The organism is Rhodoferax sp. U2-2l, assembly GCF_020594515.1.
Lineage (GTDB): Bacteria > Pseudomonadota > Gammaproteobacteria > Burkholderiales > Burkholderiaceae_C > Rhodoferax.
Genome location: NZ_JAJCTH010000013.1, coordinates 1 through 57,671, shown reverse-complemented (window position 1 = coordinate 57,671; position 57,671 = coordinate 1). Strand labels below are relative to the sequence as shown.

General features: G+C 59.4%; 52 protein-coding genes and 2 tRNA genes (1 of these 54 running past the window's edge). 16 read left to right on the top strand and 38 right to left on the bottom strand.

All coding sequences use genetic code 11. The annotated features are described in order from the left end of the window. Window positions 1-1,148 carry the 5' portion of a GspE/PulE family protein gene (locus LHU53_RS12745; RefSeq protein WP_227333034.1) on the bottom strand. Its footprint begins 640 nt before the window's first position, so 1,148 of the gene's 1,788 nt are visible here — the first part of the coding sequence; it begins with the start codon at window positions 1,146-1,148; the stop codon falls past the left edge of the window. Then, entirely contained in the window at window positions 1,145-1,903 is a 759-nt protein-coding gene (locus LHU53_RS12740; RefSeq protein WP_227333110.1) for a spermidine synthase, read from the bottom strand. Before LHU53_RS12740 ends, LHU53_RS12745 begins: the two co-directional genes overlap by 4 nt. 100 nt (window positions 1,904-2,003) lie before the next feature. Here LHU53_RS12740 and LHU53_RS12735 point away from each other — a divergent pair, with 100 nt between their 5' ends. Further along, window positions 2,004-3,281, top strand: coding sequence for an O-acetylhomoserine aminocarboxypropyltransferase/cysteine synthase family protein (locus tag LHU53_RS12735; protein ID WP_227333033.1), 1,278 nt, complete (start codon window positions 2,004-2,006; stop codon window positions 3,279-3,281). A gap of 37 nt (window positions 3,282-3,318) precedes the next feature. Here the strand turns inward: LHU53_RS12735 and LHU53_RS12730 are convergent, their stop codons facing one another. Further along, window positions 3,319-3,606, bottom strand: a complete 288-nt coding sequence (locus tag LHU53_RS12730; RefSeq protein ID WP_227333032.1) for a late competence development ComFB family protein — start codon at window positions 3,604-3,606, stop codon at window positions 3,319-3,321. A 259-nt stretch (window positions 3,607-3,865) separates the two neighbouring features. Here LHU53_RS12730 and LHU53_RS12725 point away from each other — a divergent pair, with 259 nt between their 5' ends. The 7 genes from LHU53_RS12725 (at window position 3,866) to LHU53_RS12695 (ending at window position 10,629) form a co-directional block, all read left to right on the top strand. After that, a complete protein-coding gene (locus LHU53_RS12725; RefSeq protein WP_227333031.1) occupies window positions 3,866-4,174 on the top strand; it encodes a helix-turn-helix domain-containing protein in 309 nt (102 codons plus the stop codon). A gap of 47 nt (window positions 4,175-4,221) precedes the next feature. Next, window positions 4,222-4,572 carry an FKBP-type peptidyl-prolyl cis-trans isomerase gene (locus LHU53_RS12720; RefSeq protein ID WP_227333030.1) on the top strand — a complete coding sequence of 117 codons (351 nt, stop codon included), beginning with the start codon at window positions 4,222-4,224 and terminating at the stop codon, window positions 4,570-4,572. 176 nt (window positions 4,573-4,748) lie between these two features. Beyond that, entirely contained in the window at window positions 4,749-5,330 is a 582-nt protein-coding gene (gene grpE, locus LHU53_RS12715) for a nucleotide exchange factor GrpE (RefSeq protein ID WP_227333029.1), read from the top strand. Window positions 5,331-5,401: 71 nt separating this feature from the next. Beyond that, window positions 5,402-7,351 (top strand): molecular chaperone DnaK, encoded by a 1,950-nt coding sequence (gene dnaK / locus LHU53_RS12710; RefSeq protein WP_227333028.1) that lies wholly within the window; start codon window positions 5,402-5,404, stop codon window positions 7,349-7,351. Between the two features lie 104 nt (window positions 7,352-7,455). Further along, entirely contained in the window at window positions 7,456-8,595 is a 1,140-nt protein-coding gene (gene dnaJ / locus LHU53_RS12705) for a molecular chaperone DnaJ (protein ID WP_227333027.1), read from the top strand. Between the two features lie 180 nt (window positions 8,596-8,775). Continuing rightward, entirely contained in the window at window positions 8,776-10,140 is a 1,365-nt protein-coding gene (locus tag LHU53_RS12700; RefSeq protein ID WP_227333026.1) for an MBL fold metallo-hydrolase, read from the top strand. A 63-nt stretch (window positions 10,141-10,203) separates the two neighbouring features. Next, window positions 10,204-10,629: a hypothetical protein gene (locus LHU53_RS12695; RefSeq protein WP_227333025.1), complete on the top strand. Its 426-nt coding sequence runs from the start codon at window positions 10,204-10,206 to the stop codon at window positions 10,627-10,629. A 139-nt stretch (window positions 10,630-10,768) separates the two neighbouring features. Here the strand turns inward: LHU53_RS12695 and LHU53_RS12690 are convergent, their stop codons facing one another. From LHU53_RS12690 to LHU53_RS12655, 8 genes are all read right to left on the bottom strand, one after another. Then, on the bottom strand, window positions 10,769-11,059 hold the full coding sequence (locus LHU53_RS12690; protein WP_227333024.1) for a hypothetical protein: 291 nt from the start codon (window positions 11,057-11,059) through the stop codon (window positions 10,769-10,771). 179 nt (window positions 11,060-11,238) lie between these two features. Beyond that, entirely contained in the window at window positions 11,239-11,583 is a 345-nt protein-coding gene (locus LHU53_RS12685) for a hypothetical protein (protein WP_227333023.1), read from the bottom strand. 75 nt (window positions 11,584-11,658) lie between these two features. After that, complete coding sequence (ltrA, locus tag LHU53_RS12680; RefSeq protein WP_227333022.1) at window positions 11,659-13,413, bottom strand: group II intron reverse transcriptase/maturase; 1,755 nt, start codon at window positions 13,411-13,413, stop codon at window positions 11,659-11,661. Between the two features lie 967 nt (window positions 13,414-14,380). After that, a complete protein-coding gene (locus tag LHU53_RS12675; protein WP_227333021.1) occupies window positions 14,381-14,884 on the bottom strand; it encodes a GNAT family N-acetyltransferase in 504 nt (167 codons plus the stop codon). Window positions 14,885-14,896: 12 nt separating this feature from the next. Beyond that, the gene (gene glmM / locus LHU53_RS12670; protein ID WP_227333020.1) at window positions 14,897-16,228 is read right to left on the bottom strand and encodes a phosphoglucosamine mutase; all 1,332 of its coding nucleotides are present in this window, start codon (window positions 16,226-16,228) and stop codon (window positions 14,897-14,899) included. A gap of 14 nt (window positions 16,229-16,242) precedes the next feature. Continuing rightward, entirely contained in the window at window positions 16,243-17,130 is an 888-nt protein-coding gene (gene folP / locus LHU53_RS12665) for a dihydropteroate synthase (protein WP_227333019.1), read from the bottom strand. A gap of 52 nt (window positions 17,131-17,182) precedes the next feature. Continuing rightward, entirely contained in the window at window positions 17,183-19,102 is a 1,920-nt protein-coding gene (gene ftsH, locus LHU53_RS12660) for an ATP-dependent zinc metalloprotease FtsH (RefSeq protein ID WP_227333018.1), read from the bottom strand. Between the two features lie 100 nt (window positions 19,103-19,202). Further along, a complete protein-coding gene (locus tag LHU53_RS12655) occupies window positions 19,203-19,895 on the bottom strand; it encodes an RlmE family RNA methyltransferase (protein ID WP_227333017.1) in 693 nt (230 codons plus the stop codon). Window positions 19,896-20,057: 162 nt separating this feature from the next. Between LHU53_RS12655 and LHU53_RS12650 the strand changes: the two genes are divergently transcribed. Further along, window positions 20,058-20,531 (top strand): YhbY family RNA-binding protein, encoded by a 474-nt coding sequence (locus LHU53_RS12650; protein WP_227333016.1) that lies wholly within the window; start codon window positions 20,058-20,060, stop codon window positions 20,529-20,531. Between the two features lie 92 nt (window positions 20,532-20,623). Here LHU53_RS12650 and LHU53_RS12645 read toward each other — a convergent pair whose 3' ends face one another. From LHU53_RS12645 to rpsB, 21 genes are all read right to left on the bottom strand, one after another. Continuing rightward, a complete protein-coding gene (locus LHU53_RS12645; RefSeq protein WP_370632298.1) occupies window positions 20,624-21,013 on the bottom strand; it encodes a DUF4149 domain-containing protein in 390 nt (129 codons plus the stop codon). 49 nt (window positions 21,014-21,062) lie between these two features. Next, a complete protein-coding gene (greA, locus tag LHU53_RS12640) occupies window positions 21,063-21,539 on the bottom strand; it encodes a transcription elongation factor GreA (protein WP_227333015.1) in 477 nt (158 codons plus the stop codon). Window positions 21,540-21,654: 115 nt separating this feature from the next. Next, a complete protein-coding gene (gene carB, locus LHU53_RS12635; RefSeq protein ID WP_227333014.1) occupies window positions 21,655-24,954 on the bottom strand; it encodes a carbamoyl-phosphate synthase large subunit in 3,300 nt (1,099 codons plus the stop codon). A gap of 57 nt (window positions 24,955-25,011) precedes the next feature. Then, window positions 25,012-25,692: a leucine efflux protein LeuE gene (gene leuE, locus LHU53_RS12630; protein ID WP_227333013.1), complete on the bottom strand. Its 681-nt coding sequence runs from the start codon at window positions 25,690-25,692 to the stop codon at window positions 25,012-25,014. After that, window positions 25,689-26,876, bottom strand: a complete 1,188-nt coding sequence (carA, locus tag LHU53_RS12625; protein ID WP_227333012.1) for a glutamine-hydrolyzing carbamoyl-phosphate synthase small subunit — start codon at window positions 26,874-26,876, stop codon at window positions 25,689-25,691. Before carA ends, leuE begins: the two co-directional genes overlap by 4 nt. Window positions 26,877-27,062: 186 nt before the next feature. After that, window positions 27,063-27,860, bottom strand: a complete 798-nt coding sequence (locus LHU53_RS12620; RefSeq protein WP_227333011.1) for an RNA methyltransferase — start codon at window positions 27,858-27,860, stop codon at window positions 27,063-27,065. Continuing rightward, on the bottom strand, window positions 27,857-28,621 hold the full coding sequence (gene rnhB, locus LHU53_RS12615; RefSeq protein ID WP_370632291.1) for a ribonuclease HII: 765 nt from the start codon (window positions 28,619-28,621) through the stop codon (window positions 27,857-27,859). The genes LHU53_RS12620 and rnhB overlap by 4 nt, the downstream gene beginning before the upstream one ends. Beyond that, a complete protein-coding gene (lpxB, locus tag LHU53_RS12610; RefSeq protein ID WP_227333009.1) occupies window positions 28,593-29,759 on the bottom strand; it encodes a lipid-A-disaccharide synthase in 1,167 nt (388 codons plus the stop codon). Before lpxB ends, rnhB begins: the two co-directional genes overlap by 29 nt. Window positions 29,760-29,910: 151 nt before the next feature. After that, window positions 29,911-30,705 carry an acyl-ACP--UDP-N-acetylglucosamine O-acyltransferase gene (gene lpxA / locus LHU53_RS12605; protein WP_227333008.1) on the bottom strand — a complete coding sequence of 265 codons (795 nt, stop codon included), beginning with the start codon at window positions 30,703-30,705 and terminating at the stop codon, window positions 29,911-29,913. A gap of 10 nt (window positions 30,706-30,715) precedes the next feature. Then, on the bottom strand, window positions 30,716-31,153 hold the full coding sequence (gene fabZ / locus LHU53_RS12600; protein ID WP_227333007.1) for a 3-hydroxyacyl-ACP dehydratase FabZ: 438 nt from the start codon (window positions 31,151-31,153) through the stop codon (window positions 30,716-30,718). A gap of 16 nt (window positions 31,154-31,169) precedes the next feature. Continuing rightward, complete coding sequence (gene lpxD / locus LHU53_RS12595) at window positions 31,170-32,168, bottom strand: UDP-3-O-(3-hydroxymyristoyl)glucosamine N-acyltransferase (protein ID WP_227333006.1); 999 nt, start codon at window positions 32,166-32,168, stop codon at window positions 31,170-31,172. A 22-nt stretch (window positions 32,169-32,190) separates the two neighbouring features. Continuing rightward, complete coding sequence (locus LHU53_RS12590; protein WP_227333005.1) at window positions 32,191-32,703, bottom strand: OmpH family outer membrane protein; 513 nt, start codon at window positions 32,701-32,703, stop codon at window positions 32,191-32,193. Further along, window positions 32,703-35,003 carry an outer membrane protein assembly factor BamA gene (gene bamA, locus LHU53_RS12585; protein WP_227333004.1) on the bottom strand — a complete coding sequence of 767 codons (2,301 nt, stop codon included), beginning with the start codon at window positions 35,001-35,003 and terminating at the stop codon, window positions 32,703-32,705. The genes LHU53_RS12590 and bamA overlap by 1 nt, the downstream gene beginning before the upstream one ends. Before the next feature lie 46 nt (window positions 35,004-35,049). Next, entirely contained in the window at window positions 35,050-36,411 is a 1,362-nt protein-coding gene (gene rseP / locus LHU53_RS12580; RefSeq protein WP_227333003.1) for an RIP metalloprotease RseP, read from the bottom strand. 21 nt (window positions 36,412-36,432) lie between these two features. Then, window positions 36,433-37,644 carry a 1-deoxy-D-xylulose-5-phosphate reductoisomerase gene (gene ispC, locus LHU53_RS12575; protein ID WP_227333002.1) on the bottom strand — a complete coding sequence of 404 codons (1,212 nt, stop codon included), beginning with the start codon at window positions 37,642-37,644 and terminating at the stop codon, window positions 36,433-36,435. An 8-nt stretch (window positions 37,645-37,652) separates the two neighbouring features. After that, the gene (locus LHU53_RS12570; protein ID WP_227333001.1) at window positions 37,653-38,498 is read right to left on the bottom strand and encodes a phosphatidate cytidylyltransferase; all 846 of its coding nucleotides are present in this window, start codon (window positions 38,496-38,498) and stop codon (window positions 37,653-37,655) included. A 6-nt stretch (window positions 38,499-38,504) separates the two neighbouring features. Continuing rightward, window positions 38,505-39,233, bottom strand: coding sequence for a polyprenyl diphosphate synthase (gene uppS, locus LHU53_RS12565; protein ID WP_227333000.1), 729 nt, complete (start codon window positions 39,231-39,233; stop codon window positions 38,505-38,507). A 6-nt stretch (window positions 39,234-39,239) separates the two neighbouring features. Further along, window positions 39,240-39,800: a ribosome recycling factor gene (frr, locus tag LHU53_RS12560; protein ID WP_227332999.1), complete on the bottom strand. Its 561-nt coding sequence runs from the start codon at window positions 39,798-39,800 to the stop codon at window positions 39,240-39,242. A gap of 51 nt (window positions 39,801-39,851) precedes the next feature. Beyond that, window positions 39,852-40,574: a UMP kinase gene (gene pyrH, locus LHU53_RS12555; RefSeq protein ID WP_227332998.1), complete on the bottom strand. Its 723-nt coding sequence runs from the start codon at window positions 40,572-40,574 to the stop codon at window positions 39,852-39,854. Window positions 40,575-40,636: 62 nt separating this feature from the next. Next, window positions 40,637-41,560, bottom strand: coding sequence for a translation elongation factor Ts (tsf, locus tag LHU53_RS12550; RefSeq protein WP_227332997.1), 924 nt, complete (start codon window positions 41,558-41,560; stop codon window positions 40,637-40,639). An 86-nt stretch (window positions 41,561-41,646) separates the two neighbouring features. Next, window positions 41,647-42,399, bottom strand: coding sequence for a 30S ribosomal protein S2 (gene rpsB / locus LHU53_RS12545; protein ID WP_227332996.1), 753 nt, complete (start codon window positions 42,397-42,399; stop codon window positions 41,647-41,649). A 285-nt stretch (window positions 42,400-42,684) separates the two neighbouring features. Between rpsB and LHU53_RS12540 the strand changes: the two genes are divergently transcribed. From LHU53_RS12540 to LHU53_RS12530, 3 genes are read left to right on the top strand one after another with little or no spacing between them, the layout of a single operon-like run. Then, a complete protein-coding gene (locus LHU53_RS12540) occupies window positions 42,685-43,536 on the top strand; it encodes an HDOD domain-containing protein (protein WP_227332995.1) in 852 nt (283 codons plus the stop codon). A gap of 10 nt (window positions 43,537-43,546) precedes the next feature. Continuing rightward, window positions 43,547-44,434, top strand: a complete 888-nt coding sequence (locus tag LHU53_RS12535) for an MBL fold metallo-hydrolase (protein ID WP_227332994.1) — start codon at window positions 43,547-43,549, stop codon at window positions 44,432-44,434. Between the two features lie 3 nt (window positions 44,435-44,437). Further along, complete coding sequence (locus LHU53_RS12530; protein ID WP_227332993.1) at window positions 44,438-45,892, top strand: NAD(P)H-hydrate dehydratase; 1,455 nt, start codon at window positions 44,438-44,440, stop codon at window positions 45,890-45,892. Window positions 45,893-46,022: 130 nt separating this feature from the next. Here the strand turns inward: LHU53_RS12530 and LHU53_RS12525 are convergent, their stop codons facing one another. Both LHU53_RS12525 and rnr read right to left on the bottom strand, forming a co-directional pair. Continuing rightward, window positions 46,023-46,778, bottom strand: coding sequence for an SDR family oxidoreductase (locus LHU53_RS12525; protein ID WP_227332992.1), 756 nt, complete (start codon window positions 46,776-46,778; stop codon window positions 46,023-46,025). A 38-nt stretch (window positions 46,779-46,816) separates the two neighbouring features. Then, on the bottom strand, window positions 46,817-49,108 hold the full coding sequence (gene rnr, locus LHU53_RS12520) for a ribonuclease R (protein WP_370632290.1): 2,292 nt from the start codon (window positions 49,106-49,108) through the stop codon (window positions 46,817-46,819). A 31-nt stretch (window positions 49,109-49,139) separates the two neighbouring features. Here rnr and LHU53_RS12515 point away from each other — a divergent pair. Next, window positions 49,140-49,224: transfer RNA gene (locus LHU53_RS12515), tRNA-Leu, on the top strand. Window positions 49,225-49,339: 115 nt separating this feature from the next. Here LHU53_RS12515 and rimO read toward each other — a convergent pair. The 3 genes from rimO to LHU53_RS12500 all read right to left on the bottom strand — a co-directional run bounded on the left by rimO (window position 49,340) and on the right by LHU53_RS12500 (window position 51,598). Then, window positions 49,340-50,734, bottom strand: coding sequence for a 30S ribosomal protein S12 methylthiotransferase RimO (rimO, locus tag LHU53_RS12510; protein WP_227332991.1), 1,395 nt, complete (start codon window positions 50,732-50,734; stop codon window positions 49,340-49,342). A gap of 18 nt (window positions 50,735-50,752) precedes the next feature. Continuing rightward, the gene (phaR, locus tag LHU53_RS12505; protein WP_227332990.1) at window positions 50,753-51,292 is read right to left on the bottom strand and encodes a polyhydroxyalkanoate synthesis repressor PhaR; all 540 of its coding nucleotides are present in this window, start codon (window positions 51,290-51,292) and stop codon (window positions 50,753-50,755) included. Window positions 51,293-51,521: 229 nt separating this feature from the next. Next, a tRNA-Val gene (locus LHU53_RS12500) sits at window positions 51,522-51,598 on the bottom strand. A gap of 132 nt (window positions 51,599-51,730) precedes the next feature. Here LHU53_RS12500 and LHU53_RS12495 point away from each other — a divergent pair. The 3 genes from LHU53_RS12495 to rpoD all read left to right on the top strand — a co-directional run bounded on the left by LHU53_RS12495 (window position 51,731) and on the right by rpoD (window position 57,146). Then, window positions 51,731-52,489: a 3-hydroxyacyl-CoA dehydrogenase gene (locus tag LHU53_RS12495; RefSeq protein WP_227332989.1), complete on the top strand. Its 759-nt coding sequence runs from the start codon at window positions 51,731-51,733 to the stop codon at window positions 52,487-52,489. Window positions 52,490-52,708: 219 nt separating this feature from the next. Beyond that, the gene (dnaG, locus tag LHU53_RS12490) at window positions 52,709-54,574 is read left to right on the top strand and encodes a DNA primase (RefSeq protein ID WP_227332988.1); all 1,866 of its coding nucleotides are present in this window, start codon (window positions 52,709-52,711) and stop codon (window positions 54,572-54,574) included. 259 nt (window positions 54,575-54,833) lie between these two features. Next, the gene (gene rpoD, locus LHU53_RS12485) at window positions 54,834-57,146 is read left to right on the top strand and encodes an RNA polymerase sigma factor RpoD (protein ID WP_227332987.1); all 2,313 of its coding nucleotides are present in this window, start codon (window positions 54,834-54,836) and stop codon (window positions 57,144-57,146) included. 140 nt (window positions 57,147-57,286) lie between these two features. Here the strand turns inward: rpoD and LHU53_RS12480 are convergent. Continuing rightward, window positions 57,287-57,671 (bottom strand): aldo/keto reductase (locus LHU53_RS12480; RefSeq protein ID WP_227332986.1); only part of this gene is annotated, 385 nt, incomplete at its 5' end.

Sequence of the window (57,671 nt, the reverse complement as noted above, 5' to 3'; positions counted from 1 at the left end):
ATCTCGATCGGGTCTTCCACCGTGCTCACGTTCACCTCTTCGGTGGCCACCCGCTTCAGAGTGGAATACAGCGTGGTGGTTTTGCCCGAACCGGTGGGACCGGTCACCAAAATGATGCCGTTGGGGCGCTTGACCAGTGCCTCCCAGCGCTCGGCGTCGTGTTTGGAAAAACCCAGCGCGTCCAGCTCCTTGACCGTGGTTTCGGGGTCAAAAATCCGCATCACCATCTTTTCGCCAAAGGCGGTCGGCAGGGTCGAAATCCGCATCTCGACCTCGGCGCCGCCTGGGTTGCGCGTCTTGATACGGCCATCCTGCGGGCGGCGCTTTTCCACCACGTCCATGCGGCTGAGCAGCTTGATGCGCGCGGTCATGGCGGTGAGCACGCCCATCGGCATCTGGTAGACCGGGTGCAACACGCCGTCGATCCGGAAGCGGATCACACCCTGCTCGCGCCGCGGCTCCAGGTGGATGTCGCTGGCGCGCTGGTCAAACGCGTATTGCCACAACCAGTCCACCACCTGCACCACACTCTGGTCGTTGGCATCGAGCTGTTTGTTGGTTTTGCCAAGTTCCACCAGTTGCTCAAAACTGGAGCCTGCGTTGCTGCCCGCCTTGGCCGCTGCCCGCACCGACTTGGCCAGCGCAAAAAACTCCACCGTGTAGCGGTGGATGTCCTGCGGATTCGCCACCACGCGGCGCACGCTGCGGCGCGACTGGCGTTCCACCTCGCCGACCCAGTCCATCAAGTACGGCTCCGCCGTGGCGACCACAATCTCATGGGTCGTGACCTGCACCGGCAGAATCTTGTGCCGCTCGGCGTAGGCCGGGCTCATGGTGTCAGCCACCTTGCCCACATCCACCTTGAGCGGGTCAATGCGCAAATACGCCAGCTTCACATGCCCGGCCAGCCATTGGGTCAGCAACTCCAGGTCCATCGGTTTGTCATCCACCGCCCGGCGCACCGCCACACTGGCCAGGCGCAACAGCGGGTGCTGCGCGCTCTCAGCCTGCGCACAGCGGGTGTGGATGCGCTGCGCCTCTTGGGCGGTGATGGTGCCGTCCGCGCGCATCCACTGCACCAGACTGCGCCAGTCCAGCGGGCCGGTGTGGGGCTCGGTGCGGTGTTTGGTGGGTGTCGCGGGCGTCATGGCAGCATCGGTTTGAAGACCCGCACCCATTTGGTGGCGGGCAAGCCCCAGCGGGCCTCAATCTGGTCAGCCCGCGCCATCAACACCTCGCGCCGGGGGCGGCTGGGCGTGTGCTGGGCCAGCACCACCGTGTTGCCCTCACGGGTGGGTTTGAAGGCCCAGATGGCTTCCTTGCCAAAGGCTGCCGACATTTTTTCAACGCTGCGCTCAAAGCTCGACGCGCGGCCAAACAGGTTCACCGTCATGCAGCCACCAGGGGTCAACAGACGACGGCAATGGTTGTAAAACGGCAGGCTGTCGAGCACGGGTGCGGCGGCTTCGCGGTCATAAAGATCCACTTGCAATGCATCCACCGTGCCCCACCAGGTGGGGTTGAGGATTTCCTGCGCCGCATCGGCCAGCACCACGCGCATCGTCGTGTTGTCAGCAGGCAGCTTGAAATGGCTGCGGCACATCGCCAGCACCTGCGGGTTGAGTTCAATGGCCGTGGTCTGGATCCGCAACTCTTTGGCACAGAACTTGGTGAGTGAACCGGCACCCAGGCCGAGTTGCATCGCCTGGCAGTCTTTCACCGAATCGGGCTCGACAAACAGCAGCCAGGCCATCATGCGCTGCACATACTCATGCACCAGACCGATGCTGTCTTCCAGGTACATCGATCCCTGAATCCACTCGCTGCCCAGATGCAGATGCCGAATGGTGTCGTCGTCGGAAAAATTGACTTCCGGAAGGTGGGGGCTGCGTTTTTTCAAGATGGCCAATTATCCCCAATCGCCCAACCGGCTTGCCAACCTGGGCCGGCCCCCGCGTTGACAGCGTCTAAGATGCAGCCCTTTGACAAGAAAGGGCCCCTTGATGAAGCTTGAAACCCTGGCCGTGCACGCAGGCTACACCCCCGACCCGACCACCCGCGCCGCGGCCGTGCCGATTTACCAGACGGTGGCTTACGCCTTTGACGACACCCAGCACGGCGCCGACCTGTTTGACCTGAAGGTGGCCGGCAACATCTACAGCCGCATCATGAACCCTACCTGCGGCGTGCTTGAGGCCCGTGTGGCTGCCTTGGAGGGCGGCGTGGGGGCACTGGCGGTGGCCTCGGGCATGTCAGCCATCAGTTACGCGATCCAGACCATCGCCGAAGCCGGAGACAACATCGTGTCGGCCTCCACCTTGTACGGCGGCACCTACAACCTGTTTGCGCATACCTTTCCGCAAATCGGCCTTCAGGTGCGTTTTGCCGACTACCGCGACCCGGCCTCGTTTGCCGCGCTGATTGATGACCGGACCAAGGCCATTTATTGCGAGTCCATCGGCAACCCGCTGGGCAATGTCACCGATCTGGCGGCCTTGGCCGAGGTAGCGCATGCCCACGGCATCCCGCTGATTGTCGACAACACGGTGCCCAGTCCGGCCCTGTGCCGCCCGTTCGAACACGGTGCCGACATCGTGGTGCACTCGGTCACCAAGTACCTGGGTGGCCACGGCACCACCATTGGCGGCGTGATTGTGGACTCCGGCAAGTTCCCCTGGGCACAACACGCCAAACGCTTCAAGCGCCTGAACGAGCCGGATGTGAGCTACCACGGCGTGGTCTACACCGAAGCCTTTGGCCCGGCCGCCTACATTGGCCGGGCCCGGGTGGTGCCACTGCGCAACATGGGCGCAGCCCTCAGCGCCACAGCAGCCTTCCAACTCTTGCAAGGTATCGAAACCCTGGCCTTGCGCATGGACCGCATCTGCGACAACGCTTCGAGCGTCGCCAGCTACCTGCAAGCGCACGACAAGGTGAGCTGGGTCAACTACGCCGGCCTGGCCGACCACCCGGACCACGCGCTGGTTCAAAAATACATGGGCGGGCGCGCCTCGGGCATCATCAGCTTTGGCCTGAAAGCAGCCGACAGTCTGGAAGCTGGCGCACGTTTCCAGGACGCCTTGCAGCTGTTTACCCGGCTGGTGAATATTGGCGACGCCAAGTCGCTGGCCTGCCACCCCGCCTCCACCACACACCGCCAGCTCAACGCTGAGGAACAGGCCAAAGCCGGTGTCAAACCCGACATGGTGCGCTTGTCATTGGGCATCGAACACATCGACGACCTGACAGCCGACCTGGAGCAAGCCCTGGCCGCTGTCTGACGGCTGTCACAACAACGTCGAAAGAGCAGACGCGGCGTTACACAGCGCCCGTCTGCCGGGCGGCGCGCTCGCCGACAAAGCCAAAGGCAAAGTCCAGCGCGTCCTGCAACGAGTTCTCCATGGCGTGACGTTCTGACTCGGTCAGGTAAAACATCATGTCCACATCATGGCGCAGGTAGCGCGCGGGCAGACGATTGAGCGCCACACAGGCCACATCGGCCAGCATATCGGCACTGTACGCAGGGTACGAGCCGGACATTTTGGCCACCGCCTCAAACACAACCCGCTCAAAATAGTTGTGAACCTGTTCAAAGTTGATGATCATAAATAGGGTGTTGAAAGGTGGTTGACCCATCCAGGCTAGCCCGCTTGGGACCCGGACCATGCGGGTGACATTGCTTTTCAACTGTACATGAATTTTGCCGGGCCAACTGATGCTCGCAAGCTACAAAACATGTAGCAATTTGCCAATTTGCGATATAGTGACGGTCTTTGAGGCCGATGCGGCGGGTCGTCTTGTGGGATCGCGGACTCAACCACGCTGACACATTCGGCAGGAATTCAATGCCTTAAGGAGAAGCACCATGAGTACAAAAGAAAATGCCACTGGCCAGCTGCTGAGTTTGCTTGAGTCACGGTATGCGATCCGCGTGCTGTGGGCGCTCAAGGACGGTCACCCCCAAACCTTCCGTTTGTTGCAGGACAGTGTTGGTGGCATCACCCCCAACACCTTGAACACCCGCATCAAGGAAATGCGCGAAGCCGGTCTGATGGACCATGGCAGCAGTGGCTACCTGGTGACACCACTCGGTGCGGACCTGCTCAAGCGCATGGGTGACCTGTCAGCCTTCGCCACCAAATGGGTGGCCGCTCAGGCCAAGAAACAAGCCTGACCCCCTGCGTTCTATCCCTTTCATCCTCTTATATTGACCCAACTCCCATGATCACTACCCCCTCAGGACTCCAATACGAAGACAACACGGTCGGCATCGGCGATGTCGCCACCGAAGGCCAACGTGTCACGGTGCACTACACCGGCTGGCTGTTCATGGACGGCGTGCAAGGTGCCAAATTTGACTCCAGCAAGGACCGGGGGACACCTTTCGTCTTCAACCTGGGCGCAGGCGCTGTCATCCGCGGCTGGGACGAAGGTGTGGCCGGCATGCAGATCGGTGGCACCCGCACACTGATCATCCCCCCCGGCCTGGGTTATGGCGCCCGCGGTGCCGGTGGCGTGATTCCCCCTCAGGCCACGCTCAAATTTGTTGTGGAGCTGCTAAAGCTGTCCTGACCGACTGGATTCGCTATGGCTCGGGCACCTGTCGCAGGTGCCCGTTTCGTTTGTGTCAGTCCCGCCATCTTTCTGCCCGGCCCAGGCAACCCGAAAAATTTTTTGCGTGTTGCTCTTGAAAAGAGGCGCATCGCCGCCAACTCACAACATCGTTATTTCAAAACCCGCCTCACCGCATGTCTGACGCAACACCCCAACCTACCCCTGCGGACACGTCCGCCACCCCGGCTCCTGCCGTTGATTCACAAGCAAGCCAGGACACCGCCGCGGCCATGGCCAATTACGAGTCCGAGGCCCTGGCCAAATGCCAGGCTGAGCTGACCGAATTACAAGCCAAGAGCGCCGAACTGGCTGACCAGTACCTGCGCGCCAAGGCGGACGTGGAAAACGCCCGCCGCCGTGCTGAGGACGAAGTTTCCAAAGCGCGCAAGTTCGCCCTGGAAGGATTTGCCGACAGCCTGCTGCCCGTGGTGGACAGCCTGGAAGCCGGTCTGGCCATCAAGGACGCCAAGGTAGAACAAATCCGCGAAGGCTCACAAGCCACCCTGCGCCAACTGCTGGCTGCGCTGGAACGCAACAAGGTCATCGTGGTCGACCCGGCGATCGGCGCCAAGTTTGACCCGCACCAACACCAGGCCATCAGCGTGGTGCCTTCCGAGCAGGAAGCCAACACCGTGGTCACCGTGCTGCAAAAAGGTTACCTGATCTCGGAGCGCGTTTTGCGCCCGGCACTGGTGACCGTGGCAGCCGCCAAATAAACCAATTTTCCAGCTTGAAATCTTTCAGGCTGTCTTCAAGTTACCAACATCTGACTATTTAGGAGTTCACCATGGGAAGAATCATCGGGATCGATCTGGGCACCACCAACAGCTGCGTCGCCATCATGGAAGGCAACACACCCAAAGTGATTGAAAACGCCGAAGGCGCGCGCACCACACCGTCCATCATTGCTTACCAGGAAGACGGCGAAGTGCTGGTCGGCGCCTCGGCCAAGCGCCAGGCGGTGACCAACCCGAAGAACACGCTGTACGCCGTCAAACGCTTGATTGGCCGCAAGTTCTCTGAGAAAGAAGTGCAAAAAGACATCGACCTGATGCCCTACACCATTGCGGCCGCCGACAACGGTGACGCCTGGGTGGAAGTGCGTGGCAACCGCCTGGCACCGCAGCAGATCAGCGCCGACGTTCTGCGCAAGATGAAAAAAACCGCCGAAGACTACCTGGGTGAAGCGGTGACTGAAGCGGTGATCACCGTGCCGGCTTACTTCAACGACGCCCAGCGCCAAGCCACCAAAGACGCCGGGCGCATTGCCGGCCTGGAAGTCAAGCGCATCATCAACGAGCCGACAGCTGCCGCGCTGGCTTACGGCATGGACAAAAACGAAAAGGGCGACCGCAAAATTGCCGTGTATGACCTCGGCGGCGGTACGTTTGACGTGTCCATCATCGAAATCGCGGACGTTGACGGCGAAAAGCAGTTTGAAGTGCTCTCCACCAACGGCGACACCTTCCTGGGTGGCGAAGACTTCGACCAACGCATCATTGACTACATCATTGCCGAGTTCAAGAAAGAACAAGGCGTGGACCTGGGCAAGGACGTGCTGGCCCTGCAGCGCCTGAAAGAAGCCGCTGAAAAGGCCAAGATCGAACTCTCCAGCAGCGCCCAGACCGACATCAACCTGCCGTATGTGACGGCTGATGCCTCTGGCCCGAAGCACCTGAACGTCAAGCTGACCCGCGCCAAGCTGGAATCGCTGGTGGAAGAGTTGGTCGAACGCACCATTGCCCCCTGCCGCACCGCCATGAAAGACGCTGGCGTGAGTGCCAGCGACATCCATGACGTGATTTTGGTCGGCGGCATGACCCGCATGCCCAAGGTGCAGGAAAAGGTCAAGGAGCTGTTTGGCAAAGAGCCACGCAAAGACGTGAACCCCGACGAAGCCGTGGCCGTGGGTGCTGCCATTCAGGGCCAGGTGTTGTCGGGTGACCGTACCGACGTGCTGTTGCTGGACGTGACACCTTTGAGCCTGGGTATTGAAACCCTGGGCGGTGTCATGACCAAGATGATCACCAAAAACACCACCATTCCGACCAAGTTTGCGCAAACCTTCTCGACCGCTGACGACAACCAACCCGCGGTGACCATCAAGGTGTTCCAAGGCGAACGCGAAATTGCCGCTGGCAACAAGTTGCTGGGTGAGTTCAATCTGGAAGGCATTCCGCCCTCACCGCGTGGCTTGCCGCAGATTGAAGTGTCGTTTGACATCGACGCCAACGGCATCCTGCATGTGGGCGCCAAGGACAAGGGCACCGGCAAGGAAAACAAGATCACCATCAAGGCCAACTCCGGCCTGTCTGAAGCCGAGATTCAGCAGATGGTGAAAGACGCCGAGCTCAACGCCGCAGACGACAAGAAAAAGCTCGAACTGGTGCAAGCCCGCAACACGGCTGAAGCCAGCATGCACAGCGTGAAGAAGAGTCTGACCGAGTACGGCGACAAGATCGACGCGTCTGAAAAAGAGAAGATCGAAGCCGCCATGAAAGAGCTGGAAGACGCGCTCAAAGGCGACAACAAGGCATCCATTGAAGAAAAGAGCACGGCCCTGATGACGGTGAGCCAGAAGCTCGGCGAAAAGATGTACGCCGACATGCAGGCCAAGGAAGCGGCAGCGGCCCAGCCTGAAGCGGCGGCTGGCCAATCCGCCGGTCCGCAAGGCGGCAGTGCTGCGCAAGACGACAATGTGGTCGATGCAGAAGTGAAAGAAGTCAAGAAGCCCTAAGCGCTTGAGCCTTTCCACTCCTTTTTGCAAAGGCAACACGCGCCGCGTTGATCACCGCAAGGGTTCAACGCGGCGTTTGTATTGAAACCAGGCACGAGTAGACCATGTCAAAACGAGATTACTACGAGGTTCTGGGCGTTCCCAAAAACGCTTCGGATGAAGAGATCAAAAAAGCCTATCGCAAACACGCGATGAAGCACCACCCTGACCGTAACCAGGGTGACTCTGCCAAAGTGGCCGAGGAAAAATTCAAGGAATCCAAAGAAGCCTACGAAATGCTGTCGGACCCGCAAAAACGTGCGGCTTACGACCAGCACGGTTTTGCCGGGGTGGACCCGAACATGCGCGGCGGCCCAGGCGGCGCCGAAGCCTACGGCGGTTTCGCCGAGGCGTTTGGTGACATTTTTGGTGACATGTTTGGCCAGCAACGCGGTGGGCGCGCCGGTGGTGGCCGCCAGGTCTACCGTGGCAGCGACCTGAGCTACGCCATGGAGGTCACGCTGGAAGAGGCCGCCAAAGGCAAAGACGCGCAGATTCGCATTCCCAGCTGGGACAACTGTGACAGCTGCCACGGCAGCGGGGCCAAGCCCGGCACCCAGGTCAAATCGTGTGGCACTTGCAGCGGCACCGGGTCGGTACAGATGCGCCAGGGCTTCTTCAGCGTGCAGCAAACCTGCCCGACCTGTCGCGGCACCGGCAAGGTCATCCCCGAGCCGTGCCCGGCCTGCCACGGCCAAGGCAAGATCAAGAAGCAAAAAACCCTGGAGGTCAAAATCCCGGCCGGTATCGACGGCGGCATGCGCATTCGCAGTGCCGGCAATGGCGAACCTGGCACCAACGGCGGCCCACCCGGTGACCTGTACATCGAGATTCGCCTCAAGAAACACGATATTTTCGAGCGCGACGGCGACGATTTGCACTGCTCGGTGCCGATCAGCATCGTGACCGCCACGCTGGGTGGCGAAATTGATGTGCCGACCCTGGCTGGCAAGGCCGCCATCGACATCCCCGAAGGCACCCAGACTGGCAAACAGTTCCGTCTGCGCGGCAAGGGCATCAAGGGCGTGCGCTCCAGTTACCCGGGTGATTTGTATTGCCACATCATGATCGAAACACCGGTCAAGCTGACCGAGCACCAGCGCAAGCTGCTGCGCGAACTCGACGAGTCGCTGAAAAAAGGCGGCAGCAAACACTCTCCCAGCGGGGACAGCTGGACGGACCGGTTGAAGAGTTTTTTTAGCTGAACGGTAAGGCCCCCACGGTTGCCCACTGCGTGTGGCGCCCTGCCCCCGGAGGGGGCCGCGTTTTGCCTTGGGGCGGCCCGGCGGCAAAACAATGCCCCCGCGCTTGATTTAGGGGCTATCCAAGTGATGCCATCAGGTTTATAAAGAACCTGGTGGCATTTTCTTTTTGGGAGCTTTGCAATGAGCGTCAACATCACTTTTCTGGGCGGCGCAGGCACCGTGACCGGGTCCAAATACCTGGTGCGCCATGACGGCAAATGTCTGCTGGTGGACTGCGGGCTGTTTCAGGGCTACAAACAATTGCGCCTGCGCAACTGGGCGCCGTTGCCGGTGGCACCCGACCAGATTGACGCGGTGCTGCTGACCCACGCGCATCTGGACCACAGCGGTTACTTGCCGCTGCTGGTGAAAGAAGGGTTTGTCGGGCCTATTTTCGCCACCCCTGGCACGCGGGATCTGTGCAAGATCTTGCTGCCCGACAGCGGTCACATCCAAGAAGAAGACGCCGAGTTTGCCAACCGGCACAAGCTCTCCAAACACGAGATCGCCCTGCCCCTGTACACCCGGCAAGACGCGCTGGACGCCCTGCCCCACATCAAGACCCATGAGTTTGGCAAGGCCTTTCACCCGATGCCGGGCTGGAAAGCGACGTTTTCACCGGCAGGCCATATTCTGGGCGCGGCCAGCCTGCTGCTGGAGGTCGCCGGGCGGCGGATTTTGTTCTCGGGCGATTTGGGCCGCCCGGATGACCTGATCATGAGCCCGCCGGACGATGCGCCGCAGGCCGACACGGTGCTGATCGAGTCCACCTACGGCGACCGCACCCACCCGGTCGAGGACGTGCTGGCCGAACTGGCCCCGGCGCTGCAGCGTGTCGCCAAACGCGGCGGCGTGGCGGTGGTGCCCGTTTTTGCGGTGGGCCGCGCGCAGGCTTTGTTGCATGCCATCCATTTGCTCAAACTCAAAGGCGATTTGCCAAGCTCGCTGCCGGTGTTTCTGGACAGCCCGATGGCCGTGCACACCACCCATTTGTTTGAAGCCCACCTGGGTGAACACCGCCTGAGCCACCAGGACGCACGGGCGTTGACCCGCAGCGCCACCATGATCAACAGCACCGACGAGTCACGCGCGTTGGCCAGCCGCCACGGACCCATGGTGATCCTCTCAGCCAGCGGCATGGCCACTGGTGGACGCGTCTTGCACCACCTTGCGCATTACGCAGGCAACCACCGCAACATGATCATCCTGACCGGCTACCAGGCACCGGGCACCCGTGGCGCCAGCTTTGCCAGCGGGGCCAAGACCGTGCGCATCCACGGCCGGGATGTGGAGGTCAACGCCGAAGTGGTGCAACTGCAATCAGCGTCAGCCCACGCAGATGCCAACCAACTGCTAACCTGGCTGCGCACCATGCCCAAGGCGCCTGATCAGGTCTACGTGGTGCACGGCGAGGCAGGTCCGGCAGACACCTTGCGGGGTCGCATCAAACGGGAACTGGGCTGGCGGGCCATGGTGCCTGAGGCGGGATCCATCTGGCCAACATGATTCTTGGCATGCTGATGTGCTCTGTCTGCAGATGACCATCCCCATAGGGCATAACCACCCGAGATGACCAGAGTTCAGTGGTTCTGGAAGATGTCGTTCTGGACGCTGGTCATGGCCACGCTGTGGTTGTCACTGGTTCCGGTGCATCACATTCCTTCCGCGTTCAGTTTTTGGGACAAGGCACAACACGCACTGGGTTTTACCGGCTTGGCGTTCCTGGGCCTGATGGCCTACCCGGGGCGTCTTGCGCGAACCTTGTCCAGCTTGATGCTACTGGGCGCCGGCATTGAGCTTGTACAGGCGTTGACGGGTTGGCGGAAGGTGACTGGCAGGACTGGGTGGCGGACTGTGCGGGGCTGGTCGTGGGGCGTGCTGGCTGGCATTTGGCGGCGACCCGCAAAAATGAACGCTCATGATCCGGTGCTGAGGCGCTCAGGAACTCAAACACCGAAGAATAGTCAGCAGATCATGGCGCTGTGGTTTTGGTGACTGGCGCTACAGGCCGGATCGGGAAGGCAATCGATCTGGATGCTGTGGTGGCGGTCGCGTTGGTTGCAAAGTCAGCAGGTATGACAAGCGTGTGGGGGTCGTCAGCGCCCTGGGCGCCGCCGCCAACCAGGGAAACCCATCAGACAGGGAGTGTGTACACCGCCGCAGAGGCGCGCTCATCGGGGCTCAGCGCTGCCAGAGAGCCATCCCATTGCGTGCCCAAGGCTCCGGTAACAGGTGTCAACCCGGCGATCATCGAACTGACTTCTTCCACTGCTGCATCCATCTCGGCGACCATCTCGTGTGTCGCCAAAAACAGCCGTGCAATCTTCAGGCCTGCCGATTCAATGACAACGAGATACCGCACCGGCATGCGATGAAGTACTTTGGTGTGGTCCTTAGGGGATTCCATTCCGTATGTTTGACTCATCTGGAAATGCTACTACCAATCCGGGATTGAGGGTGAGACTCAGGGTAGCGTGCCGTCGATTTTTGCCGCTTCCTGCATTTTTGAGCGCCATGTTGACGCCTCCCGACTGTCAGCCTCTCAAACACCCCTGCCGGCGTTCCCACAGGGTTATCGATCTCGCCAAGTCCGGGTCGCCATTTTTAAACCTTGGGCTGATCACTGTGCGGCACCTCGTAGCCGTCTGCCACATAGGCCGGGCCTTTCATCAGCCAGACAATGATGCAGCCGATGCCCACCGTGAGGACAGCCGTCCAGACAAAAACAGCGACACCCACCATGAAAAAATCAAAGGTCTGGATGTGGCGCTCAATGTCTGACGCACTTCCCGCAACAAAAAGAAAACGCGCCAGCCAGGCAGCAAGCGCTGGCAATACCGTGCCAGCCAGCAGGATCCGGGGCAACAAACGCAGCACACGCCACTCGACCCCGTAAGGTGTTTGCTGGAAGCCCGGCAGTTTCTTGAGCCATGTGGAGGGTAGGGACATGATCTTTCGATCATATCCCCCCCATCAAACCGTGCTTGCGACTTTCACCGCACACGGCTCACGTACGACCACCGACTATTCAGCTTCAACGGGTTGCATAACCCTCGACCGCTTCGTCAGATTCAAGTCCCCCGTGCTGGGGACCGGCTTGGTAACCTCCAAACCCAGGGCGTGGACACGCCTGTGACAGATCGGATGCAGCAACACCCGATTGGAGAGAGCGTCGCTCCCTCCTAGCTGCCGATAGACGATATGGTGGTCGTCCATGTTTTCCTCAGCTATGTCTATTTCTTGTTGACAGAGAGCGCACTTACCATTCTGCTCAAGCCACATTTGCGATCTTTGGGTAATCCAGATGGTGCTACCCATCCTTTGCACCCGCAGTTTTTCGCCATACTCAACCCAATCGGGATGGAAGGGGTTGTAGTCCCCCTTGACCTTGATGTGTCGGACAATTTTCATGTCTGCCAGGGAATACAGCGGAAGCGGTATTCTTTCATCACCCCCGAATGGATCGTCTTGTAGACCAGCGAACCGTTTGCGAGAGCCACACTGTTTCCAGTAATGTTCATACACCCAGCCCGCAGTCTTGCGAGGATGCCGCCGTAGCCCCCACCGCATCAACCTCCAGTAAATTAGGTGGTCAACTTTGGTAAAGGTCTGTTTTGCGACTACCCCTCTGTGGTACATAGCCCAACCTTTCAGGACTGGGCTAAGGCGCTTTATCAAAATTTCTGTTGGTTTCGACAGCGACTCGGCAATGATATCTTTCGCCTTCCCGTATAACGCTTGCACGTTCTTCCGGTTCGGCTTTATGAGCAGCTTGCCCCCGTATTTGCGGAAATTCCACCCTAGAAAATCAAAGCCTTGATCAATATGCACGATCCGCGTTTTCTCCTTGGACAACGTCAAACCCCGCTCGCGCAAGAATTCGACTATCCACGGTTGAACGATGGTTTCCAGTAACTCCTTCGAGCTGCCAGACACCACAAAATCGTCTGCATACCTGACCAGATTTACCTTACTCTGCGTTGCCTTTTTGGTCCCCAACTTTTCCCGCAGGAATTGCATGAGTCCCGTCTCTAGCCCGTTGAGAGTAATGTTCGCCAATGTCGGCGATATGATGCCGCCCTGTGGTGTGCCATCAATCGTGCTTAGGAGTTGACCCGCGTCAACCACTCCACCTTTCAACCATTTGTGAAGCGTCACGCGGTCCATGCGGACGTTGTTTAGCAGCCAGTCATGATTGATGTTATCGAAGAACCCTTTGATATCCGCGTCCAGCACCCAGCCAGCCGAAGCCTTCTGGGATAAGGTCGCGAATAGCTGACTCCGCGCATCGTGCGTTGAACGCCCTTTCCTAAAGCCGTAGCTATTCGGATCGGACGCACACTCCACAGCTGGTTCCAGCGCAAGCAGAAAAAGCGCTTGCATCGCTCTATCGCGCATGGTCGGGATGCCCAACGGCCTTTCCTTTCCATTCGCTTTGGGAATATAGACCCGCCTTAACGGCAGAGCCTTGTAACCCTTCGGGTTCAGCTTCGATATCGCATTCCATTTCTTTGTTGTCGTGTCCCAAAGTTCGTGATCGACGCCACTCGATCTCTTCCCCCGGTTCTCAGTCACTTTCCTGACCGCCCATGCCCGGGCCTGCCAGGATCGGATTAGGCTCCTTGTGAGTTTTGCAACCCGACGGAAATCCTTTTCCCTTTCTGCCTTCGCGATTTGCATCTGCACTTTTCCGACAAATTTCATGATCACCTTCCAATCGATGGAGGTCCAATCACTCGGTTTGCCTGGAGATGCAGCACCATTACTGATGTTTTCCATACCTTCTCCAGTTTGGCTTGACCCAGTGGAGATGGCACTCCCCGAAGGGTAAGTACCCTCCGGGTCGTGGTTTGAAGTTCAGACAACCATCACGTTGTCGCACCTGAAGCAAGTCAGCTCGCTTTCGCTTAGGCATCACCTATCCGACCCATTACAGACCGGCATTCGCTTTTTGCTTCTTCCTCTGCCCCCTCCACCATGGCCTTCGATTGCTCTTGGGTTGCCCGCTCCTTTCGGGGCGGGCGGTGAGTGGGGTTTACCTCGTTTCTCTCCATGCCCTATCCGGTGGCAAACCAGACAGACGGGGTTAGGGACTCTCTATCCGCCGGGAGTCAACAGGGAACGATGCGTCGTTCATGACAGCCGCATCCAGACTCCACGCCTTTTGGCCACAGCTCCACCCCTAGGGGCGAAACAAGCGTTAGCTGTTTAATGGTCACGACGGTTAAAACGAGAGTTCACATTACATTTCCCATACCCTTTACCTCAGCGATCTTTCCGTTTCTTGCTCACGGAATTGGGACAAGTTCGCACTTGTCTTGTGTGCTTGCGCACGGGTCGTTTAACTGTAGCTCTGCACCCCCCAATTACTCGGGACGCACATACAGTTGAGGTCACACGGTTCCACGTGTGGTTTCTAGGAAACAAGACACAGAGAGCGGTTAACGCTCCATTCAGCCAGCACCCCTTGACACATTTGTAACAAGATGTAACAAAGCCTTTCCTTGCGGAAATATGTCTCTTTAAAGCTACAAATACCACCCTGGGGGTGAGTATTTACCTTTACCGCGTCCCTGGGGGTTGCGGATGAAGTAGCCAAATCGAGCCATTTGGCTACTACAGGGTGAACCTCATTTCAGAGGCAGAATGAGCCTCTTTTCAGAGGGAAACATTCCTGTTTAAGTCCGTCACATGGACGGAAGGAAGCGACATCGAGTCGCACCATGAAACCATTGTAGGCAGGAAGTCAAAGCCACTTCTGCATGAACAGCGCGTGGCCCATGCTGGGCTCCAACTGGTAGTTGTCAAAACCGATACGGCGGTAGAGACGCGCCGCCGGTGCATTGCCGGACAATACTTCCAGTGTCAGCTTGCAGGCCCCCCGGTCACGCGCCAGCTGCTCCACCAGCGCCAGCATCTGCTCGCCAATGCGCTGGCCGCGATGGGTGGAAGCCACCACCACGTCATGGATGTTCACCAGAGGTCGGCAGGCGAAGGTGGAAAACCCCTCCACACAGTTGACCAGGCCCACCGGCAAACCGCCTTGAGCCTCATCGAACGCCAGCACGCTGAACATGAAGGGGCGCGACTGCAATGCGCTCGCCAGGTTGGACTTGGTGAAATCTGACAGCGGCTCGGCGCCACCCTCACTTTCACTGGCGTATGCGTCAAGCAAATCAATCAGGGCGCGCATGTGCACCGGGTCGGTGTACTCAACGCGGCACAGGCGCAAGGAAACGTTTGGGGTCATCAAAAAGACTTTCTATTGGCTGATGGTTTTGGCAATGCGCTGAGCGCAGGCTTTGGCCAAGGCCGCGTCACGGGCTTCGACCATGACGCGCAAAAGGGGTTCGGTGCCGCTGGCGCGGATCAACACACGCCCACTTTGGCCGAGTTCGGCCTCCACGGCACGGGTTTCTTCTTCCAGCCGTGCGCTGGATTTCCAGTCCTGACCGGGTTGCAACCGCACATTGAGCAGGGTTTGCGGAAACAAGGTGACGTCTTTGAGCAGCGTCGACAGGTTTTGGCCGCTGCGCACCACCGTCTGCAACACCTGCAGCGCCGAGATCAGGCCGTCGCCGGTGGAGTGTTTGTCCAAAGCCAGCAGGTGCCCGGAGCCCTCACCACCCAGCAGCCAATGGTGCTTTTCCAGTACTTCCAGCACATAACGGTCACCCACCTTGGCGCGAACAAAGTCGACACCGCGCGACGTCAGGGCTACCTCCACCGCCATGTTGGTCATCAGCGTGCCGACCACGCCGGGCACCACCTCGCCACGGCGCAGGCGGTCGTCCACCATCAGGTACAACAACTCATCACCGTTGAACAGGCGCCCTTGGGCATCCACAATTTGCAGCCGGTCGGCGTCGCCATCCAGCGCCACGCCCATATCGGCACGGTGGGTCTTGACAGCCTCGACCAGCGCCTCGGGGTGGGTGGCACCCACGCCCCGGTTGATGTTCAGGCCGTCCGGCGCGCAGCCGATGGAAATCACCTCGGCGCCGAGTTCATGGAACACCTTGGGCGCGATGTTGTAGGCCGCACCATGCGCGGCATCAACCACGATGCGCATGCCCTTGAGGGTCAGGTTGTTGGCGAAGGTGCTTTTGCAAAATTCAATGTAGCGCCCGGCCGCATCGTCCAGCCGACGGGAACGACCCAGGTTGGCCGAGTCCACCCAGACCGGGTCCAGCGCCAGTACCGCTTCGACATCACGCTCCCACTCGTCCGAGAGCTTGGTGCCCTGGGCACTGAAAAACTTGATGCCGTTGTCTTCAAACGCGTTGTGGCTGGCGCTGATGACCACCCCGAGCGAGGCCCGCTGCGCCCGTGTCAGGTACGCCACGCCGGGTGTGGGTAAAGGACCCAGCAGCACCACATCCACCCCGGCCGAGTTGAAACCGCTCTCCAGGGCGCTCTCCAGCATGTAACCCGAGATGCGTGTGTCTTTGCCAATCAGCACAGTGGGACGCGCCTCGGTGCGCTTGAGCACCCGGCCCACCGCATGTGCCAGGCGCAACACAAAATCTGGTGTGATCGGCGCCTGCCCAACGGTGCCGCGAATGCCATCTGTCCCGAAATATTGACGCGTCATGGGGAAATGTGTCCTTAAAAGTCGATAGGTGTCAGTTCAGCTGATCTTATAGCGTCAAGCACACGCAACACTTGCACCGTTTCTTTGACGTCATGCACCCGAATGACAGATGCCCCCCGCTGCACCGCGCATAGCGCTGCGGCCAGGCTGGGGGCCAGGCGCTCTCGGGGAGCGAGCTTGTCATTCTGTTGCGCGGGGGCGGTCATACCCGCCAGGGACGACTTGCGCGACCAACCCAACAGCAACGGGTAACCCGCCGCCAGCAACTCTGACTGGCGCGCCAGCAGCGAGAAGTTCTGTGCCACGGTCTTGCCAAAACCAATGCCCGGGTCCAACACGATCCGAGACTTTTCGACCCCTAGCTCCATGAGCATCTGGGCAGAGCGCTCCAGAAAAGACCGTACCTGTGGCACCACATCACCCTGCATGGGCTGCACCTGCATCGTTTGCGGCTCCAGGTGCATGTGCATCAGGCAAACGCCGCATGTGGGGTGAGCCGCCACAACACGGACGGCATCGGCGTGGCCTTCTGCGTCGCGCCAGCGTAGCGCCCACACATCGTTGATGATGTCGGCGCCCAGGTCCAACACGGCCTGCATCAACTGCGGCTTGTAGGTATCCACTGACAACGGAACACCGAGCTTGACCGCCTCTTTAACCAGCGGTACCACCCGTGCCAGCTCATCTGACAGGCAAACTGGTGGCGCACCGGGCCGGGTGGATTCGCCACCGATGTCCAGAATGTCTGCGCCTTCACGGATCAACTGCTCGCAATGGGTGAGCGCGGACTGGGTTGTGGCATGGCAACCGCCGTCTGAAAAAGAGTCGGGAGTGACATTGACAATGCCCATCACTTGGGGACGGCTCAGGTCAATGTCAAAGCGCGTGGTTTGCCAGATCATGGTCAACAAAAACGGGGCTTGCGCCCCGTTGTCTGGAAGAAATCAAAAAAACTCAGGCTGCGTGAGGCGCTGCGTCGGTTTTCACAGCCGGGGTGCCACCGCTGCCGTTGTCAGTACCAGCGGCTGGCACACGCGGTGTCCAGTCCTTGGGCGGACGCGGCTCCTTGCCAGCCATGATGTCATCGAGTTGCTCGCTGTCGATGGTTTCCCACTCCAGCAAAGCCTTGGCCATGGCGTGCATCTTGGGGCTGTGCTCCTCGATCAGGCGGCGCGCCAGGGCGTACTGCTCGTCGATGATGCGGCGCACTTCGGCATCCACCTTCTGCATGGTTTCTTCGCTCATGTTGGTGGTCTTGGTCACCGAGCGGCCCAGAAACACCTCGCCTTCGTTTTCGGCATAGACCATCGGGCCCAGCGCTGCCGTCATGCCGTAACGCATCACCATGTCGCGGGCGATCTGGGTGGCGCGCTCAAAGTCGTTGCTGGCGCCAGTGGTCATCTGGTTCATGAACACTTCTTCGGCAATCCGGCCACCAAACAGCATGCTGATCTGGTTCAGCATGAACTCCTTGTCATAAGAGTAGCGGTCTTGCGCGGGCAAGCTCATCGTCACACCCAGCGCACGACCACGCGGGATGATGGTCACTTTGTGCACCGGGTCGCACTTGGGCAGCAACTTGCCGATCAGCGCGTGGCCCGACTCATGGTAGGCGGTGTTGCGGCGCTCTTCCTCGGGCATGACCATGCTCTTGCGCTCGGGACCCATCAGGATCTTGTCCTTGGCCTTCTCGAAGTCCTGCATTTCCACCGTGCGGGCATTGCGCCGCGCCGCCATCAAGGCCGCTTCGTTGCACAGGTTGGCCAGATCGGCGCCGCTCATGCCAGGCGTGCCGCGGGCGATCACGCCGGGATTCACGTCCGCGCTGACCGGGATCTTGCGCATGTGCACATTCAAAATCTGTTCACGGCCGCGAATGTCAGGCAGCGTGACATACACCTGACGGTCAAAACGGCCCGGACGCAACAGGGCGGCGTCCAGAATGTCAGGCCGGTTGGTGGCAGCCACGACGATCACACCCAGGTTGGTCTCAAAACCATCCATCTCGACCAGCATCTGGTTCAGCGTTTGTTCACGTTCGTCATTGCCACCGCCGAGGCCCGCGCCGCGCTGGCGACCGACCGCGTCGATTTCATCGATGAAGATGATGCAAGGCGCGTTTTTCTTGGCGTTTTCGAACATGTCGCGCACCCGGGAGGCGCCGACACCAACAAACATTTCGACAAAGTCCGAACCCGAGATGCTGAAAAACGGTACCTTGGCTTCACCCGCAATGCTCTTGGCCAGCAAGGTTTTACCGGTACCGGGCGGGCCAACCAGCAGCAGGCCACGCGGAATGCGGCCACCGAGTTTCTGGAACTTGGCCGGGTCTTTCAAGAAATCGACCACTTCCTTGACTTCTTCCTTGGCTTCATCGCAACCCGCCACATCCGCAAAAGTCACCGTGTTGGTGTTTTCATCCAGCAAACGTGCCTTGCTTTTACCGAAGCTGAACGCTCCGCCCTTGCCGCCACCCTGCATCTGGCGCATGAAGTACACCCAGACGCCAATCAGCAGCAGCATCGGGCCCCAGCTCACCAGCAGGGTCATCAGCACCGAACCTTCTTCTTTGGGGCGCACATCAAACTTGACGTCGTTAGCAATCAGGTCGCCCACCAGACCGCGATCCAGGTAAGTGGCGGTGGTGCGCACGCGGCGGTCGTCACTGGTGGTGGCGACGATTTCGGTGCCATTCTGACCTTCCAGGATGACGGCGCTTTTGATCTGGTTGTTGCGGACTTCTTCGAGAAAATCGGAGTAGCCCACGTACCCGGCCCCAGCTGCCGGACGGGTGTCAAACTGTTTAAAAACAGTGAACAGCACCATCGCGATGACCAGCCAGACCGCAATTTTCGAAAACCAAGGATTGTTCAAGCGTAGCTCCCGTAATGACTCAAGTGATGAGCAAAGGATTTAATGAGAAGGATTCTAGGCTTTTCAACCTATTTGAACCACCGCCTCAGGTTGATCATCCTCAGCGAACGCATGGAAATGTGGCCTTTTTCTGCACCAGACCCACCAGAAAAGTCTCTGACGAACGATCACGCGACGCTTTGGGCTTGATGCATTTGACAGTCACAAACATGTCGCGAAAGCGTTTGACCAGCGTATCGTAACTGCCGCCATGAAACACCTTGGCCACCAGCGCACCTTGCGGCTTGAGGTGCGACTGCGCAAATTCCAGCGCCAACTCCACCAAATGCTCGATCCGGGCAGCATCGGCCGAGTCGATGCCCGACAGATTGGGCGCCATATCGGAGATCACGACATCGGCCAACTGACCCTGCAGGTGACCGGCCAACTCGGCCAGCACAGCGTCCTCGCGAATGTCACCCTGGATGAACAATACATCTTCAATCGGTGCCATCGGCAGGATATCCAACGCGATGATGCGGCCATTCAACGCACCCGCCGCGGCACCACCGCCCTGCGCCGACTTGGGCGACATCTTGCGGCGCACATACTGGCTCCAGGCACCTGGGGTGGAGCCCAGGTCCACCACCAGTTGCCCGGGTTTGATCAGGTGCAGGTTCTCGTCAATTTCTTTGAGCTTGTAGGCCGCCCGCGCCCGGTAGCCGTCTTTTTGGGCCAGTTTGACGTAGGTGTCGTTGACATGGTCGTTGAGCCACGCTCGGTTGACTTTGCTGCTTTTGACTGCTGATTTCATATGCTTCTAATGTGTTGGGGACAGAGCAAACTCATTCGCTTCGCTCTCGTAGTTTGGTCTTTCCCTCAAGGTCTCAGGCTTTGGGGATAAAGCAACTGCTATTGCTTCGCTCATGTCAGTTGGTCTTTCCCGCAAGTTTTCACTCTGCCCGATAATACGGTCATGCCACAAATACTACTGACCCCCGCTCAACGCAAAGTTCACCGCGCCGATGCCCACCATCTTGACCCTGTGGTCATGATCGGCGGCGACGGTCTGACTGACGCCGTTAAAAAAGAAGCCGATGCTGCCCTGAACGCGCACGGCCTGATCAAGATTCGTGTGTTCTCCGATGATCGCGTCGCCCGTGAAGCCATGTTTGCCACGCTGGCTGACGAACTCAACGCAGCACCCATCCAACACATCGGCAAACTGCTGGTGCTCTGGCGGCCCATGCCCGAGCGTGAAAAAACCGTCGATGAAGACCGCATGCCTGGGCCCAAGGACGTCAAAGTTCTCAAGTTCAGCAAACGCGGCGGTCAACGCCCCGAAGTGAAAACCCTGCGCGTCTTGGGTAACCAGCGGCTCACGTCCGGTGGCCAGATCAAACGCGCCAAAAAGAAGCCGGTCAGCATCAAAAAGCGCAACCAAAGCTGAAACTTTGCGGGACAGAACAGGATTGACACGCCGTGAAATCTGCTCTGTCGCCACCTGATTGTCGAATGTCCATCTAGCGACGCTGGCAGCCCTCAATTCGCTTTTGCCACCAGCTTCCTGAAAGTCAGCCCGGCACAAATCCACTGAAACACATAAAGCCCGGTGCCGACGCTGTGCCACAGGCGCAAATTGTCGCGGGCGATGATGCGCGGGGCGACAGCCAGTTCCGACAATAGCGCCAACAGCATCCCGGCCACGATCCAAACCAAGGCTTCCTGTAACCGCGCCACCTGAGGATGCTCAGCTTCTGAGCGCGACGACAACAGCAATAAAAGCCCACCGACCACCGCGATCCAGGTCTGTACGGCAAACAACTTGGCTGCCATCTGACCCGCCATGGCGGATGTCGGCAGGTTGGCAAACAACATCGGCACCACGTAAAAACCCACCGTGGTCAGGCTGCCCCACCACAGGGCCGCCACCCAGACCGACAGCTTGGGCAAGATCGCGTTCACAGATCTGGCATTGCCATCAGCGATAGCTGACGCTGATGACTTCCCAGCGACGCAGGCCACCCGGTGCCTGCACCTCAGCCACGTCACCTTCTTCCTTGCCAATCAGGGCGCGGGCAATGGGGCTATTGATGTTCACCAGGCCAAGTTTGATGTCGGCTTCATCTTCACCGACGATCTGGTAGGTGACCTTGTCGCCAGTATCTTCGTCTTCCAGGGACACGGTGGCACCAAATACCACCCGGCCATCGGCGTGCAGGTCAGCCGGATCGATGATTTGTGCGGCCGAGAGCTTGCCTTCAATTTCCTGAATTCGGCCTTCCACAAAACCCTGTTTGTCCTTGGCGGCTTCGTATTCGGCGTTTTCGCTCAGGTCACCCTGCGCGCGTGCCTCGGCAATCGCATTGATAACGGCGGGGCGCTCAAAGGCTTTGAGCTGATGCAACTCGGCTTTGAGTTTGTCTGCGCCACGCTTGGTAATAGGAAGAGTCGCCACGAGAAGCTCCGTCAAAAAAGATGACCAACAGGTCTGCACAAAATGAAACCGCCGAACGTTGCCGTCCGGCGGTGTGGTCGAATTATGCCGCGAATTGGGCGTGTTGACGACGGTTTCAGCGTGTCAATAGCGCGTGCATCTCCTGCACCGAAATCACATCCAGCGAGTCCATACAACGCATGCCTTCCACCGCCGCCTCGGCCCCAGCGATCGTGGTGAAGGTGGTCACGCGGTTGAGCAGTGCGGAGGTGCGGATCTGCCGCGAGTCAGCAATCGCGTTGCGACGCTCTTCCACGGTGTTGATCACCAGCACAATCTCGTCGTTTTTGAGCATGTCAACAATGTGCGGGCGGCCTTCGGTAACCTTATTGACCACACCGCAAGGTACGCCCGCCGCATTGATGGCCGCTGCGGTGCCTTTGGTGGCAACAACGACAAAGTCCATAGCCACCAATGACCGCGCCACCTCGATCGCCTGCGGCTTGTCACTGCCTTTGACCGAGATAAACACCTTGCCACTCGGTGAACCATCGGCCTTGAAAGGACGCGGCAGCTTGGAGCCGGCTCCCATCTGCGACTTGACAAAGGCTTCACCAAAGGTTTTGCCAACCCCCATCACCTCACCGGTGGATTTCATCTCAGGGCCAAGAATCGTGTCCACACCAGGGAACTTGACAAATGGGAACACCGCTTCCTTGACGCAGAAATACGGTGGATGCACCTCGGCGCCAATGCCTTGGGCATCGAGCGTCTGACCGACCATACAACGTGCCGCGACCTTGGCCAACTGGATGCCAGTTGCCTTGGAGACAAAGGGCACGGTGCGCGAGGCACGCGGGTTGACCTCGAGCACAAAGATGATGTCCTGACCATCTTTTTGCTGGATCGCGAACTGCACATTCATCAAACCCACCACGTTCAGGCCTTCGGCCATGGCGGCGGTCTGGCGTTTGAGTTCGTCCACCGTGGCCTGTTTCAGGTAATACGGCGGCAGCGAACAGGCCGAGTCACCACTGTGCACACCGGCTTGTTCGATGTGTTCCATCACCCCACCGATGAAGACCCGACCGACCGAGTCACGCACCGCGTCCACATCACACTCGATGGCGTCGTTCAGGAAACGGTCCAGCAGCACTGGCGAGTCGTGGCTGACCTTGACGGCTTCGCGCATGTAGCGTTCCAGGTCGCGCTGTTCGTGCACGATTTCCATGGCACGGCCACCCAGCACATAACTCGGGCGCACCACCAGCGGGTAACCGAGTTCGGACGCTTTTTCCAGGGCCTCTGCCTCGGTACGGGCGGTGGCGTTGGGCGGCTGGCGCAATTTGAGTTCGTTGAGTAATTTCTGGAAACGCTCACGGTCTTCGGCCGCATCAATCATGTCGGGGCTGGTGCCGATGATGGGCACGCCGTTGGCCTCCAAGTCCAGCGCCAATTTCAAGGGCGTCTGGCCACCATACTGCACGATCACGCCGGTGGGCTTTTCCTTGTCAACGATTTCGAGCACGTCTTCAAGCGTCAGCGGCTCGAAGTACAACCTGTCCGAGGTGTCGTAGTCGGTGGACACGGTTTCGGGGTTGCAGTTGACCATGATGGTCTCGTAGCCGTCTTCACGCATCGCGAGTGCGGCATGCACACAACAGTAGTCGAACTCAATGCCTTGGCCAATGCGGTTCGGGCCACCACCGAGCACCATGATCTTTTTGCGGTTGGTCGGTTGTGCTTCACATTCCGAACCTTCGGCCTCGTAGGTCGAATACAGGTACGCAGTGTTGGTAGCAAATTCGGCAGCGCAGGTGTCGACACGTTTGTAGACCGGGCGCACGCCCAAAGCGTGGCGGCGGGCGCGCACAGCGGTATCGGTGGTCTTGAACTGTTTGGCCAGGCGACGGTCCGAAAAACCCTTTTGTTTGAGGGCACGCAGGGTGGCCGCGTCAATTGCGTCCAGTGCGGTGCCGATGGCAGGTTGTGGCAGACGTTCGATCTCCAGCTCCAGCTGGACAATCTGCTCGATCTGCACCAGGAACCACTTGTCGATTTTGGTGATCTCAAACACCTCATCCACACTCCAGCCGGCCGCAAACGCGTCACCTACGTACCAGATACGATCTGGACCCGGCTCGCCCAGCTCTTTTTCGAGCAGTTCGCGGTCTTGTGTCTTCTCGTTCATGCCGTCCACACCGACTTCCAGGCCACGCAGGGCTTTCTGGAACGATTCCTGGAAGGTACGGCCCATGGCCATCACCTCACCGACCGACTTCATCTGCGTCGTCAGGCGGCTGTCGGCAGCGGGGAATTTCTCAAAGGCAAAACGCGGGATCTTGGTGACCACATAGTCGATCGACGGCTCAAATGAGGCAGGCGTGGCACCACCCGTAATTTCGTTACGCAACTCATCGAGTGTGTACCCCACGGCCAGCTTGGCCGCCACCTTGGCAATCGGGAAACCCGTGGCTTTGGACGCCAGCGCGGAGGAGCGGCTCACACGCGGGTTCATCTCGATAACGACCATACGGCCATCTTTTGGGTTGATCGAGAACTGCACGTTGGAGCCACCGGTGTCGACACCAATCTCGCGCAACACCGCCAAAGACGCGTTGCGCAGGATCTGGTATTCCTTGTCGGTCAGGGTTTGCGCCGGGGCCACGGTGATCGAGTCGCCGGTGTGCACGCCCATCGGGTCCAGGTTTTCGATGGAGCAGACGATGATGCAGTTGTCGGCCTTGTCGCGCACCACTTCCATCTCGTACTCTTTCCAGCCGAGCAGGGATTCTTCAATCAACAACTCGTTGGTGGGCGAAGCTTCCAGGCCACGTTTGCAGATGACTTCAAACTCTTCCGGGTTGTAGGCGATACCGCCGCCGGTGCCGCCCAATGTGAAGCTCGGGCGGATCACCGTGGGGAAACCGACCGTGCGCTGCACCTCCCAGGCCTCGGCCATGCTGTGGGCGATGCCGGAGCGGGCCGAACCCAGACCAATTTTGGTCATCGCATCCTTGAACTTCAGGCGGTCTTCAGCCTTGTCGATGGCTTCCGGGGTGGCACCAATCAGCTCGACCGGCTTGCCGGTGGCGGCACCGGTGTATTTGTCGAGCACGCCGTTGTGCCACAGGTCCAGCGCGCAGTTCAACGCGGTCTGGCCCCCCATGGTCGGCAGGATCGCGTCTGGGCGTTCTTTGGCGATGATTTTCTCAACGGTTTGCCAGGTGATCGGCTCGATGTAGGTCACATCCGCCGTGGCCGGGTCGGTCATGATGGTGGCCGGGTTGCTGTTGATCAGGATGACCTTGTAGCCTTCTTCGCGCAGCGCCTTGCAGGCCTGCACACCCGAGTAATCAAACTCGCAGGCCTGGCCAATGATGATCGGACCCGCGCCGATGATGAGGATGCTCTTGAGATCGTTTCTTTTTGCCATTTTCAGTACCTAGTTGACCTGCAGCCCTTAATTAACAAGTGCCAGGCGCTATCAAAATCAATTCAAACTCGCGGTGGCCAGCTTGCCACCAAACCACAAAAACAAAGCCCCCACGCCGCCCGACAGACTGGCCGAGAGCCGCCTGCGCTGGGCAAACCCTTGCGCCAGGCGGGCACCCGCCAGAATCAGCGCGGACAGATACAAGGCGCTGAAAAACATCAGGATCACGCTGAGGATCAAAAACGGCAGCTCGGGGTGGGCATAACCGGGGTCGATGAACTGCACAAAGAACGACAGCAAAAACAAAATCGCCTTCGGGTTGAGCAGACTGATCACCAGCGCACGCTGAAACGGGTGGCGCATCGAAGCACGGTCGTCACTGGCTTGCTCGGGCGAACGCGCCGCCGTAGTGACCTCGGTGACCGCCGCAGCGCGCCAGGCCGACCAGGCACCGCGCAGCAACTGCACCCCAATCCAGCCCAGGTATGCCGCACCCACCACCTTGACCACCAGGAACATGGCCGGGTAGGTGCGCAGCAACCCCGCTGCGCCCAAAGCCGTAAGGATCAACAACACGGTATCGCCCACAAACACGCCAAACGCGCCCTGAAAGCCCGCCTTGACGCCACGCGCCGTGGCCACAGACAGCACATACATGGAATTGGGCCCAGGCAACAAAATGATGCCAAACGCGCCAATCACGTACGTCCACAGATCGGTGACGCCGTAAAAACTCACGCGCGCGCCTCCATGGACGCAATGAAGCGATCAAACAGGTAACCAATGTCGTGCGGACCGGGCGAGGCTTCCGGGTGGCCCTGGAAACAGAACGCGGGTTTGTCGGTGCGGGCCAGACCTTGCAGCGTGCCGTCAAACAGGCTGACATGGGTGGCACGCAGGTTGGCTGGCAGGGTTTTTTCGTCCACCGCAAAACCGTGGTTCTGGCTGGTGATGGAGACACGGCCGCTGTCCAGGTCTTTGACAGGGTGGTTGGCGCCGTGGTGGCCAAACTTCATCTTGAAGGTTTTGGCACCGCTGGCCAGCGCCATGATCTGGTGGCCCAGGCAGATGCCAAAGGTGGGGATGCCCGTCTCAATCAGCTCGGCCGCTGCGGCAATGGCGTAGTCACAAGGCTGCGGGTCGCCGGGGCCGTTGCTCAAAAAGATGCCGTCCGGCTGGTGCTTGAGCACTTCGGCCGCCGGGGTTTGCGCGGGCACCACGGTCACCCTGCAACCACGCTGGGCCAGCATACGCAGGATGTTTTTCTTGACACCAAAGTCATACGCCACCACGTGAAAACGCGGTGTGGTCTGTTCACCGTAACCGGGCGCGTTGTCCAGCGCCGGGTTGAACAACTCCCACTCGGTTTGGGTCCAGGCGTAAGCAGTCGGGCTGGACACCACCTTGGCCAGGTCGGCACCGGCCATGCTGGGTGCTGCTTTGGCCAGCGCCACGGCTTTGTTGATGGCCGTGGGTGTGACGGCCTCACCGGCAGCCAGCGCCAGGATGCAGCCGTTTTGGGCGCCCTGGGTGCGCAACTGGCGGGTGAGCTGGCGGGTGTCGATATTGGCAATGGCCACCGTGCCCTCACTCACCAGGTACTCGCTGAGCGTCTGGGTGGCGCGGAAGTTGGAGGCCAGCAATGGCAAATCCTTGATGATCAGGCCGGCGGCGTGGACCTTGTCGGCCTCCACATCTTGCGGGTTGACACCGTAATTGCCGATGTGGGGGTAAGTCAGCGTGACGATTTGCTGGCAGTAGCTGGGGTCGGTCAGGATTTCCTGGTAGCCGGTCATGGCGGTGTTGAACACCACCTCGCCCACCGTCGAGCCGGTGGCACCAATGGAATGACCGATATAGACCGTGCCGTCTGCGAGCGCCAGGATGGCGGGTGGGGTGTTTCCCTTGAGAGACAAAAGCACTGGGTTCTCCGAAATAGTTGCGGGTACGCCCATGCACACGCAGGAGTGGGCCTCCTGGCTTGCTTTTTATGTGGGGATGGGGCTTGTGCGCAGAGCGTACGCGGATGCAAAAAAGCCCCAAATTATAGCCGACGCACCCCGTTTTGAGGCCTTAGCAGGCCCGCTCGCCTGCGCTCCGCGTCAGGTTTACCCGAGGTTGGCTGTGGCGCTGGCGTGCAGGCAAATGGCCGCCGCGGTGGCCACATTCAACGACTCTTCTCCACCCGGCTGGGCGATGCGTACATGGTGGGTGGCGCGCGCCTGCAATGCGCTGCACACGCCCTGCCCTTCATGACCCAGCGCCCAGATACACGGCATAGGTAGCTCTTGCTTTTGTAGCATTTGGTGCAAAAAATGACCTTGGTGTGAGCTGGTCACCAGCAATGGCAGGGTGAGCTGATCCAGCACCGCCAGGTCTTCGCCCTCCAGCAGTTGCAGGCCCCAATGCGCCCCCATCCCTGCACGCAAGACCTTTGGCGCCCACAGCGCCGCTGAGCCTTTGAGCGCCACCACCTGCTTGAAACCAAACGCCGAGGCGCTGCGCAAAATGGCACCCACATTGCCCGCATCTTGCACACGATCCAGAATCACTGTGGCCGCTTGGGCTTGCAGCGCCGGGCTGGTCGGCAGATCAAACACAAACCCCATGCGTGCGGGTGACTCCAGGGCGCTGATGCTGTCATACAGCGGGTCTGCCATCACGATATTTTTGGTGGCTAGCGACCCATATTGCGCCTCGGCGACAGGCCAAAAGGACGCTGAAAAAATGCCCAGGGTTGGGCGCACGTGACGCACCGCTGCAGCGCGCACCAAGTGGTCACCTTCCGCCCAGAAACGACCCTGCTTGCGGTAATCAGTGCTACCGTGGGCCAGGCGCTTGAGCTCCTTGAGCAAGGGGTTGTCGCGCGAGGTGATCACGACGCCATCATGCAGGGGGGCTCTCACAGCAGCTCCGCCATGCCCGCATTGGCAGCCAGAATTGTGCTGTGTGCGACCACTTGCGCCAGACCCGCCACCGCGGTACCCGCATCGCGCTTCAAAACAGCGCGCACCGGTGCAAACGTCTGACGGTGCAAGGGGCTGGCGCCCTCGGATTGCAACGCCGACAGATGTTGCGCGGTGCCATAACCCTTGTGACGGGCAAAACCATAAGCCGGATAGCGGGCATCCACCTCATCACACCAACGGTCTCGGGTGACCTTGGCCAGGATGGAGGCTGCAGAAATGGCGGCAACCAGCGAGTCGCCCTTGACGATGGCCTCGCAGCGCATCGGCAACACCGGCAGGCGGTTGCCATCGACCAGCACCAGCTTGGGCGCCAGCCGCAAACCGTGTACTGCGCGGCGCATGGCCAGCAGCGTGGCTTGCAAAATATTGAGCTGGTCGATCTCTTCCACGCTGGCCTGGGCCACCGCAAAACACAGCGCCTTGGCACGAATCTCGTCAAACAGCAGTTCGCGGCGTTTGGCGGTGAGCTGCTTGGAGTCCGCCAGCCCTTTGATCGGGTGCAGGTCGTCCAGAATCACCGCCGCAGCCACCACCGGTCCGGCCAGCGGGCCGCGGCCTGCCTCGTCCACGCCAGCGACCAGGCCGTTGCCCCCCCACTGCAACGCCACTTGCTGCAAGCCGGCCTGATTGGCGCGGCGCGCTTTCGGCGCTTTGTTCACCACATGGGGTTCAGGCTTCGAGGACGGTCGCGATGGCATAAGCGGCAAGGGTCGGGGTGTCGCGCTGCAACTCGGCATGCAGCGCGGAAAAACGTTGTTCAAGGCGCTGCATTTTCGCCGGATCTTGCAAGGGGGCGTCCAGCCAGGCCAGCACTTCTTTGGCCAGCGCCTGCGGCGTGGCAGCATCCTGCAACAACTCAGGCACCACAAAGTCGCGGCACAAAATGTTGGGCAGTCCCACCCACGGTTGCAGCTTTTTGCGCCGCATGATCTGCCACGACAGCGCACCCATGCGGTAAGCAATCACCATCGGGCGCTTGAACAGGGCAGCCTCCAGCGTGGCGGTGCCGCTGGCGATGAGCGTCACGTCACACGCCGCCAGCACGGTGTGTGACTGGCCATCCACCACACGCAACACGTCACCCAGGCCGCTGGCCGCAGCGGCCACCGCAATCTTCTGGCGCAGCGCCGGTACGGCCGGCACGATGAACTGTGTCGCTGGTTGCCCCTGGCGGATCAGGGCTGCAGCCTGAAAAAACACGTGAACCAGATGCCGTACTTCGGACTCGCGGCTGCCCGGCAGGATGGCCACCACGGGTTGATCTGGCGCCAGGCCGAGTTTGGCACGGGCCTGGGCCCGGTCTGGCACCATCGGGATCACATTCGCCAGCGGGTGGCCGACATAGGTGGCAGCAATGCCGTGCCGGGCCAGCAGTTCAGGCTCAAATGGGAAGATGCACAACACATGGTCGACGCTGCGCTTGATTTTTTCAAGCCGCTCGGGCCGCCAAGCCCAGACCGAGGGGCAGACAAAATGCACGGTTTTGATGCCCTGCGCCTTCAGGGCCGCTTCCAGATCCAGGTTGAAATCCGGCGCATCCACGCCGATGAACAGGTCAGGTTTGTTGACCAGCAAGCGGGTTTTGAGCTGGTTGCGGATGCCGACAATCTCGCGGTAACGGCGCAACACCTCCCAGCCAAAACCATGCACCGAGAGTTTGTCGTGTGGCCACCAAGCCTCAAAACCACGCTTGGCCATCTGTGGCCCGCCAATGCCAAAACTCCTCAAATCAGGCCAGCGCTGTTTCATGCCGTCGAGCAGCAACCCCGCCAGCAGGTCGCCAGAGGTTTCACCGGCAACCAGCGCAGCGTTGAGCGCTTTTTCAGATTTCAACATACGTCTAGCGAGGTAGGGACTCTCGGCGGCTGACGATTTGGCTGCGCCGAAACTGCGTTTTCTGGTACCCCAGTATGAGGGAGCCGCCCAGAGTCCCTGCCTTGCGGGTTCAAAGTGCAAACGCCTGCATCAAACCAGCATGCCTGAAACATCAGCGGACAATGCCACGCTGAGGTGATGTTTGCTTCAAAAATGAAAGCATCATCTGAACGTCCGGCAGAGATTCAGGATGGTTTTCAGGGAGACTGGCGATGCGCTCCATAGCCACCTGCAAGGTCAGGTCATCACGGTACAAGGCCTTGTGCATGGCCTTGACCGCCGAGATGCGCTCCGCTGAGAAACCCCGGCGGCGCAGACCTTCAAAGTTCATCGAACGCGCGGCGGCGGGTTGGCCCTGGCACATCACAAACGGTGGCAGGTCGGCAAACAGCAGCGTGCACATCGCCGTCATGCTGTGTGCACCGATGCGCACAAACTGGTGCACCACGGTGAACCCGCCAAAAATGGCCCAGTCACCCACATGCACATGACCGGCCAACTGGGTGTTGTTGGCAAAAATGGTGTTGTTGCCCACCTGGCAGTCATGCGCCAAATGCACATAAGCCATCAACCAGTTGTCGTCACCGACGCGCGTTACACCCAGATCACCGGGCGAACCGATGTTGAAGGTACAAAACTCGCGGATGGTGTTGCGGTGACCAATGATCAGTTCACACGGCTCCCCTGCGTACTTTTTGTCCTGCGGAATGGCACCGAGTGACGCAAACTGAAAGATGCGGTTGTCCTGGCCAATCGTCGTGTGGCCTTCAATGACCACGTGCGGGCCGACCGTGGTGCCCGCACCAATCTTGACGTGCGGCCCGATAACGCTGTAAGGCCCGACGGTGACCGAGCCGTCCAACTCGGCGGTGGGGTCAACGATGGCAGTGGCGTGGATGGCGCTCACGATGTTGACCTCAGGCAATTTTGCGCATCGCGCAAGTGAGTTCGGCCTCCACGGCCAGGTTGCCGTCCACCTCAGCACGCGCCTTGAACTTGAAAATACCGGCTTTCATGCGCAGCAGCTCCACGTGCAGGATGAGCTGGTCACCCGGCTCCACCGGCTGCTTGAAGCGGGCGTTGTCGATCCCGGCAAAGTAATACACCATGTCGTCGGTGGGTGACGTGTCCATCGCGTCAAACGCCAGCAGCGCCGCCGCTTGCGCCAGTGCTTCCAGCATCAAAACACCGGGCATCACCGGGCGGTGCGGGAAATGGCCGGTAAAAAACGGCTCGTTGATGGTCACATTTTTCAGCGCGCGGATGGATTTGCCCTTGTCAATCTCCAGTACACGGTCCACCAGCAAAAACGGGTAACGGTGCGGCAACTGCTTGAGAATTTGATGAATATCCATGAACTTGACCTTATTTTTAATTGGAAGATGTGTGGGGTGTCAGCTGTTTCACCTGGGCTTCCAGCGCGCGAATGCGCTCGCGCAGGTTGGCCAGCTGTTTGACGGAAGCCGCATTTTTTTCCCAGGCCGCGTTGTCGTCAATCGGAAACATGCCGGTGTAATGACCGGGCTTCAGGATGGAGCGGGTGGCCACCGAGGCAGCCGAGATGTTGACACCGTCCGCCAGGGTCAGGTGCCCCAGCACCACCGCGCCCCCACCCACGGTGCAGTGCGCGCCAATGTGCGCGCTGCCCGCCACGCCCGAGCAGCCCGCCATAGCGGTGTGGGCACCCACAAACACGTTGTGGCCGATCTGGATCAGGTTGTCGAGCTTGACGCCGTCTTCAATCACCGTATCAGCAAGCGCACCGCGGTCAATGCAAGTGTTGGCACCAATCTCGACATCGTTGCCGATGCACACGTTGCCGAGTTGCTCGATCTTGACCCAGGTGCCGTTGTCGGGCGCAAAACCAAAGCCGTCAGCCCCAATCACCACGCCGGGGTGCAACAGGCAACGTTCGCCAATGCGGCAGTTTTCGCTGACGGTGACACGGGATTTGAGGACCGTGTCCGCACCAATCTGCGCGCCCGCCTCTACCACACACAGTGCACCTATTCGGGCGCTAGGGTGAACACTGGCCTGCGGGTCCACCACGGCAGAGGGGTGAATCAAGGCTGTGGTGCGCTGAGGCAGGGTCTTTTTCCAGAGCTGGGTGGCACGGGCAAAGTACAAATAAGGGTTGTCCGTCACGATGCAGTCACCGCGCGCCTGCGCCACGGTCTGCATGTGCGGGCTGACGATGACACACCCCGCCTTGGAGGCCGCCAACTGCGGCTGGTACTTGGGATGACTCAGGAAACTCAAGTGTTGTGGCTGGGCCGCTTCCAGAGAAGCCAGCCCCTCAATCACCCGCTCGGCATCACCCAAAAGTGCCCCGCCCAGCGAGGCAACGAGGGCTCCTACGCTCAAAACCACCCGCGGCTACCCTGTCGGTGAATTACTTGGCAGCGGGCACGTTCAGTGCCTTGATGACCTTGTCGGTCATGTCGTGTTTGGGATTCACGTACACCGCGTCCTGGAAAATGATGTCGTATTTTTCGGCGACCGCAATGTCCTTGATGGCCTTGTTGGCGCGCTGGATCACCTGCTGCAGTTCCTCATTTTTGCGGGCATTCAGGTCTTCCTGGAACTCGCGACGCTTGCGCTGAAAGTCACGATCCTGATCCAGCAACTGCTTCTGCCGCGTGACGCGTTGGGCTTCGGGCAGCGTGGGCGCCTCACGCTCGAAATTGTCAGCCGCAGACTTGATGCCGGCACCCATGTCGGTGAGATCTTTCTCACGCTTGGAAAACTCCTGCTCCAGCTTGGTCTGGGCGGCCTTGGCAGCTGCCGCCTCTTTGAGCACGCGATCCGTGCTGACAAAACCAATCTTGATGTCTTGCGCCTGTACCGACAGACACAAGAAACCAGCCGTCAACACAACGGCCAAGCGACGTACATAGTGGTTCATTAGAAACTCGTCCCGATTTGAAATTGCATGGTCTGGATTTTATCGCCGTCATACTTCTTCAGCGGCTTGGCGAACGCCAGGCGCAGTGGTCCGACCGGTGAAATCCAGCTGATACCGACACCGGCAGAGGCCCGAAGGGCGCTGGCATTGGCGTTGATAGCCAGACCATCGTCGTCCCCACCGACCATGCCGGCATCGACAAAACCATACATGCGCAAGGAGCGGTCGTTACCCGCGCCTGGGAAAGGCGTCAATATTTCCATATTGACATTGACCTTGCGGTTGCCGCCGATGGCGGTGTCGGTGATATCACGTGGCCCCAGGGTGCCTTGCTCAAAGCCCCGCACCGAACCCAGACCACCACCATAAAAGTTCTTGAACACCGGGTAAGACTTGTCACCCATGGATTTGCCCCAACCAACTTCCGCATTGAAGGCTGCGGTGTATTGCTTGCTCAGCGGAATATATTGCTGGAACTGGTAAGTGCCACGCAAATACCGCGCATCACCGGCAAACGACCACTCGGCGTTGGCCCGCTGATACCGCCCGCTGGTGGGTGCCAGCGCGCTGTCGCGGTTGTCGCGTGCCCAACCAGCCGTGAACGGGATGGCAGAGCTGGTTTTGCCGTATTCAGTGATGTGATCTTTGTACGACTGGGGCAGCAAGGTGCCCTCTTCGATGGTGGTTTGCTCAATACCTGCACCAAAAAACACCGTGTCGATTTCAGTGAACGGCACCCCGAAGCGCAGGGCTCCGCCCGAGGTGATCAGCTTGTAGTAGTCCTGGTCTTCGTACGGGCTGCTGGTCTTGTGATAGACGTCGATGGTGCGAGAGACACCGTCTTCGGTGAAGTACGGGTCGGTGGTGCTCAGCACCACCACTCGGTTGATCTTGCTGGTGTTGATCTGGATGCCCAGCGAATTCCCCGAGCCAAAGGCGTTTTCCTGCTTCAAACCAAATGATAGGCCCAAGCCGTCGCCACTGGAGAACCCGGCACCCAGACTCAAGCTGCCGGTGGGTTTTTCGGTGACGTTGAGCGTCAGGTCCACCTGATCCGGGGCGCCGGCGACCTCCTGGGTTTCCACCGCTACATCACCAAAGTAGCCTAGCCGGTCAACACGGTCGCGTGAGCGGCGAATTTTGTCACCGTCGTACCAGGACGACTCCAGCTGCCGGAACTCGCGGCGCACCACCACGTCGCGCGTGCGGGTGTTGCCCGCCACGTTGATCTTGCGCACATAGGCCCGGCGTGAGGGGGTGGCCTGCAGCGTCAGGGCCACCAGGTTGTTGACCCGGTCAATCTCGGGCACGGCTTCCACGCGGGCAAAGGCGTAACCGAAGTTGCCAAAATAGTCGGTGAAGGCTTTGCTGGTCTTGGCGACTTCGTCGGCGTTGTAGGCCTGGCCGGGGCGAATGGAGACGAGCGTCTTGAATTCATCGTCCTTACCCAGGTAGTTACCCGCCAGCTTGATGCCGCTGACCACAAAACGCTCACCTTCGGTGATGTTGATGGTGATGCCGATGTCGGTCTTGTTGGGGTCAATCGCCACCTGGGTGGAGTCCACCTTGAACTCCAGGTAACCACGGGTCAGGTAATACGAGCGCAGGGTTTCAATGTCCGCATTCAATTTGGCGCGAGAGTACCGGTTGGACTTGGTGTACCAGCTCATCCAGCCACCGGTGTCCAGGTCAAACAGGCCACGCAGCGTGGATTCGCTGAACACCTGGTTACCCACAATGCGGATCTCGCTGATCTTGGCGGGCTCACCTTCTGTCACGGTAAAGGTCAGATTGACGCGGTTGCGCTCAATGGGCGTGACGGTGGTGACAACTTGCGCGGCGTACAAGCTGCGGTTGATGTACTGGCGTTTGAGTTCCTGCTCGGCGCGGTCCAGCTGCGCCTTGTCAAACGGGCGGCCATCTGCCAGCCCGACATCGCGCAGGGATTTGACCAGCACGTCCTTGTCAAATTCCTTGGTGCCGACAAATTCGACATTGGCCACCGTGGGGCGTTCTTCGACCACCACCACCAGCACATCGCCATTCACCTCGATACGCACGTCCTTGAACAAGCCCAAGGCAAACAGCGCGCGGATGGCGGCCGAGCCCTTGTCGTCGTTGTAGGTGTCACCCACCTGAACTGGCATCGAGACAAACACCGTGCCCGGCTCCACACGCTGCAGGCCTTCGATACGGATGTCACGCACGGTGAAGGGGTCCACCGCCCAAGCGGCAGGTGCGGCCAATACCAAAGCAGCCACCGCAGACAGGGCGTTGAGGCGAAAACGATTGAATTGCATGATGAAAATGAAGAATTTAAGGTTGTGCCAAGTGGCACAACAACAGTTAACCGAGCAAGCGGGCAATATCGTTGAAAAAAGCGATCGCCATCATGACGACCAACAAGGCAATACCGCCCCGCTGCAGCCGCTCCATCCAGAGATCAGACACTGGCTTGCCTGTCACAGCCTCCCAAAGATAATACATCAGGTGTCCACCGTCCAAAACCGGCAGCGGCAGCAGGTTCAGAACACCCAGACTGACACTCACCAAGGCCAGAAACACCAGGTATTGAACCACCCCCATGCCCGCCGATTTGCCGGCAAAGTCGGCAATGGTGAGCGGACCACTGATGTTCTTCAGGGACGCTTCGCCCACCAGCATCTTGCCCATCATGGTGAGGGTCAAGACCGAGACATCCCACGTTTGCGCCATACCGCGCGAGAGGCCTTCAAAGGGACCGTATTGCACCGTCACAAAAGTCGGCCTGGAGCCAACAAACGCGCCAATGCGCCCCACGGTTGTGTCGCCGTCCGTCACAATTTTGGGCGTCAGCGTGAACTCGAGCAGTTGCCCCTGGCGAAGAATTTTCCAGCGTTGAGCCTGGGCCTGACCGTTCGCGCCCGAGGCACGGATGACACGGCGCAGTTCCTGGCCATCCAGCACCGGCTTGCCGTCGATGGACTGCACTTCGTCCCCTTCCAGCAACCCCGCCAGGGCGGCGGCACCGTCGGCCTCCGTCTGGCCAATGGTGGGGCGCGTCAGCGGGCCGGTGATGCCCATGCGGGCAAACAAGTCGGCATCCACCTGACTGGATTCCAGCGTGGACAGCGGCAACAGCACTTCATGCTCTGCAGAACCGGATGCCCCCGCAAGGATCAGGCGCACATCCTCCCGGTTGATCGCGCCTTGGGTCAAGGCCCAACGCAGGTCTTCAAACGAGTTGACATCTGACACATCAGCGTCAACCGCGCCGGCCTGGACCACCCGTTCGCCCCCCTGGATACCCGCCTTGCTGGCCAGTGACCCCATCGGCGGCGGGCTCAAAATGGCCTCGGGCTGCTCAACGCCGATCCAGCTCACACCGGCGTAAAGGAACACCGCCAGCAGCAGATTGGCCATGGGGCCTGCCAACACAATCGCCGCACGGCGGCTCAAAGGCTGGGTGTTGAAAGCCAAGTGCCGCTCGTCAGGCGCCACTGGCGCTTCACGTTCATCCAGCATCTTGACAAAACCACCCAGCGGAATCAGCGCCAGCACAAATTCGGTGGACGACGGATTGGCCTGCCAGCGCCACAGCGGCTTGCCAAAACCAATTGAAAACCGCAGTACCTTGACGCCACAAGCCACCGCCATGCGGTAGTGACCGTACTCATGGATGGCAATCAGCAGCGCAATGGCAACAATGAAAGCAGGCAGTGTCAGCATGCGAAGGTGGTCAGTGCACGGTCAACGGCCAAGGCGCTGCGCGACGTTTTCAGCAGCACGGCGTGACTGGGCATCCAGCGCCAGCAAATCCTCCAGCGACCCCGGGGGGGCGGGACTGATGGCCCCCAAGGTGTCCAGGTTGACCCCATGGATCTGGTCAAACCGAATCCGTCCGTCCAGAAACGCGGCCACAGCCACCTCGTTGGCAGCGTTCAGGACCGCCGTGCTGCCAGGCGCGGCATCCAGCACCGACCAGGCCAGCCTCAAGCCGGGGAAACGTGCGTCATGGCCGTGCGCGTGGATGGACTCAAAAGTCATGTCCGCCATCCGGCTGAAATCCAGTGCGGTGGCGCCCGAGGTCACACGGTCCGGCCAGGACAGACCGTAGGCGATCGGCACCTTCATATCGGGGGTGCCGAGCTGGGCAATGACCGAGTGGTCACGGTACTGCACCATCGAATGGATCACGCTCTGGGGGTGGATCACCACGTCAATCTGTGCGGGCAACACGCCAAACAGGTAGCGAGCCTCGATCACTTCCAGCGCCTTGTTCATCATGGTGGCGGAATCCACCGAGATCTTGCGGCCCATCACCCAGTTGGGGTGCGCACAGGCCTGCTCAGGCGTGATCGCCGCAAATCCGGCCGGGTCGTGGCGGCGAAACGGGCCGCCGGAGGCGGTCAGAATGATCTTGTGAATCTGCGCAGCCCAGGTGTCGGCATCATCCGGCAGCGACTGAAACACAGCCGAGTGTTCACTGTCGATCGGCAGCAACTTGGCGCCGCCCTGCTGCACGGCCTGCAGGAAATAATCTCCCCCCACCACCAAGGCTTCCTTGTTGGCCAACAGCAAACGTTTGCCAGCACGGGCCGCTGCCAGACAAGACGCCAGCCCCGCCGCGCCGACGATGGCGGCCATGACGGTATCCACCTGGTCATGCGCCGCGATTTCTTCGATGGCTTTTGGACCCGACAGCACCTGGGTCGACAGGCTGTTTTCCCGACATTTTTGGGCCAGGGCGCGACCATGCTCAACACTGGCCATGACGGCAAAACGGGGCTTGAACTGCACACACTGCGCCAGCATCTTGTCCACTTGCGTCGACGCACTGAGCGCAAACACCTCAAAGCGATCGGGGTGCAACGCGATGACGTCAAGCGTGCTGACACCAATCGAGCCGGTTGAGCCCAGAATCGCCACCCGTTGCTTTTTCAGAGCAGATTTTTCCGTCATGAAGGTTCTCAAAAAGATATCAACATCATCGCCAAAGGCAAGGTTGGCAGCAGCGCGTCCACCCGGTCCAGCACACCGCCATGCCCAGGCAGCAAGGCGCTGCTGTCTTTCACGCCAGCACTGCGTTTGACCAGTGATTCCACCAAGTCACCCACCACGCTCATCGCCGCCATGAACACCACCGCCATCACCATGAAGCTCAGGCCTTTGGTGCCAAGCAGGGTGTAGAAACTGGGCACGGCAGCGCCGCTGGCTGCATCCGCAAAACGCCACACCATCGCCATCAGAACGACACCGAGCATGCCACCCCAGACACCCTCCCAGCTTTTGCCGGGACTGATGGACGCGGCCAGCTTGCTGCGAGTGAAACGCCCGCCCAGCGCACGGCCGGCAAAATAGGCACCGATATCGGCCATCCAGACCAGCGCCAGCACCGAGAGCAAAAAGTTGGTGCCCAACAACCTGGCTTGCGCTACCGCCAGCCAGGTCAGACACAAAGCCGCCAGCCCCAGACCGAGCCGAACCGACACGGCCACCTGCGCCCAGGCAGGAACACCTGCCCTGAGGATCCAAGCCCCAGCCAGCACCCACACCAAACCCGTCAGCAACCAAAGGCGTGGCAAGGTCTCAGCCAGCAAGCCAGACCACCACATCCAGGCGCAGGCCGCCACGCACAGCCCGCCAGCGGCCAGGGATGCCGCTCCCTTGAGCCCGTTCATGCGCGCCCACTCCCAGCCAGCTGCGGCAATGAACAGACCAGCGACGACGAAGAAGGGTTCGGGATGAACGTAAAACAGTGCTGGCAACAGCACCATCAGCAGCACCAGCGCGGTCAAGACCCGTTGTTTGAGCATGACAGGCTAGACGGCATCAGCCGAAGTGGGCTCGCCATCCAGCTGATCGGAGGTCATGCCAAAACGCCGCTCACGTTGGGCAAACGAAGCAATCGCCTGATCCAGCGCCGCCTCATCAAAATCTGGCCACAACACATCGGTAAAGAAAAACTCTGAGTAGGCCGTTTGCCAGAGCAGAAAATTGCTCAAACGATGCTCCCCGCCGGTGCGGATCACCAGATCAGGGTCAGCCACATGCGCCATCGACATGGCACGGTTCAGATTCACCTCGGTGATGGGTAGGCCTTGGTCAGCGAGTTTCTGGGCAGCTTGCGCGATGTCCCAGCGCCCGCCGTAATTGAAGCACGCATTGAGAACCAGACGGGTGTTGCCGGCGGTGGCGGCTTCGCCCTCTTCCATGCTGCGCAACACCCTCGGCGACAAGCCACGGCGATCACCGACAAAGCGCAATTGCACCCCGTCTTCTTTGAGTTGCTTGACTTCGCGCGTCAGCGCCATGGCAAACAAATCCATCAGGCTCGATACTTCTTCCGTGGGACGTTTCCAGTTTTCTGAAGAAAACGCAAACACCGTCAACACGCGGATGCCGCGGGCATCACACGCCTTGGCACACCGCTTGAGCGATTCAACACCCTGCCGATGCCCCGCGATACGTGGCAAATACCGCTTGTTCGCCCACCGTCCGTTGCCATCCATCACGATGGCAATGTGGTGGGGAACCTGATCGTAGGCCATGGCCGGTCAGACCGCCATGATGTCTTGTTCTTTGCTGGCCACCATCTGATCAATGACGACAATGTGCTTGTCAGTCACTTTTTGAATCTCGGCCTCGCAACGCTTTTGCTCGTCTTCGGAGGCCAGTTTGTCTTTCACCAGCTTCTTGACGGCTTCGTTGGCGTCACGGCGCAGGTTGCGCACCGCAATTTTGGCCGTTTCACCCTCAGCACGCACCACTTTGGTGAGCTCCTTGCGACGCTCTTCCGACATGGCAGGCATGGGTACACGAATCAAATCACCCATGGACGACGGGTTCAACCCCAGATCGCTGTCGCGAATGGCTTTTTCGATCTTGGCGCCCAGACCCTTTTCCCAGGGTTGCACGCTCACGGTCCGGGAATCAATCAGCGACACGTTGGCCACCTGGCTGATCGGCACCAGAGCGCCGTAATAGTCCACATGCACCGTGTCCAAAATGGCCGGATTGGCCCGGCCGGTGCGAATTTTGGTCAGATTGTGTTGAAAGGCGGCGATGGACTGGTCCATCTTGGTCTCGGCCGTCCGCTTGACATCTGCAATTGGCATCTTCTACTCCTCACTCCACAGTCATGAATTCAGCGAAAACCTGTCGCTCGCTCAGGCGTACACCAGCGTTCCTTCATCTTCGCCGAGAACCACCCGTTTGAGCGCGCCGTGTTTGAAAATCGAGAACACCTTGATCGGCAGCTTCTGGTCCCGGCACAGCGCAAAAGCCGTGGCATCCATGATGCCCAGATTTTGCGAAATCGCATTATCAAAAGATATCTGGCTGTAGCGCGTTGCAGTCGGGTCTATTTTCGGGTCAGCGGTATAGACCCCATCCACCTTGGTGGCCTTGAGCACGATTTCGGCACCAATTTCAGCCCCGCGCAGCGCCGCCGCGGTGTCGGTGGTGAAAAACGGGTTGCCGGTACCCGCAGCAAAAATCACCACCTTGCCCTCTTCCAGATATTGCAGCGCTTTGGGTCGGACATAGGGCTCAACAACCTGCTCGATGGCAATGGCCGACATGACACGTGCCGTCAAGCCGGCTTTGTTCATGGTGTCGCCCAGAGCCAACGAGTTCATCACCGTGGCCAACATCCCCATGTAGTCGGCGGTGGCGCGGTCCATACCCACCGATCCACCTGCCACACCCCTGAAAATGTTGCCGCCGCCAATCACCACAGCCACCTCGACACCCAATCGGGTGACCTCAACAATTTCATCCACCATCCGGACGATGGTGTTTCGGTTGATGCCAAACTGATCATCCCCCATCAACGCCTCGCCCGACAGCTTGAGCAGGATGCGTTTGTAGGCTGGTTTGGCAGTGGTCATAGGTTTTCCCGAAAAAATTGTCAACGGAGCCTGAAGCCCCCATGTTACTTAAAAGCTATGGATTAACCCGCTTGTTGGGCAGCAGCGACTTGCGCAGCCACTTCAGCAGCAAAGTCGTCCACCTTCTTCTCAATGCCTTCACCCACCACATACAGCGTGAAAGATTTCACGGTGGTGGCAGCCGCTTTGAGCATCTGCTCGACGCTTTGCTTGTCATTTTTGACAAAAGGCTGATTGAACAGAGAGACTTCCTTGAGGTACTTCTGCACACCCCCTTCGATGCGCTTGGCCACAATTTCAGCCGATTGCACGGGCTTGCCAGCCGCGGTTGCCACGGCCGCATCTTCCGCCGCCTTGGCCGCCGCCACCGAGCGCTCGCGCGCCACCAGCTCAGCAGGCACGTCGTCGCTGGACAACGCCACCGGCTTCATGGCAGCCACATGCATGGCCACATCCTTGGCAGCGGTTTCATCACCTTCAAACTCGACCACCACACCAATGCGGGTGCCATGCAGATAGGCTGCGAGCTTGCTGCCATCGGCAAAACGCTTGAAACGGCGGAAGCTCATGTTCTCGCCGATCTTGCCGATCAGGCCTTTGCGAACATCTTCCAGTGTCGGGCCAAAGCCTTCCTGCTCATAGGAACAGGCACCCAAAGCAGCCAGATCAGCCGGGTTGTTTTTGGCAATCAGCGATGCCGCTGCGCTGGCCAGAGCGAGGAAACTGTCATTCTTGGTGACGAAGTCGGTTTCGCAGTTGACTTCAAGCAAGGCACCCACACCATCTTCGACAGCGTAAGTCACCACACCCTCAGCGGTCACACGGCTGGAGGCTTTACCAGCCTTGCTACCGAGGCGAACACGCAGAATTTCTTCCGCCTTGGCCATGTCGCCTTCGGCTTCGGTCAGGGCACGTTTGCACTCCATCATCGGCGCATCGGTCTTGCCACGCAGTTCAGCCACCATGCTTGCGGTAATTGCAGCCATTTGTATCTCCGGATTCAGTTCAGTTGGTAAAAATCGGGTTAAAAAAAGGGGGCACCAAAGCCCCCTTTCTTGGGGTCATGGAAAACTCAGGCGGCTGCCTCGTCCACTTCCACAAATTCATCGGCATTGTCAGAAGCCACTGCCTTGACGACATCATCCATGGCATTGGAGCGGCCTTCAATGATCGCATCCGCAATACCACGGGCGTACAGCATGACCGCCTTGGAGGAGTCGTCATTACCCGGAATCACGTAGTCAATGCCTTCGGGAGAGTGGTTGGAATCAACCACCGCCACCAGCGGAATACCCAGCTTCTTGGCTTCAGCAATGGCAATCTTGTGGTAGCCCACGTCAATCACAAAGATTGCGTCAGGCAAAACAGTCATATCCTGGATGCCGCCAATGTCTTTTTCCAACTTTTCCAACTCACGAGCAAACATCAATTGCTCTTTTTTGCTCATGGCATCCAGACCCGCTTCTTGCTGGGTCTTCATGTCCTTGAGGCGCTTGATGGAGGTTTTGACCGTCTTGAAATTGGTCAACATACCACCCAACCAGCGCTGGTCAACATAAGGCACACCAGCGCGTTGCGCTTCAGCAGCCACGGTTTCACGCGCCTGACGCTTGGTACCCACCATCAGCACAGTACCGCGCTTGGCGGAAATCTGACGCACAAACTTGGCAGCCTCCTGGAACATCGGCAAAGATTTTTCCAGGTTGATGATGTGGATTTTGTTGCGATGGCCAAAAATGAAAGGGGCCATCTTGGGATTCCAGAAGCGGGTTTGGTGACCAAAGTGGACGCCGGCTTCCAGCATGTCGCGCATAGTTACTGCCATATTTAACTCCAAAGGTTAAGTCTAAAATCCAGCTCGTTTTGCCCAACCTTTCGCTTTGCGCGCTTGGCTGTAGCAACACCTTGATGAACTGGTTTGCGATTTACTTGACACAACACCAGAGACTGGCGTCTGTTTTCAAGCCCATCGAGTATAGCATTAGCCCGCTGGAATCCAGGGCCAGGCGTTGCGCAGTTGGGCCTGAGCCCTCTTCAAATGCCCTAGACTATTGCTTTGACAGGCCCGCCAACTGGACAAGGCCCCACACCGATGCTAGAGCGCCAGAACATGCCCATTCTCCCGCCGGATCTTTCCCAAAAACTCGCCAACGCGGTTGACGGGATGCCGGCATTTCCAAAAAGTGTCGAAAAGATCCTGGAACTCACCCGGGACGTGAATTGCACCCCCAAGGACATCGTGCAAGTCATCGACAAAGACCCGGTGATCACCGTCAAGATCTTGCGCGTGGTCAATTCGGCTTATTACAGCTTGCCCAGGCAAATCACATCGGTCAACCATGCGGTGGTGTATCTGGGTTTCAACACCATCAAGAACCTGGCCTTGAGCATTGCTGCCATCGGGATCATGCCCAAGCGCAACGCCGCCGGTTTTGATGTGGACCAATACCTGCTGCACTCGCTGTCCACGGCTGGCATCGCCAGAAAGCTGGCCACACAAACGGGGGACGCTGACCCGATGGACTGTTTCATCGCTGGCCTGCTGCATGATTTTGGCAAAGTGGTTTTTGCCCAGTTCCTGCCACAAGAATTTCGGCAGGCGCTGGTGCTCAGTGCTTCTGATGGCTCCTCACTTCATGAAGCCCTGCGAAAAATTGTCGGCGTGGATCACGCTGTGGTGGGTGCCATGTTGGTGGAAAAGTGGCGTTTTGCACCGGAATTGATCAACACCATTGCCCACCAGTATGACACTGACCAACTCGACACAGGGTTGTTTGCCTGCGTGTTCACGGCCAACCAGATCAGCAAACAGTTGGGTTTCGGCTTTGGTGGCAATCCGCGCATTCACCAACTGCCCGAGCAGGTAAAGCGACGCATGGGTGGCACCCTTGATGACATCATTGCTTCATCGGACCAGTGGAACGATGCGTTCGAAGACGCCAAATTGTTTGCCAAGTTATGACAGGCGCATCATGAAAGTCAAATTCTGGGGTGTTCGCGGGTCCATTGCTTCGCCCGGACCGTTGACCATGCGTTACGGTGGCAACACCACCTGCATCGAGGTGCGCACTGACAACAACGAACTCATCATCCTCGACGCAGGCACAGGCATTTTCCCGCTGTCGCAGTCCTTGCTGGGGGAGTTGCCAGTTACCGCCAATGTGTTGATCACCCACTCGCACTGGGACCACATCCAGGGCCTGCCGTTTTTTATCCCCAACTTCATCCCTGGCAACACCCTGCGTCTGCATGGGGCGTTTGACCCGGTGTCGGGCAAGGGTGTGGAGCAAGTGATGTCGGTACAGCTTCAATACAGCTATTTCCCGGTGCGCGAGGCCGAGATGAAAGCACGCATTGAATATGTCACCCTCACCCCCAATGAAAGCATTCAGATCGGCTCGGCCACCGTCACCCCGTTCATGATGAACCACCCGGTGATCGACTTTGGTTACCGCATCGAAGCCAATGGCAAATCGGTTTTTTTCACCGGTGACCACGAGCCGCCGCCCAACATCTACGAACCCGACGACCCGGAGTACGCCGAATACCAGTCGTTTGTGGACGCCAAAACAGCAGACATCCTGCAGGCCATGGCGGGGGTGGATGTGTTGATTGCCGACAGCTCGTACACCCAGGCCGAATATCCGAGCAAAAAAGGCTGGGGCCACGGCACCTTCCACACCAGCATTGCCTACGCCAAACAGGCCCGCGCCAAGATGCTGTTTTGTACCCACCATGAGCCCACCCGCAGCGACGATGCGCTGGACAAGGTGTTTGAACACGTGCTGCATGAGCACCCACGCCAGCCCGGTGACCCGCACTATCGCCTGGCCAGGGAAGGCGAATGCTACGAGTTCTGAACCGTGCAAAAGATCACCCCAGGCACCCGCCACCCGTTGTTCGGGGTTGATCAGACCCGGCTCATCGAAGTCTCAGCCGCTAAAAATCTGCCGCCCCACACGCTGATGCAGCGTGCCGGCCTGGCGGTGGCGCGCCTGGTGCTGGCCATCGCACCCCATGCCCGGCGCATCTGGATCGCCTGCGGCCCAGGGAACAACGGCGGCGACGGCCTGGAGGCAGCCATTCACCTTCAACGATGGGGCAAACAACCCGTGGTGACCTGGCTGGGTGACGTGCAGAGGGCGCCACCTGACAGCGTTGCCGCATACCAACGACTGGCAGACGCCGGGATCAGCATCGCAACCACACCCAACGGTGACTTTGACCTGTGTGTTGACGCGCTACTGGGCATCGGCGGACAAGGCCGTGAGCCCGCAGGTCAGATGGCCGACTGGATCAGGCAAATCAATACCAGCGGTACGCCCGTGTTGTCGGTGGACATCCCCACCGGGCTGCAGGCTGACTCCGGCCAAACCACCACCTTACACGTGCAAGCCAGCCACACCCTGAGCCTGCTGACGCTCAAACCGGGGCTTTTCACCGCCCATGGGCGGGACGCCACTGGCACGCTCTGGCTGGACACGCTGTGGCTTGCGCCCGACACTTTGGACGACTGTTTACCCACGGCCTGGCTGAACGGCAGGCCGCTGCCACCCCCCCGCTCTCACGCCTCACACAAAGGCAGTTTTGGCGATGTGGCGGTGGTGGGTGGCGCCCCTGGCATGACGGGTGCGGCGCTGCTGGCAGCATCGGCGGCGTTGCATGCCGGCGCTGGGCGCGTATTTGTCGGTTTGCTGGACCAGCAGGCCATGACAGTTGACATTCAGCAGCCCGAACTGATGTTTCGCCCAATCCAGTCACTGGCTTTTTCGACCATGACGGTGGTTTGCGGTTGCGGTGGTGGTCAGACCGTGGCGTCCATCTTAGGGGAGGTTTTGAACTCGGCAGCCCAAGTTGTTCTGGATGCAGACGCTCTCAATGCAATAGCAGGCGACAACACGTTACAAACAGCGCTGGTGGCACGCGCCGCTCGCCAGGCCGTGACCGTGCTGACGCCGCACCCGCTGGAAGCCGCGCGCCTGCTGGGACAAACGGCACAACAGGTGCAAGAAAATCGTCTTGGTGCTGCCGCAACTTTGGCCCAACGGTTTGCCTGCACCGTGGTGCTCAAAGGGTCTGGCACCCTCATCACCAGCCCCGGGCAAACACCGGTGATCAACCCCACCGGCAATGCCCGGCTGGCCACCGCGGGTACTGGAGACGTTCTGGCTGGCCTGGTGGGTGCGCAATTGGCTGCGGGCCATACCGGTTTTGACGCCGCCTGCCGGGCTGTCTATTGGCATGGTGAGCTGGCGGACAACCTTGCGCCACAAACCACGCTGACGGCAGCGGTACTGGCCAGGTCACTCAGAGGCTGATGGCACCTCCAGCGTGATCCGTGCTGACCCGTCGCCACCACTCTCAAAGCCACTGAAACATAGGCACAGACCACGTGTCTACGGCATGATGCATCTGTCAGCCCGTCACGGATAAGGGTTTTTCCAATACCTACCCGCGCCCGGCAAAGGGCATGTTGGTCGCCATCACGGTGTGAAACATCACGTTGGCAGTCAGTGGCAGATTGGCCATGTACAACACGGACTGCCCAACCACGGCCACATCCATCACCGGCTCGACCGCCGTCTGGCCATTGGCCTGCAAGATGCCAGCTTGCATCTTCTGCGTCATGTCAGTGGCAGCGTTACCGATGTCGATTTGCCCCACCGCAATACCGTATTTGCGACCATCCAGCGAGGCAGTCTTGGTCATGCCGGTCACCGCATGTTTGGTGGCGGTGTAGGCCAGCGAGTTGGGCCGTGGTGTGGTGGCTGAAATGGAGCCATTGTTGATGATGCGACCGCCTTGCGGTGTTTGCGCCTTCATCACCCGAAAGGCCTGGCGCAGACACAAAAACATGCCGGTCAGGTTGACGTCCACCACGTTTTGCCACTGGGCCAGCGTCAAGTCTTCCAGCAACACACCCGGTGCGCTGATGCCCGCGTTATTGAACAACACATCGACCCGGCCAAAGGCTTGCAGCGCCGCATCAAACAGCGCCACCACCGAGGCCTCATCCGACACATCGGCGGGCACCACCAACGCACGCTCAGGCGCGCCGCTGACCTGGGCCACGTCCGCCAACGGCTCCTGGCGCCGACCCGCCAGCACCACCCGGTAACCGCCTTGCAACAACGCCAGCGCCGCGGCCTTGCCAATGCCGGAACCAGCACCCGTCACGATGGCTACTTTGATCTCTTGATTCATCATTATTTCAATAGCAAACTATGATTGATGGTTAACGTCTAGCGCCTATTTTTACGACTCTTTTCCTTGGCCTTGGCTGGCGTCGCCGGGCGCCTGTCCGACTTGGCAGCCGGTCGCGCAGCTTGGGTGGCTCGCGCCAAGGGTTCCGATCTCTTGCGGCTGCGCCGACCTGCTGGAGCGCCATCCGGTTCTGCGTCAAATGGGGCGCGGTCTGCGCCGTCGCGCAGCGGCTCCTTGTCCTTGGCCGCGCGGGACAGCAATTCCTGCCCCTCCTGCACCAGCCGGAAATCAATGCGCCGCCCGTCCAGATCCACCCGGCTGACCTGCACCCGCACGCGGGTGCCCAGCGCAAAACGCATGCCGGTGCGCTCACCACGCAACTCCTGACGCGCTTCGTCAAAGCGGTAGTACTCGCCACCAAGTTCGGTGATGTGCACCAGGCCTTCGACGTACATCGCGTCCAGCGTGACAAACAGGCCAAAGGTGGTGACCGAACTGACCACGCCACCAAACTCCTCGCCCAGATGCTCACGCATGTACTTGCATTTGAGCCAGGCTTCCACATCGCGGCTGGCTTCGTCGGCACGGCGCTCGTTGGCGCTGCAATGCAAACCGGCGGACTGCCAGGCAACCATGTCGGCGCTCAGCTTGCGCGGCTTTTGACCAGGCTCTGCCACCTTGGAGGCCAGATTTTTCTCCAGCCGCTTGGACAGCTTGGCGTGGGCTTCACCCGGCGTGGGCAGCACTGGCAGGGCGTATTTGGTCTTGGCCAGAATCGCCTTGATGACGCGGTGCACCAGCAGATCGGGATAACGCCGGATCGGGCTGGTGAAATGGGTGTAGGCCTCAAACGCCAGGCCAAAGTGGCCACTGTTCTCGGGTGTGTATATCGCCTGCTGCATGGAACGCAGCAGCATCGAATGGATCTGCGCGGCATCCGGGCGGTCTTTGGTGGCGTTGGCAATCGCCTGGAACTCGCCCGGCGACGGGTCGTCGCTGATGGTCAAACCAACGCCGGTGATCTTCAGGTAATTGCGCAACACCTCTTTTTTCTCGGGCGTGGGGCCTTCGTGCACGCGGTACAGACCGGCGTGTTTGCTCTGGGCGATGAAATCCGCACTGCAGACGTTGGCCGCCAGCATGGCTTCTTCAATCAGCTTGTGCGCGTCGTTGCGGGTGCGGGGCACAATTTTTTCGATGTGCCCGGCCTCGTCACAGACGATCTGGGTCTCAACCGTTTCAAAATCCACCGCACCACGGCGCGCGCGCGACTTGAGCAGCGCGTGGTACACGTCGTGCAGGTTGATCAGGTCACCAATGCGGTCCTTGCGTTTGAGCGCTTCCGGCCCGCGGGTGTTGGACAAAATTGCCGCCACCTCGGTGTAGGTAAAGCGCGCATGGCTGAACATCACCGCCGGGTAAAACTGGTAGGCCGAGACCTCGCCATCTTCCGTCACCAGCATGTCGCAGACCATGCACAGGCGCTCCACGTCGGGGTTGAGCGAACACAGGCCATTGGACAATTTTTCGGGCAGCATCGGGATGACGCGGCGCGGGAAATACACGCTGGTGGCACGGTCGTAGGCATCAATGTCGATGGCCGAGCCGTTTTCGACGTAGTGGCTCACATCGGCAATCGCCACCAGCAGGCGCCAGCCCGACGTGGCCGCCCTGCCTTTGCCAATTTTGGCGGGTTCGCAATAGACGGCATCATCAAAGTCACGCGCGTCTTCACCATCGATCGTCACCAACGGCACATCGGTCAGGTCCACGCGCTGGCGTTTGTCCTGCGGGCGCACTTTGTCGGGTAGCGCGCGTGCCTGGGCGATGCAGGCTTCTGTGAACTCATGCGGCACGCTGTATTTGCGCACGGCAATCTCGATCTCCATGCCGGGGTCGTCAATCTCGCCGAGCACCTCTTTGACGCGACCAATCGGCTGACCAAACAGCGACGGGGGCTCAGTGAGTTCCACCACCACCACTTGCCCAGCACGGGCAGCACCGGTGGCGGCTTTTGGAATCATGATGTCCTGACCATAGCGCTTGTCCTCGGGTGCCACGATCCAGATGCCGCTTTCGTGCAGCAGGCGGCCAATGATGACCTGGCTGCTGCGCTCCACAATTTCAACCACCCGACCTTCCGGGCGGCCCTTGCGGTCACTGCGAACGATGCGCACCTTGACGCGATCTTTGTGCAGCACCGCACGCATTTCGTTGGGGGCGAGGTAAATGTCGGATTCACCGTCATCGCGGGTCACAAAACCGTGCCCATCGCGATGACCTTGAACAATTCCTTCAACTTCTTCCAGCAAGGCGCTGGTTTGCTTCAAATTTTTGATATACTTCTCTCTTTCCTGAAATGCCCAGGTGGCGGAATTGGTAGACGCACTAGTTTCAGGTACTAGCGAGTAACTTCGTGGGGGTTCGAGTCCCTTCCTGGGCACCAAATATAAATGAAATCTGGTTGGTTTCGATGACACTAACCAGATGCTTTGAACTGAAAGCCGCTGTTAAACCAGCGGCTTTTTTGTTGTCGTTGTAGAAAATGCCAGAAATAGGCATCAAATGGGCTGCGCCAGCAGATCGTGGCCTTGCGCACCCACAATGCGGGCCCGGGTGAACTCACCCACTTTGAGCGTCTTGCTGATTTTTTCGGGTGGCAGCAGTTTCACGGTGCCGTCAATTTCGGGCGCGTCGGCGTACGAGCGGCCCAAGCCACCTTTTTTGCCCAGCCCCGGCGCATGGTCCACCAAAATCTGCATCGTGGCACCCACGCGCTGTTGCAGTTTGGCAGCGGACACGGCTTCAGCCACCGCCATAAAAGCTGCACGACGTTCTTCGCGCACGGCCTCGGGCAACATGCCCGGCAATTCATTGGCCGCCGCGCCCTTGACTGGGCTGTAGGCAAAACAACCGGCCCGATCAATCTGGGCTTCACGCATGAAATCCAGCAGGTGCGCAAATTCGTCCTCGGTTTCCCCGGGGAAACCGGCAATGAAGGTGCTGCGGATGACGATCTCGGGGCAAGCCTCGCGCCAGCGCTGGATGCGTTCCAGATTTTTCTCGCCGCTGGCGGGGCGTTTCATGCGTTTGAGCACGTCCGGGTGGCTGTGCTGAAACGGCACGTCCAGATACGGCAACACCAGGCCAGAAGCCATCAGCGGCAGGATGTCGTCCACACTTGGATAGGGGTACACATAGTGCAAGCGCACCCAGGCGCCATAACTTTGCGCCATCTCACCCAACGCCTGCACCAGTTCCAGCAAGCGGGTTTTGATCGGCTTGCCGCTCCAGAAACCAGTGCGGTATTTCACATCCACGCCATAGGCCGAAGTGTCCTGGCTGATCACCAGCAACTCTTTCACACCGCCTTCAAACAACGCCTGCGCCTCTTTGAGCACATCACCAACCGGCCGTGACACCAGATCACCGCGCATGGAAGGAATGATGCAGAACGTGCAGCGGTGGTTGCAACCTTCGCTGATCTTGATGTAGGCGTAGTGCCGGGGTGTCAGCTTGACACCCGCGCTGCCAAAAGCGTTGGGCACCAGGTCCAGAAACGGATCGTGCGGTTTAGGCAAGTGGGCGTGCACCGCGTCCATCACCTCTTGCGTGGCTTGCGGGCCGGTGACGGCCAGCACGCTGGGGTGCATCTGGCGCACCAGATTGCCACCGGCATCGTCGGCCTTGGCGCCCAGGCACCCCGTGACGATCACCTTGCCGTTGTCAGCTAAAGCTTCACCAATGGTGTCCAGGCTTTCCTTGACAGCGTCATCGATGAAGCCACAGGTGTTGACGATCACCAGGTCGGCACCCTGAAAGGTTTTGACGGTTTGATAACCCTCGGCGCTGAGTTGCGTCAGGATCAACTCGGAATCCGTCAATGCCTTGGCGCAGCCCAGACTGACAAAACCAACCTTGGGCGCTGGCGCCCCTTGCGAAGTCACATTATTCATGCACTGTTTGGTGAATTTTCAGGAGGAGCTCTTGATGCCAAATGCACCCAATAACTGCCCTGTCTGTTTTTGCATTTGTTCCTGCATCTGCGCCAGCATCGTTTTGGACTGCTCCAGGCTTCCACCCATCATGGCTTGCAGCACAGGGGGTTGCATGGCCAAATACTGCGTCCACATTTCAGGGGTGAACCCCTTGGACTGTTCGGCAAATCGGGTTTGAACATCAATCAGCGACTGAATGTTTTTTTCGAGATAGCCCCCCAGCATGCTCTGCATGGAGTGGCCATAAAAGCGAATCAAACTCTCCAAAACGGGCGCGGTGAACATCGGTGAACCACTGGCTTCTTCTTCCAGAATGATCTGCAACAGAATGCTGCGCGTGATGTTTTCACCGGTTTTGACATCCAGCACCTCAAACGGCTCACGCTTCATGACCAGCGCTTTTACCTCCGACAGCGTGATGTAGCTGGAGGTGTTGGTGTCGTAAAGCCGTCGGTTGGGATATTTCTTGATGATGCGCTGCGGGCCCCGCGCCGGTGCTGGAGTGGCGTTAGTCATATGTCATCCTGAGGCTCATCTTGAGCACGATTTAATCACTGCGGGCTGCTGTGGATTGTGGGGCCTGACCACCGGCTGAGTTGTCGGGGTCTACCCCTGCGTTAGCCGACATTTGTTTCCGATTTGTCAGGCGCCGCACCATTATGCAAAGCAACAAACACCTCAGACGAAGACGACTATTTTGATTACCAGGTTTTGAGTTCTGAATCTGGTCATATTCAGAAAACCTTGGTAGGCGCGATTGGACTCGAACCAACGACCCCCACCATGTCAAGGTGGTGCTCTAACCAGCTGAGCTACGCGCCTGAGGAATTCAGGAAAAACGCAAGTATAGCGTCAATATTTGGCCCAACAGCATCCGGACCGAATAATTTTCATGATTGAGGTGTTCGATAATTGACGCTTACGTCAACGTCAATCACTCTTTTGGAGAAACTCATGGAGATTCAAGGCAAGGTATTCATCGTGACCGGCGCCGCGTCGGGCTTGGGCGAAGGCACGGCCCGCATGCTCGCCGCCAAAGGGGGGCGCGTGGTGGTGGCCGACATGCAGGTTGACAAAGGCGAAGCCGTCGCCCGGGACATCGGCGGCGCTTTTGTGAAATGCGATGTCAGCAACGAAGCCGATGCGCAGGCGGTGGTCGCGACAGCGGTCGCCATGGGCAAACTGATGGGCCTGGTGAATTGTGCTGGCATTGCCCCGGCCGAGAAAACCGTCGGCAAAAATGGTCCGCACGTGTTGGCCAGCTTTCAGAAATGCATCACCGTGAACCTGATCGGCAGTTTCAACATGATCCGCCTGTGTGCCGATGCCATGGCCAAGAACGAGCCCGAAGCGACCGGCGAGCGCGGTGTACTGATCTCCACCGCCTCGGTGGCCGCGTATGACGGCCAGATGGGACAAGCCGCCTACAGTGCCTCCAAAGGCGGCATTGTGGGCATGACGCTGCCGATTGCCCGCGACCTGGCGCGCAATGGCATCCGCAACATGACCATTGCGCCCGGCATTTTTGGCACACCGATGTTGTTTGGCATGCCGCAAGAGGTGCAAGACGCGCTGGCGGCCAATGTGCCCTTCCCCTCGCGCCTGGGCACCCCGCAGGATTACGCCAAGCTGGCCATTCACATCTTTGAGAACGACATGCTCAACGGCGAGGTGATTCGTCTGGATGGCGCCATTCGTCTGGCACCGCGTTAACTGCCATGGCTGAATAGTCACCCCTGCACATGGAAAATGGCCGTCATTGCGGGCTTGACCCGCAATCCATGGCACGGGGTTCATGGGTCCCGGACCAGGGCGGGGATGACAGCCAAGGATTTTCACGTTAAGCGCCCTGTCGGGGGTCGTGCAAACGGCGACGGCGTCTTTGCCGCCGGAAGGTCTGGAGCATGAGGCTGCGCTTCCTACAATCCCGCCATGTCCATCCCGCAAACCTTTGTCCAGGAACTGCTGGCCCGCGCCGACGTGGTGGAAATCGTCGGCCGTTATGTGCCTCTCAAAAAGGGTGGCGCCAATTTCATGGGGCTGTGCCCGTTTCACAGCGAAAAATCACCGTCTTTCTCAGTCAGCCCAACCAAGCAGTTCTACCACTGCTTTGGCTGCGGCAAAACCGGCAACGCCATCGGTTTTCTGATGGAGCACGCGGGCATGAGTTTTGTGGAAGCCGTGCAGGACCTGGCCCAGCAATTTGGCATGCAGGTGCCCGAAGACGACGCCAGCCCCCAAGACCGCGCCCGCGCCGCCGAACAACGGCAAAAACAGCACACCTTGAACGATGTGCTCGAAAAAGCCTGCAAGGCTTATCAAAAACACCTGAAAGCATCACCCCGTGCAGTGAGTTATTTCAAGGGCCGCGGCCTGTCGGGCACCGTGGCCAAACAGTTTGGCCTGGGGTATGCCCCTGAGGGCTGGCGCAGCTTGGCCAGCGTGTTCCCGAGCTACGACGACCCGCTGTTGGTGGAAAGTGGCCTGGTCATCCTCAACGAGGAAGACGGCGCTGAAGCCAAACGCTACGACCGCTTTCGCGACCGGGTCATGTTCCCGATCCGCAACATCAAAGGGGAATGCATCGGATTTGGCGGGCGGGTGCTGGGTGACGACAAACCTAAGTACCTGAACTCCCCGGAAACCCCGGTGTTCAGCAAAGGCCGCGAACTCTATGGCCTGTTTGAAGCCCGCGCCGCCTTACGGGAACACGGCTACGCCTTGGTCACAGAGGGTTACATGGACGTGGTGGCGCTGGCGCAGCTCGGTTTTCCCAACGCGGTGGCGACACTGGGCACCGCCTGCACGCCCGAGCATGTGCACAAACTGTTTCGTTTCACCGAGTCGGTGGTATTCAGTTTTGACGGCGACAGCGCGGGCCGCCGCGCCGCACGCAAGGCGCTGGACGCGGCCCTGCCACTGGCGACCGATGTGCGCAGTGTCAAGTTCCTGTTTTTGCCCCCCGAGCACGACCCCGACAGTTTTATCCGCGCCCACGGCAAGGAGGCCTTTGCGCGTTATGTCAGCGAAGCGGTGCCGCTGAGCCGTTTTTTGCTCGACGCCGCGCGTGATGGCTGCGACCTGCACACCGCCGAGGGCCGCTCGCATCTGTCGAGCAACGCCAAACCACTGTGGGAGTTGTTGCCCGCTGGTGCCCTGAAACAACAACTGCTGTCAGAGATCGCCGATCTGGTGCAACTCTCCAGCCGGGAGCTGACCGAGGTCTGGTACCCGACGCAGGCCAAGCCCAAACGGGTGCGCAAGGAGAACTATCAAAGTGATAGTGACTACCGCAACAAAAACGATGGCTACAGCCCAAAATCTTATAAATCCAAAAACAGCCCTCGCCCCACCCCCAGCAACAGCCGCCTGCCGGCCAGCCGGGCCGACCATGCCGCACGTATCCTGCTCGACAACATGGCTGCACTGGAGGCCCTGTCGGTCGAAGACCATGGTTTGCTGTGTGGCCTGGAAGCGCCTTACGGGCCGCTGTTCGCCTGGTTGGAAGCGCAGTTCCATGAACACGGCCCCCAACCCTGGGTGGCGCTGCGCGAGGGCCTACAAGGTCACGAGAGTGAAGCCTTTGCCACCAAACTGATGAGCAGCCACGAGCTGGGCGTGGATGAGGATGCGGCCGAAGCCGCCAGCGAGCTGCGCCGCCTGCTCAACCTGATGCTGATCGACCAGCTCATGGCGGCAGAAACCCAGGCGCTGGAAGAGGCCAAATCCGACCCCTCAGCGCTGCAGCGCTACCGTGAACTGCAGGACCGTCGCAAGGCCTTGAAACCCGCAACCTAGGCACCATCTGGGACGCTCAAGCTCGCAAAAAAGGTATAATCCGCTATTTTTCGCCCAGGCAAGCGCGACAGCAGCACCTCCGGACCCGGCCAACACGATGCATTTGAGCGCATCCGGCCACCTTGCCGCAAGGACTGCACACCAAATGTTCGCCCACCCGTCTTGCCGGACCCTGCCCGTTTTTGCGATGTTTTTCCAAAACGCTGGTCTGCCCGCAGCGCTCCACATGCTTCGTTTGTCGTCGTTTTGAGGTTCATACATGCCTGCTTCCAAGTCAAAGACTTCCGCCGCCCCCGCAGCCAAGACCAGCGCTGTCAAAAAAACAGCCAGCAAACCTACTGAACCGAAAGTGCCCCTCGTGCCCGCATCCAAATCCAAAGTCAAAGCCGCTGTTGAAGAAGTCCAGGTCGAAGCCGTTGCTGAGCCTGTTGTGAAGAAAAGGGCCGCAAAAACGGTCAAGAAGTCCGCAGACGCTGGTACCGGCGCCAAACGCGGGCGCAAGCCCAAGGCCGGCAAAGAAGCGGGCGATGTCGATGACCTGGACATGTCCGACATCGAGGACGATCTGGCGGGTGAACCCGTGGCCGAAGCCACCGAGGCAACCGAGACCACCGAAAAGGTCAAACCACTGCGCATGAAAATCAGCAAGGCCAAAGAACGTGCCTTGATGAAAGAGTTTGGCCTGGACGAGACCGTGCTGTCCGAGGAAGACCTGGCCAAACGCCGGCTGCGCCTCAAAGCCCTGATCAAACTCGGCAAAACCCGTGGTTATTTGACCCACGGCGAAATCTCCGACCACTTGCCCGACAAGCTGGTTGATGCCGAAACGCTCGAAGTAGTGATTTCGATGCTCAACGACATGGGTGTCGCTGTTTACGAACACACCCCTGATGCCGAAACCCTGCTCTTGAACCAGAACGGCCCCACCGCCGCCACCGAAGAAGAAGCAGAGGAAGAAGCCGAAGCCGCCTTGAGCACGGTGGACAGCGAATTTGGCCGAACCACCGACCCGGTGCGCATGTACATGCGCGAAATGGGCACGGTCGAATTGCTGACCCGCGAAGGCGAAATCGAAATCGCCAAACGCATCGAAGGTGGTCTGATGGCGATGATGGAGGCGATTTCCGCCTCCCCCGCCACCATCGACGTGATCTTGCAACTGGGTGAAGACATCCGCAGTGACAAGGTGGTCATCACCACCATCGTCGACGGTTTCACCAACCCGAACGAGGCCGACGACTATGTGGCCGAAGAAGATTTTGACGAATTCGACGCCGACGACGACGACGACGGCAAAGGTGGCTCCAAGGCGTTGACCAAAAAGCTCGAAGAGCTGAAAAAAGAAGCTATGAGCCGCTTCGACCGGATGCGCGCCCACTTCGAGCAGATCCACGTGATCTACGACAAAGAAGGATACGGCAGCGCCAATTACCAAAAAACCCAGCGCGCCTTGTCTGACGAGCTGATGTCGATCCGCTTCACCGCCAAGACCATTGAAAAACTCTGCGACATGGTGCGCGGCCAAGTCGATGACGTGCGCAAGAAAGAGCGCGAACTGCGCCGCATCATCGTCGACAAATGTGGTTACCCGCAGGCCCAGTTCATTGCCGAATTCAGCGGCCGTGACAAGCACCACAACAAGGTGCCCAGCCACCTGCTCGACCTGAAATGGATCGAAAAGCAGGCCGCCGCTGGCAAACCCTGGAGCGCCACCATGGGCCGCAACATCCCGCCGGTGCAGGAGTTGCAACAACGCCTGATCGATCTGCAGGCCAAGGTCGTGGTGCCGCTGGACCAGCTCAAGGACATCAACAAACGCATGAACGAGGGTGAATACGCCTCTCGTGCGGCCAAAAAAGAGATGATCGAGGCCAACTTGCGCCTGGTGATTTCGATTGCCAAGAAATACACCAACCGTGGCCTGCAGTTCCTCGACCTGATCCAAGAAGGCAACATCGGCTTGATGAAGGCGGTGGATAAGTTCGAATACCGCCGCGGCTACAAGTTCTCGACCTACGCCACTTGGTGGATTCGCCAGGCCATCACCCGCAGCATTGCAGACCAGGCGCGCACCATCCGGATTCCGGTGCACATGATCGAAACCATCAACAAGATGAACCGCATCAGCCGCCAGCATCTGCAGGAGTTTGGTTACGAGCCCGACGCGTCGGTGCTGGCCGAGCGCATGGAAATCCCCGAGGACAAGATCCGCAAGATCATGAAAATCGCCAAAGAGCCGATTTCCATGGAAACACCGATTGGTGACGATGACGACAGCCACCTGGGTGACTTCATCGAAGACGGTGCCAACACCGCCCCGATGGAAGCCGCCATGCAGGCCGGCCTGCGCGATGTGGTGAAAGACATCCTCGACAGCCTGACACCGCGCGAAGCCAAGGTGCTGCGTATGCGTTTTGGTATCGAAATGACCAACGACCACACCCTTGAAGAAGTCGGCAAGCAGTTTGACGTGACCCGTGAACGCATCCGCCAGATTGAAGCCAAGGCGCTGCGCAAACTCAAACACCCCAGCCGCTCGGACAAGCTGCGCAGCTTCACCGACAACCTGTAAACACTCACCAGCGATTACATAGGAAAAGCGCCTCAAGCCCAAATAAAACGGGCTTGAGGCGCTATTTTTTTGATCTCTACCGGCGGTCCTGCTGACATATTTCCAGCGCAGATGCTGACGTCAAACTGATCTGAGCCGGGCTACAACTCCTCGGTGTCCACGTCCGCCTGCGCTTGCGCGTTGTAGCGGCCACCGTGGACGGTGCGTGGATTGATCAAGTCGTCGAGCTGTTGCAGGGTGGACGCATTCAGGGTAACAGCATCCGCACCCAGGTTGTCATGCAGGTGTTCAACCGATGTCGTGCCGGGGATCGGGATGATGTGGCCACCCCGCTGCAGCAGCCAGGCCAACGCCAGCTGCGCCGGGCTGCAACCCGCCTCGGCCGCGATGGCCTGGTAAGCGAAGTAATCGGCCCGCCTGCGCCGCAAATCGTTCCGAAGAAACACGTGGCGCGGGCGTTGCAAATGTGGCAAGGTGGAGCGTGGCACAGGCAAAGACCGGTGTAGCAATGGTGCATATTGCCCG

Bases quoted from the DNA above. Each gene is read 5' to 3' on its own strand.
- LHU53_RS12735 (WP_227333033.1), top strand. From the start codon at position 2,004: ATGAAGCTTGAAACCCTGGCCGTGCACGCAGGCTACACCCCCGACCCG.
- LHU53_RS12730 (WP_227333032.1), bottom strand. From the start codon at position 3,606: ATGATCATCAACTTTGAACAGGTTCACAACTATTTTGAGCGGGTTGTG.
- LHU53_RS12725 (WP_227333031.1), top strand. From the start codon at position 3,866: ATGAGTACAAAAGAAAATGCCACTGGCCAGCTGCTGAGTTTGCTTGAG.
- LHU53_RS12720 (WP_227333030.1), top strand. From the start codon at position 4,222: ATGATCACTACCCCCTCAGGACTCCAATACGAAGACAACACGGTCGGC.
- grpE (WP_227333029.1), top strand. From the start codon at position 4,749: ATGTCTGACGCAACACCCCAACCTACCCCTGCGGACACGTCCGCCACC.
- dnaK (WP_227333028.1), top strand. From the start codon at position 5,402: ATGGGAAGAATCATCGGGATCGATCTGGGCACCACCAACAGCTGCGTC.
- dnaJ (WP_227333027.1), top strand. From the start codon at position 7,456: ATGTCAAAACGAGATTACTACGAGGTTCTGGGCGTTCCCAAAAACGCT.
- LHU53_RS12700 (WP_227333026.1), top strand. From the start codon at position 8,776: ATGAGCGTCAACATCACTTTTCTGGGCGGCGCAGGCACCGTGACCGGG.
- LHU53_RS12695 (WP_227333025.1), top strand. From the start codon at position 10,204: ATGACCAGAGTTCAGTGGTTCTGGAAGATGTCGTTCTGGACGCTGGTC.
- LHU53_RS12690 (WP_227333024.1), bottom strand. From the start codon at position 11,059: ATGAGTCAAACATACGGAATGGAATCCCCTAAGGACCACACCAAAGTA.
- LHU53_RS12685 (WP_227333023.1), bottom strand. From the start codon at position 11,583: ATGTCCCTACCCTCCACATGGCTCAAGAAACTGCCGGGCTTCCAGCAA.
- ltrA (WP_227333022.1), bottom strand. From the start codon at position 13,413: ATGGAAAACATCAGTAATGGTGCTGCATCTCCAGGCAAACCGAGTGAT.
- LHU53_RS12675 (WP_227333021.1), bottom strand. From the start codon at position 14,884: ATGACCCCAAACGTTTCCTTGCGCCTGTGCCGCGTTGAGTACACCGAC.
- glmM (WP_227333020.1), bottom strand. From the start codon at position 16,228: ATGACGCGTCAATATTTCGGGACAGATGGCATTCGCGGCACCGTTGGG.
- folP (WP_227333019.1), bottom strand. From the start codon at position 17,130: ATGATCTGGCAAACCACGCGCTTTGACATTGACCTGAGCCGTCCCCAA.
- LHU53_RS12655 (WP_227333017.1), bottom strand. From the start codon at position 19,895: ATGAAATCAGCAGTCAAAAGCAGCAAAGTCAACCGAGCGTGGCTCAAC.
- LHU53_RS12650 (WP_227333016.1), top strand. From the start codon at position 20,058: ATGCCACAAATACTACTGACCCCCGCTCAACGCAAAGTTCACCGCGCC.
- carB (WP_227333014.1), bottom strand. From the start codon at position 24,954: ATGGCAAAAAGAAACGATCTCAAGAGCATCCTCATCATCGGCGCGGGT.
- rnhB (WP_370632291.1), bottom strand. From the start codon at position 28,621: ATGCCATCGCGACCGTCCTCGAAGCCTGAACCCCATGTGGTGAACAAA.
- lpxB (WP_227333009.1), bottom strand. From the start codon at position 29,759: ATGTTGAAATCTGAAAAAGCGCTCAACGCTGCGCTGGTTGCCGGTGAA.
- fabZ (WP_227333007.1), bottom strand. From the start codon at position 31,153: ATGGATATTCATCAAATTCTCAAGCAGTTGCCGCACCGTTACCCGTTT.
- LHU53_RS12590 (WP_227333005.1), bottom strand. From the start codon at position 32,703: ATGAACCACTATGTACGTCGCTTGGCCGTTGTGTTGACGGCTGGTTTC.
- bamA (WP_227333004.1), bottom strand. From the start codon at position 35,003: ATGCAATTCAATCGTTTTCGCCTCAACGCCCTGTCTGCGGTGGCTGCT.
- rseP (WP_227333003.1), bottom strand. From the start codon at position 36,411: ATGCTGACACTGCCTGCTTTCATTGTTGCCATTGCGCTGCTGATTGCC.
- ispC (WP_227333002.1), bottom strand. From the start codon at position 37,644: ATGACGGAAAAATCTGCTCTGAAAAAGCAACGGGTGGCGATTCTGGGC.
- LHU53_RS12570 (WP_227333001.1), bottom strand. From the start codon at position 38,498: ATGCTCAAACAACGGGTCTTGACCGCGCTGGTGCTGCTGATGGTGCTG.
- uppS (WP_227333000.1), bottom strand. From the start codon at position 39,233: ATGGCCTACGATCAGGTTCCCCACCACATTGCCATCGTGATGGATGGC.
- frr (WP_227332999.1), bottom strand. From the start codon at position 39,800: ATGCCAATTGCAGATGTCAAGCGGACGGCCGAGACCAAGATGGACCAG.
- pyrH (WP_227332998.1), bottom strand. From the start codon at position 40,574: ATGACCACTGCCAAACCAGCCTACAAACGCATCCTGCTCAAGCTGTCG.
- tsf (WP_227332997.1), bottom strand. From the start codon at position 41,560: ATGGCTGCAATTACCGCAAGCATGGTGGCTGAACTGCGTGGCAAGACC.
- rpsB (WP_227332996.1), bottom strand. From the start codon at position 42,399: ATGGCAGTAACTATGCGCGACATGCTGGAAGCCGGCGTCCACTTTGGT.
- LHU53_RS12540 (WP_227332995.1), top strand. From the start codon at position 42,685: ATGCCCATTCTCCCGCCGGATCTTTCCCAAAAACTCGCCAACGCGGTT.
- LHU53_RS12535 (WP_227332994.1), top strand. From the start codon at position 43,547: ATGAAAGTCAAATTCTGGGGTGTTCGCGGGTCCATTGCTTCGCCCGGA.
- LHU53_RS12525 (WP_227332992.1), bottom strand. From the start codon at position 46,778: ATGAATCAAGAGATCAAAGTAGCCATCGTGACGGGTGCTGGTTCCGGC.
- rimO (WP_227332991.1), bottom strand. From the start codon at position 50,734: ATGAATAATGTGACTTCGCAAGGGGCGCCAGCGCCCAAGGTTGGTTTT.
- phaR (WP_227332990.1), bottom strand. From the start codon at position 51,292: ATGACTAACGCCACTCCAGCACCGGCGCGGGGCCCGCAGCGCATCATC.
- LHU53_RS12495 (WP_227332989.1), top strand. From the start codon at position 51,731: ATGGAGATTCAAGGCAAGGTATTCATCGTGACCGGCGCCGCGTCGGGC.
- dnaG (WP_227332988.1), top strand. From the start codon at position 52,709: ATGTCCATCCCGCAAACCTTTGTCCAGGAACTGCTGGCCCGCGCCGAC.
- rpoD (WP_227332987.1), top strand. From the start codon at position 54,834: ATGCCTGCTTCCAAGTCAAAGACTTCCGCCGCCCCCGCAGCCAAGACC.